This is a genomic window from Aureimonas sp. Leaf427 (assembly GCF_001425485.1).
Lineage (GTDB): Bacteria > Pseudomonadota > Alphaproteobacteria > Rhizobiales > Rhizobiaceae > Plantimonas.
In genome coordinates this window covers 1-55,775 of the sequence record NZ_LMQW01000011.1, presented here as the reverse complement: position 1 = coordinate 55,775, position 55,775 = coordinate 1, and the positions used below count along the sequence as shown (strand labels likewise).

At 68.4% G+C, this 55,775-nt stretch carries 54 protein-coding genes; 33 read left to right on the top strand and 21 right to left on the bottom strand.

What is annotated here, in order from left to right; genetic code table 11:
• Positions 1-837 precede the first annotated feature (837 nt).
• Positions 838-1,584 carry a GGDEF domain-containing protein gene (locus ASG62_RS08215; protein ID WP_244487574.1) on the top strand — a complete coding sequence of 249 codons (747 nt, stop codon included), beginning with the start codon at positions 838-840 and terminating at the stop codon, positions 1,582-1,584.
• Positions 1,585-1,929: 345 nt separating this feature from the next.
• On the opposite strand, the gene moaB is transcribed toward ASG62_RS08215, so the two are convergent.
• The 4 genes from moaB to ASG62_RS08195 all read right to left on the bottom strand — a co-directional run bounded on the left by moaB (position 1,930) and on the right by ASG62_RS08195 (position 6,563).
• Positions 1,930-2,475 carry a molybdenum cofactor biosynthesis protein B gene (gene moaB / locus ASG62_RS08210; protein WP_056694812.1) on the bottom strand — a complete coding sequence of 182 codons (546 nt, stop codon included), beginning with the start codon at positions 2,473-2,475 and terminating at the stop codon, positions 1,930-1,932.
• Positions 2,472-3,425, bottom strand: a complete 954-nt coding sequence (locus tag ASG62_RS08205; RefSeq protein WP_082537236.1) for a 4-(cytidine 5'-diphospho)-2-C-methyl-D-erythritol kinase — start codon at positions 3,423-3,425, stop codon at positions 2,472-2,474. Before ASG62_RS08205 ends, moaB begins: the two co-directional genes overlap by 4 nt.
• Positions 3,422-5,296, bottom strand: coding sequence for a tetratricopeptide repeat protein (locus tag ASG62_RS08200; RefSeq protein ID WP_056694814.1), 1,875 nt, complete (start codon positions 5,294-5,296; stop codon positions 3,422-3,424). The genes ASG62_RS08205 and ASG62_RS08200 overlap by 4 nt, the downstream gene beginning before the upstream one ends.
• A 250-nt stretch (positions 5,297-5,546) precedes the next feature.
• A complete protein-coding gene (locus ASG62_RS08195) occupies positions 5,547-6,563 on the bottom strand; it encodes a polyprenyl synthetase family protein (RefSeq protein ID WP_413814188.1) in 1,017 nt (338 codons plus the stop codon).
• A 350-nt stretch (positions 6,564-6,913) separates the two neighbouring features.
• On the opposite strand from ASG62_RS08195, the gene ASG62_RS08190 reads away from it, so the two are divergent.
• The 12 genes from ASG62_RS08190 to ASG62_RS08135 all read left to right on the top strand — a co-directional run bounded on the left by ASG62_RS08190 (position 6,914) and on the right by ASG62_RS08135 (position 20,156).
• A complete protein-coding gene (locus ASG62_RS08190) occupies positions 6,914-7,132 on the top strand; it encodes a DUF2007 domain-containing protein (protein ID WP_056694817.1) in 219 nt (72 codons plus the stop codon).
• A 71-nt stretch (positions 7,133-7,203) separates the two neighbouring features.
• Positions 7,204-7,944 carry a tRNA1(Val) (adenine(37)-N6)-methyltransferase gene (locus tag ASG62_RS08185; protein WP_056694819.1) on the top strand — a complete coding sequence of 247 codons (741 nt, stop codon included), beginning with the start codon at positions 7,204-7,206 and terminating at the stop codon, positions 7,942-7,944.
• A gap of 283 nt (positions 7,945-8,227) precedes the next feature.
• Positions 8,228-9,106 (top strand): S49 family peptidase, encoded by an 879-nt coding sequence (locus tag ASG62_RS08180; RefSeq protein ID WP_056695029.1) that lies wholly within the window; start codon positions 8,228-8,230, stop codon positions 9,104-9,106.
• Positions 9,107-9,207: 101 nt separating this feature from the next.
• Positions 9,208-9,390 (top strand): hypothetical protein, encoded by a 183-nt coding sequence (locus ASG62_RS08175; RefSeq protein ID WP_244488599.1) that lies wholly within the window; start codon positions 9,208-9,210, stop codon positions 9,388-9,390.
• A gap of 337 nt (positions 9,391-9,727) precedes the next feature.
• Positions 9,728-10,684 carry a glycine--tRNA ligase subunit alpha gene (locus ASG62_RS08170; RefSeq protein WP_156382028.1) on the top strand — a complete coding sequence of 319 codons (957 nt, stop codon included), beginning with the start codon at positions 9,728-9,730 and terminating at the stop codon, positions 10,682-10,684.
• Between the two features lie 91 nt (positions 10,685-10,775).
• Positions 10,776-11,681, top strand: coding sequence for a neutral zinc metallopeptidase (locus ASG62_RS08165; protein ID WP_056694823.1), 906 nt, complete (start codon positions 10,776-10,778; stop codon positions 11,679-11,681).
• Between the two features lie 34 nt (positions 11,682-11,715).
• Positions 11,716-12,150, top strand: a complete 435-nt coding sequence (locus ASG62_RS08160; protein ID WP_162246015.1) for an endonuclease domain-containing protein — start codon at positions 11,716-11,718, stop codon at positions 12,148-12,150.
• 76 nt (positions 12,151-12,226) lie between these two features.
• Complete coding sequence (glyS, locus tag ASG62_RS08155; RefSeq protein WP_056694829.1) at positions 12,227-14,341, top strand: glycine--tRNA ligase subunit beta; 2,115 nt, start codon at positions 12,227-12,229, stop codon at positions 14,339-14,341.
• 514 nt (positions 14,342-14,855) lie between these two features.
• The gene (locus tag ASG62_RS26330) at positions 14,856-16,406 is read left to right on the top strand and encodes a glycoside hydrolase family 25 protein (RefSeq protein ID WP_056694830.1); all 1,551 of its coding nucleotides are present in this window, start codon (positions 14,856-14,858) and stop codon (positions 16,404-16,406) included.
• Positions 16,407-16,899: 493 nt separating this feature from the next.
• Entirely contained in the window at positions 16,900-17,871 is a 972-nt protein-coding gene (locus ASG62_RS08145) for an L-threonylcarbamoyladenylate synthase (protein WP_056694832.1), read from the top strand.
• 103 nt (positions 17,872-17,974) lie between these two features.
• On the top strand, positions 17,975-19,399 hold the full coding sequence (locus ASG62_RS08140) for an FAD-binding oxidoreductase (protein WP_056694834.1): 1,425 nt from the start codon (positions 17,975-17,977) through the stop codon (positions 19,397-19,399).
• Between the two features lie 175 nt (positions 19,400-19,574).
• Positions 19,575-20,156: a DUF6101 family protein gene (locus ASG62_RS08135; protein WP_056694836.1), complete on the top strand. Its 582-nt coding sequence runs from the start codon at positions 19,575-19,577 to the stop codon at positions 20,154-20,156.
• A 25-nt stretch (positions 20,157-20,181) separates the two neighbouring features.
• Here the strand turns inward: ASG62_RS08135 and ubiA are convergent, their stop codons facing one another.
• Entirely contained in the window at positions 20,182-21,183 is a 1,002-nt protein-coding gene (gene ubiA / locus ASG62_RS08130) for a 4-hydroxybenzoate octaprenyltransferase (RefSeq protein ID WP_056694838.1), read from the bottom strand.
• 165 nt (positions 21,184-21,348) lie between these two features.
• Between ubiA and purD the strand changes: the two genes are divergently transcribed.
• The 4 genes from purD (at position 21,349) to ASG62_RS08110 (ending at position 25,926) form a co-directional block, all read left to right on the top strand.
• Positions 21,349-22,611: a phosphoribosylamine--glycine ligase gene (gene purD, locus ASG62_RS08125; RefSeq protein WP_056694840.1), complete on the top strand. Its 1,263-nt coding sequence runs from the start codon at positions 21,349-21,351 to the stop codon at positions 22,609-22,611.
• Positions 22,612-22,727: 116 nt separating this feature from the next.
• The gene (locus ASG62_RS08120; protein WP_056694842.1) at positions 22,728-24,995 is read left to right on the top strand and encodes an acyl-CoA dehydrogenase; all 2,268 of its coding nucleotides are present in this window, start codon (positions 22,728-22,730) and stop codon (positions 24,993-24,995) included.
• 89 nt (positions 24,996-25,084) lie between these two features.
• Entirely contained in the window at positions 25,085-25,414 is a 330-nt protein-coding gene (locus ASG62_RS08115) for a type II toxin-antitoxin system PrlF family antitoxin (protein ID WP_056694844.1), read from the top strand.
• Positions 25,411-25,926: a type II toxin-antitoxin system YhaV family toxin gene (locus ASG62_RS08110; protein ID WP_056694845.1), complete on the top strand. Its 516-nt coding sequence runs from the start codon at positions 25,411-25,413 to the stop codon at positions 25,924-25,926. The genes ASG62_RS08115 and ASG62_RS08110 overlap by 4 nt, the downstream gene beginning before the upstream one ends.
• Positions 25,927-25,933: 7 nt before the next feature.
• Here ASG62_RS08110 and ASG62_RS08105 read toward each other — a convergent pair whose 3' ends face one another.
• Positions 25,934-26,776, bottom strand: coding sequence for a fumarylacetoacetate hydrolase family protein (locus ASG62_RS08105; protein ID WP_056694848.1), 843 nt, complete (start codon positions 26,774-26,776; stop codon positions 25,934-25,936).
• A gap of 224 nt (positions 26,777-27,000) precedes the next feature.
• Between ASG62_RS08105 and ASG62_RS08100 the strand changes: the two genes are divergently transcribed.
• Both ASG62_RS08100 and ASG62_RS08095 read left to right on the top strand, forming a co-directional pair.
• The gene (locus ASG62_RS08100) at positions 27,001-28,800 is read left to right on the top strand and encodes an acyl-CoA dehydrogenase (RefSeq protein WP_056694850.1); all 1,800 of its coding nucleotides are present in this window, start codon (positions 27,001-27,003) and stop codon (positions 28,798-28,800) included.
• A complete protein-coding gene (locus tag ASG62_RS08095) occupies positions 28,797-29,549 on the top strand; it encodes a crotonase/enoyl-CoA hydratase family protein (protein ID WP_056694852.1) in 753 nt (250 codons plus the stop codon). Before ASG62_RS08100 ends, ASG62_RS08095 begins: the two co-directional genes overlap by 4 nt.
• A 60-nt stretch (positions 29,550-29,609) precedes the next feature.
• On the opposite strand, the gene ASG62_RS08090 is transcribed toward ASG62_RS08095, so the two are convergent.
• The 7 genes from ASG62_RS08090 to aroC form a co-directional block, all read right to left on the bottom strand.
• Positions 29,610-30,251 (bottom strand): DedA family protein, encoded by a 642-nt coding sequence (locus ASG62_RS08090; RefSeq protein ID WP_056694854.1) that lies wholly within the window; start codon positions 30,249-30,251, stop codon positions 29,610-29,612.
• 96 nt (positions 30,252-30,347) lie between these two features.
• Positions 30,348-31,574, bottom strand: coding sequence for a class I SAM-dependent RNA methyltransferase (locus tag ASG62_RS08085; protein WP_056694856.1), 1,227 nt, complete (start codon positions 31,572-31,574; stop codon positions 30,348-30,350).
• Positions 31,571-32,335, bottom strand: coding sequence for a TlyA family RNA methyltransferase (locus ASG62_RS08080; RefSeq protein ID WP_056694859.1), 765 nt, complete (start codon positions 32,333-32,335; stop codon positions 31,571-31,573). Before ASG62_RS08080 ends, ASG62_RS08085 begins: the two co-directional genes overlap by 4 nt.
• A gap of 80 nt (positions 32,336-32,415) precedes the next feature.
• Complete coding sequence (dxs, locus tag ASG62_RS08075; protein WP_244487581.1) at positions 32,416-34,323, bottom strand: 1-deoxy-D-xylulose-5-phosphate synthase; 1,908 nt, start codon at positions 34,321-34,323, stop codon at positions 32,416-32,418.
• Positions 34,324-34,541: 218 nt separating this feature from the next.
• On the bottom strand, positions 34,542-34,817 hold the full coding sequence (locus tag ASG62_RS08070; protein ID WP_056694863.1) for an exodeoxyribonuclease VII small subunit: 276 nt from the start codon (positions 34,815-34,817) through the stop codon (positions 34,542-34,544).
• 20 nt (positions 34,818-34,837) lie between these two features.
• Complete coding sequence (locus tag ASG62_RS08065) at positions 34,838-35,764, bottom strand: histone deacetylase family protein (protein WP_056694865.1); 927 nt, start codon at positions 35,762-35,764, stop codon at positions 34,838-34,840.
• Positions 35,761-36,858: a chorismate synthase gene (aroC, locus tag ASG62_RS08060; protein ID WP_056694867.1), complete on the bottom strand. Its 1,098-nt coding sequence runs from the start codon at positions 36,856-36,858 to the stop codon at positions 35,761-35,763. Before aroC ends, ASG62_RS08065 begins: the two co-directional genes overlap by 4 nt.
• A 268-nt stretch (positions 36,859-37,126) precedes the next feature.
• On the opposite strand from aroC, the gene ASG62_RS08055 reads away from it, so the two are divergent.
• Complete coding sequence (locus ASG62_RS08055; protein ID WP_056694870.1) at positions 37,127-37,363, top strand: DUF1344 domain-containing protein; 237 nt, start codon at positions 37,127-37,129, stop codon at positions 37,361-37,363.
• 25 nt (positions 37,364-37,388) lie between these two features.
• On the opposite strand, the gene ASG62_RS08050 is transcribed toward ASG62_RS08055, so the two are convergent.
• The 4 genes from ASG62_RS08050 to ASG62_RS08035 all read right to left on the bottom strand — a co-directional run bounded on the left by ASG62_RS08050 (position 37,389) and on the right by ASG62_RS08035 (position 40,607).
• On the bottom strand, positions 37,389-38,003 hold the full coding sequence (locus tag ASG62_RS08050; protein ID WP_056695031.1) for a histidine phosphatase family protein: 615 nt from the start codon (positions 38,001-38,003) through the stop codon (positions 37,389-37,391).
• A gap of 2 nt (positions 38,004-38,005) precedes the next feature.
• A complete protein-coding gene (fabI, locus tag ASG62_RS08045; RefSeq protein ID WP_056694872.1) occupies positions 38,006-38,824 on the bottom strand; it encodes an enoyl-ACP reductase FabI in 819 nt (272 codons plus the stop codon).
• Between the two features lie 275 nt (positions 38,825-39,099).
• Positions 39,100-40,044, bottom strand: coding sequence for a DnaJ C-terminal domain-containing protein (locus tag ASG62_RS08040; RefSeq protein WP_056694874.1), 945 nt, complete (start codon positions 40,042-40,044; stop codon positions 39,100-39,102).
• 152 nt (positions 40,045-40,196) lie between these two features.
• Complete coding sequence (locus tag ASG62_RS08035; RefSeq protein WP_162246016.1) at positions 40,197-40,607, bottom strand: RT0821/Lpp0805 family surface protein; 411 nt, start codon at positions 40,605-40,607, stop codon at positions 40,197-40,199.
• 87 nt (positions 40,608-40,694) lie between these two features.
• Here ASG62_RS08035 and pdxH point away from each other — a divergent pair, with 87 nt between their 5' ends.
• Positions 40,695-41,309 carry a pyridoxamine 5'-phosphate oxidase gene (gene pdxH, locus ASG62_RS08030; RefSeq protein ID WP_056695033.1) on the top strand — a complete coding sequence of 205 codons (615 nt, stop codon included), beginning with the start codon at positions 40,695-40,697 and terminating at the stop codon, positions 41,307-41,309.
• Between the two features lie 89 nt (positions 41,310-41,398).
• On the opposite strand, the gene tldD is transcribed toward pdxH, so the two are convergent.
• The gene (tldD, locus tag ASG62_RS08025) at positions 41,399-42,817 is read right to left on the bottom strand and encodes a metalloprotease TldD (RefSeq protein WP_056694876.1); all 1,419 of its coding nucleotides are present in this window, start codon (positions 42,815-42,817) and stop codon (positions 41,399-41,401) included.
• Between the two features lie 117 nt (positions 42,818-42,934).
• Positions 42,935-43,474, bottom strand: coding sequence for an invasion associated locus B family protein (locus ASG62_RS08020; RefSeq protein ID WP_056694878.1), 540 nt, complete (start codon positions 43,472-43,474; stop codon positions 42,935-42,937).
• Between the two features lie 370 nt (positions 43,475-43,844).
• Between ASG62_RS08020 and coxB the strand changes: the two genes are divergently transcribed.
• The 11 genes from coxB to rnhA all read left to right on the top strand — a co-directional run bounded on the left by coxB (position 43,845) and on the right by rnhA (position 53,279).
• Complete coding sequence (coxB, locus tag ASG62_RS08015; protein WP_056695034.1) at positions 43,845-44,816, top strand: cytochrome c oxidase subunit II; 972 nt, start codon at positions 43,845-43,847, stop codon at positions 44,814-44,816.
• A 23-nt stretch (positions 44,817-44,839) separates the two neighbouring features.
• Positions 44,840-46,447: a cytochrome c oxidase subunit I gene (gene ctaD, locus ASG62_RS08010; protein WP_056694880.1), complete on the top strand. Its 1,608-nt coding sequence runs from the start codon at positions 44,840-44,842 to the stop codon at positions 46,445-46,447.
• A 141-nt stretch (positions 46,448-46,588) separates the two neighbouring features.
• Positions 46,589-47,533: a heme o synthase gene (locus ASG62_RS08005; RefSeq protein WP_056694883.1), complete on the top strand. Its 945-nt coding sequence runs from the start codon at positions 46,589-46,591 to the stop codon at positions 47,531-47,533.
• A gap of 10 nt (positions 47,534-47,543) precedes the next feature.
• The gene (locus ASG62_RS08000; RefSeq protein WP_056694885.1) at positions 47,544-47,684 is read left to right on the top strand and encodes a hypothetical protein; all 141 of its coding nucleotides are present in this window, start codon (positions 47,544-47,546) and stop codon (positions 47,682-47,684) included.
• Positions 47,681-48,286, top strand: coding sequence for a cytochrome c oxidase assembly protein (locus tag ASG62_RS07995; RefSeq protein ID WP_056694887.1), 606 nt, complete (start codon positions 47,681-47,683; stop codon positions 48,284-48,286). Before ASG62_RS08000 ends, ASG62_RS07995 begins: the two co-directional genes overlap by 4 nt.
• A gap of 111 nt (positions 48,287-48,397) precedes the next feature.
• The gene (locus tag ASG62_RS07990; protein ID WP_056694889.1) at positions 48,398-49,276 is read left to right on the top strand and encodes a cytochrome c oxidase subunit 3; all 879 of its coding nucleotides are present in this window, start codon (positions 48,398-48,400) and stop codon (positions 49,274-49,276) included.
• Positions 49,277-49,452: 176 nt separating this feature from the next.
• Positions 49,453-49,851, top strand: coding sequence for a DUF983 domain-containing protein (locus tag ASG62_RS07985; RefSeq protein ID WP_056694891.1), 399 nt, complete (start codon positions 49,453-49,455; stop codon positions 49,849-49,851).
• Positions 49,838-50,626 (top strand): SURF1 family protein, encoded by a 789-nt coding sequence (locus ASG62_RS07980; RefSeq protein ID WP_156382026.1) that lies wholly within the window; start codon positions 49,838-49,840, stop codon positions 50,624-50,626. The genes ASG62_RS07985 and ASG62_RS07980 overlap by 14 nt, the downstream gene beginning before the upstream one ends.
• Positions 50,627-50,723: 97 nt before the next feature.
• Positions 50,724-51,752, top strand: coding sequence for a 4-hydroxy-3-methylbut-2-enyl diphosphate reductase (gene ispH, locus ASG62_RS07975; RefSeq protein ID WP_056694894.1), 1,029 nt, complete (start codon positions 50,724-50,726; stop codon positions 51,750-51,752).
• Position 51,753: 1 nt separating this feature from the next.
• Positions 51,754-52,728 carry a homoserine kinase gene (locus ASG62_RS07970; RefSeq protein ID WP_056694896.1) on the top strand — a complete coding sequence of 325 codons (975 nt, stop codon included), beginning with the start codon at positions 51,754-51,756 and terminating at the stop codon, positions 52,726-52,728.
• Positions 52,725-53,279 (top strand): ribonuclease HI, encoded by a 555-nt coding sequence (gene rnhA / locus ASG62_RS07965; RefSeq protein WP_244487576.1) that lies wholly within the window; start codon positions 52,725-52,727, stop codon positions 53,277-53,279. The genes ASG62_RS07970 and rnhA overlap by 4 nt, the downstream gene beginning before the upstream one ends.
• Before the next feature lie 181 nt (positions 53,280-53,460).
• On the opposite strand, the gene ASG62_RS07960 is transcribed toward rnhA, so the two are convergent.
• On the bottom strand, positions 53,461-53,946 hold the full coding sequence (locus tag ASG62_RS07960; RefSeq protein WP_056694899.1) for a peroxiredoxin: 486 nt from the start codon (positions 53,944-53,946) through the stop codon (positions 53,461-53,463).
• A 97-nt stretch (positions 53,947-54,043) separates the two neighbouring features.
• Positions 54,044-54,937: a protein-disulfide reductase DsbD domain-containing protein gene (locus ASG62_RS07955; RefSeq protein ID WP_056694900.1), complete on the bottom strand. Its 894-nt coding sequence runs from the start codon at positions 54,935-54,937 to the stop codon at positions 54,044-54,046.
• A gap of 102 nt (positions 54,938-55,039) precedes the next feature.
• Here ASG62_RS07955 and ASG62_RS07950 point away from each other — a divergent pair, with 102 nt between their 5' ends.
• Positions 55,040-55,648, top strand: coding sequence for a YqgE/AlgH family protein (locus ASG62_RS07950; RefSeq protein ID WP_082537214.1), 609 nt, complete (start codon positions 55,040-55,042; stop codon positions 55,646-55,648).
• Positions 55,649-55,775 lie beyond the last annotated feature (127 nt).

Below are 55,775 nucleotides of genomic sequence, written 5' to 3'. Positions count from 1 at the left end.
CGTGGACGGGATGGTTAATCCCGCTTCGTGCGGCGTCGCGAGGTCGGCATTGGGCCACGACTTCGCCCCAGGTCCCGCGCCTCATCTCTCCCGCAACCCCGCTTGTCGCAGGGCCGACGCGAACATCCTGACCGAGGGGCTCCGCCTTTCCGAAGAAGGCATCCTCCCAAGACCCGCCCCCCAGCCCCCGAACGATCCCGGTGATCATTCGCGCCCGTCTCGTGGGCTGGTGGTGAGAGGGAGGATAGGGGAGGCGGGGAGGGTGGGGATAAGTTTCAGGCGGGGGCGATGGGAAGGCTCAAGCTGAACCGGTCATTCGGCACGCGCAAAAATCAGTCGCAAAACTCCGACTTTTGCGGGTGAGCTCTGCGATGGAAATGCTCGTGTGCCATTCAGCGAAATTCGTGCGTCGCGAATGTCAGAAGCGATACTTCGGCTGCTTCGCGCCAAAAGCGACCACGCCTCACCGGAGTCGGCAATGGGCGACTCGATGACCTCATTCTGGCGGTCGAGCCGGCCTTACTGGTTTTTAGCCCCAAGATTTCGCATTTGGAAAGATGAAATTCCGTTGTGTTACCTCGGCGGTGATCGAAGTTTGGTCTTCAGGTGAAAGATGTACCATTTGTAAATGAAACTCTCGGTATATTCTCAGCAGTGCCGCTGCGTCACGCAACGTGGGGAAATGATGCCTTGTTTACGCAGCAGCAATTGATGTCCATCCTTTCCTCGTTTCCAGATCCCGCATTCATCCTGACGCGGAGTGGCAGATATGCAGCCATATTCGGGGGAAAGGATCTCAGGCATTATCATGACGGTAGCGCTCTTGTCGGACGCAGTATGTTTGACGTGCTGAAAGAGCAAAAGGCACAGTGGTTCGCCACCGAAATTGAGAAGGCGCTGAAAAGCGGCGTGCTCCATATCGTCGAATACGAGCTCAGCGGCAGCGACGTTCAGGGAGCCGGCGAAGGGCCGAGCCATTCCATCTGGTTTGAAGGCCGCGTTCAGGCGCTCAATTTTCCGGTGGAGGGCGAGGCTGCCGTCGTCTGGGTGGCGAGCAACATCACCGACAAGAACGAAGTTCAGCGAAAGCTGCGCCAACTGAGCGAAACGGACGCCCTGACGGGGCTCTACAACCGGCGCAAGCTGATCGAGACCCTGGACCGACAACTGGCGATCTTCCAACAGGAAGAATCACAGACGTCGGTCCTCGTTTTCGATCTCGACAATTTCAAACGGCTGAATGACGAAATGGGACATCAGGCAGGCGATGCCGCCCTGGTGGAGATCGCCCGCATATGCCGGCAGCATTTGCGTCAGAGCGATGTGATTGCCCGTTTCGGGGGCGACGAATTCGTGGTCGTGATGCCGGGAACCCATCGTCGCGATGCGCTGGACATTGCAGAGCGACTGCGCGGGCATGTTCCGGCCGCCCTTCGGGAAAGCCTGCGCTACGAAGGGACGATCAGCGGCGGAGTCAGCGAATTCAATCGGCCCGATCGCTTTTCCAGCGATGTTCTCAAGCGCGCCGACGAGGGGTTGTATCTCTCGAAGCGGGCCGGTCGCAACCGGGTCTCGGCATGTTAGAGTCCATCAGACTCAGCCTGAACCAGCCAGATTCTTGATCCTTCGTCTTCGTTTGTCTTTTCAGGATAACTTGTTTCCACTGATTTCCGACAACCTCTCGATGCCAGCCGGTGCAAGGGATCCGCTGCAGAGGGCGGTATAAGCCGGTGCCAATGCCCGCAATGAGCCGAATTCGGCTTTCCGCTCGTCGCAAACATCCCGAGTAAAGGGACGCTTGATGTCACGACCTTTGTGACGTCGCGAAATAGGCGATCTGGCAAAGCGACAGTGACGGCATTTTGCGCGGAGTCGTCGATGGCAGGTGCCCGGCCGGCACGACCACGTCCACCCTCTGCCTCCCGCTCCTCACGCCGACTTGCCGCCTCCGCGCCGCAGGTGTTCGTCCAGCCGCGGCATGATTTCCACGAAGTTGCAGGGCTTGTGGCGGTAGTCGAGCTGGGGCCTGAGGATGTGGTCCCAGGCGTCGCGGCAGGCGCCGGGGGAGCCGGGGAGGGCGAAGACGAAGGTGGCGTTGAGGACGCCGCCGGTCGCGCGGGACTGGATGGTGGAGACGCCGATCGTCTCGAAGGAGACGCGGTGGAAGATCGCGGAGAAGCCATCCATGTGCTTCTCGAAGATCGGCTCCAGGGCTTCCGGCGTTACGTCGCGGCCGGTGAAGCCGGTGCCGCCCGTCGTGATGACGACGTCGATGGCGGGGTCCTTCGACCATTCGACGACCGTGGCGCGGATGGATTCGATGTCGTCTGTCACGATGCGGCGGTCGGCGAGGCGGTGGCCGGCGGCGGCGAGGCGCTCGGCGAGGGTCGTGCCCGAGCGGTCCTCGGCGAGGCTCCGCGTGTCGGAGACGGTGAGGACGGCGATCGACAAAGGGATGAAGGCGCGTTCGCTCATGATGGTCCCATCCCTGTTGCATCCAGGCCGGCGGCCGGGCGAAGCGTCGAGGCTTCCACCCACCAGCCGGGCTCCTCGCCGAGGATGATCCGCGCGGCGCGCTCGGCATGGGCGGCGCTCGCGAAGAGGCCGAAGACCGTCGCGCCCGAGCCCGACATGCGCGAGAAGAGCGCGCCTTCCCGCTCCAGCGCCTGCCGCGCCGCGCCGATGGGGGGAGCGAGGGTGAGGGCTGGGGCTTCGAGATCGTTCCGCGACCCGCCGAGATAGGCGACGAGGGCCTCTGCCTCGCGGAACCCTTCCGGCGGAAGGGGGGGCAAGGGCGGGTTGTCGCGGCGGACGAGGGCGCGGAAGACGGCGGGCGTCGAGACGGGCAGGCCGGGATTGACGAGGACGAGGGCGATGGCCGGAAAGGCGGCGAGCGGCTCGATCGTCTCGCCGATGCCCCCGATCCGGCATGGCTGCTCCGTCAGGCACATGGGAACGTCGGCGCCGAGGGCGAGCGCGCTCTCGGTCAGCGCGGCGCGAAGCCCGGCATCGCCGGCGGCGAGGAAGCGCAGGAGCGCGGCGGCATCCGCCGAGCCGCCGCCGATGCCGGAGGCAACGGGCAGGCGCTTGTCGAGATGGAGCGCGAGGGGACCGAGCGCGATGCCCCGGTTCGCCAGAAGCGGCCGCGCCAGACGCAGCGCCTGGAGGAGGATGTTCTCCTCCCCCGCCGGGACGTCGCCCGCGAAACGGCCGGCGAGTGTCAGCCCGTCCGCCTCGCAGGGGCGAGCGGCGACCGTGTCGCCGATCTCGGCGAAGGCGACGAGACTGTCGAGCAGGTGATAGCCGTCCTCGCGCCGCCCGGTGACGTGCAGCGCGAGGTTGATCTTGGCGGAGGCGCGCTCCGTGCCCTCCGGCCGGAAGGCGGCGGTGGGGGCGGGGCCGAGGCGCGGGGCGACCGCGCTCAGTTCGGCACGCCTTCGGTTTTGGGCTGGACCGCCGGCGCGGCGCCCGGCGCCTTCGGCTGCGCCGCGTCCGCGGCGGTCGCGAGGGCCTCGGCGGCGCCCGCCTTCAGCGGCTTGCCGGAGCCGTCGATCTCGGCCTTGCGCGTCTCCGGCGGCAGGCCGTCCTTCAGCTTGGCCTCGATCTTCGTCACCTCGGCCGCTTCGGGCTTTGGCTCGCCGACGAGCGCGCGGCTCCACTGGAAGCGCGCCTCGCGGGTGCGCCCGACGCGCCAGTAGGCGTCGCCGAGATGGTCGTTGATCGTCGGGTCCACCGGCGTGATCAGAACGGCGCGCTCGAGCTGCTCGACGGCGTCGTCGTAGCGCGCGAGGCGGTAGTAGGCCCAGCCGAGCGAATCGATGATGTAGCCGTCGTTCGGGCGAAGCTCGACCGCGCGCTTGATCATGTCCAGGCCCTCGTCGAGGTTCCGGTCCATGTCCACCATGGAATAGCCGAGATAGTTCAGCACCTGCGGCTGGTCGGGCGAGAGGGTCAGCGCCTTGCGGAAGTCCGGCTCGGCCTTGTCCCACTGCTTCAGCCGCTCGTGGGCGATGCCGCGCTGGTAGTAGAGATTCCAGGTTTCCTTCTTGGCGGGCACGGCGATCTCGACCGCCTTGTCCAGCGCCTTGGCGGATTCGGCATAATCCTTGTCGGCCGAAAGCACGTCGGCGAGCGCCAGATAGGCTTGGAGATCGTGCGGATAGTCCGCGACGGCCTTGCGCAGATGGGCTTTGGCCTCGTCCTTGCGCTCGGCATACCAGAGGTCGAGGCCGGTCTGGAGGCGGGCGGCGCGATAGAGGGCGGAGTCCTTCGGAATCTGGCGATAGTAGGCGATCGCCTCGTCCACATGCTCGCCGCGCTCGGCGATGCCGGCCAGTGCCATGAGCAGGTTCGGGTCGGTCGGCGCGAGCGCGCGGGCGAGCTGAAAATAGAGGAGGGCGACCTGCTGGCCCTCGCCGCGGTTGATCGCCTGCCCGAGGATGTAGAGCGTCTCCGCCGCGCCTTCCTTGACGCTGGACAGGGCGGGCTCGATCGTCTCGCCCTTCTCGATGCGCGCCTTCAGGTGCAGCAGCGGATCGTAGGTGTCGGCGACGTCGAGGCCCTTGTCGAGCGCGGCGACGGCGGCGGTCTTCTTGCCGTCGCGGGCTTCCAGCCGGGCCAGCGCCTCGGCGGCGGCGAGGAACGCATCCGGCGAGACCTGGGCATTGGCGGAATCGTCGATCACGGCGGCGAAGGACTTGCGCGCGATGTCGGGCTTGCCGGCGAGCGAGGCGATGAGGCCGGCCTGATAGTCGTTGAAGATCGGATACCAGGTCGCGCCCTGAAGCTCCTTCAGGCGCGAGAGGGCGCCGTCGACATTGCCGGCGCCCGTGTCGGCCCAGGCGGAGAGATGGCCGATCAGGAGCGCGTCGAGGTCGCTCGGATCGACGATGTCGAACTCGGCGATGGCGGGCGTGTAGCTGCCGCGGCGCAGGAGATCGATGCCGAGCGCGAGGCGGGCGACCTTTCCGGCCTCCGGCGTGTCGCGAATCTTGGCGGCGAGCTCGGCGGCCTGCTCGAAATTGCCGGCGGCGAGGAAGGCGAACATCGCATCCTGCTGCAGCGGCTCGGAGGTCGGATCGAGCGTCAGCGCATCGGAATAGAAGGTGGTGGCCGCCGAGAGATCGCCGCCGGCCTGGGCCGACTTCGCCGCGAGATAGGCGCCCGACAGCGACTGCGCCGAGCCGATGCCCGCCTTGCTCGCCGCAAGGTCCGTGCCGGCGGCAAGGACCGATCCGGCCGACAGCGGCGAGAGCCCGATCAGGGCGGCGAGGGCGAGACGGGCTGGACGCTTCATGGGCAAGGGATGAGATCCTCTCTGGAGCCGACTCGTCGTTCCCGCGAGGTCGGAAGGGTTCGGCTGGCGTCTTCACGGTCGCGCCCGGCCTGCCCGTGGCCGTTTTGATTGCGGGCGAAGATGTTTACGGCAATTGCCTCTGCAACGCCACGATCCTCGTCGTACACGCGCCACCACGTCGTTGTGCCCGCAGGATGACCATTTTGGGGCCGCAAGGCGTGGTTGCGGTTCCTGCGACGTGGGATCGCGGCTAGTTGATGCGCTCGATGCTGAAGGCGACGACCTCGATCAGCGCCTCGCGGGCCTCCGAACGCGGCAGGGCGGCGGCGGATTCGAAGGCGATCTCGCCGAAGGCACGGGCGCGCGCGATCGTCTCCTCCAGCGCGCCGTGGCGCTCCAGAAGGCGCTGCGCCTCGAGAAGCGCCGCGTCGTCGTTGGCGCCCTTCTCCATCGCCTCGCGCCAGAAGGCGCGCTCGGCCTCCGTTCCGCGCTGGTGGGCGAGGATGACGGGAAGCGTGATCTTGCCCTCGCGGAAATCGTCGCCGACATTCTTGCCGAGCGCCTTGGCCGTGCCGCGATAGTCGAGCACGTCGTCGAGAAGCTGGAAGGCGAGGCCGAGATTGAGCCCGTAGGCGCGCATGCGCGCGCAAGCTTCCGGGCCGGAGCCGGCGACGACGGGGCCGACCTCGGTCGCGGCGGCGAAGAGCGCGGCGGTCTTGGCCTCGATCACCTGGAGATAGTCGGCCTCGGTCGTCGTCATGTGCTTGGCGGCGGAGAGCTGCCAGACCTCGCCCTCGGCGATGACGGCGGAGGCGCCCGACAGGATGCGCAGGGCTTCCAGCGAGCCGACCTCGACCATGGTCTTGAAGGCCTGTCCGAGCAGGAAGTCGCCGACGAGCACGCTCGCCTGGTTGCCCCAGATCATGCGCGCGGTCTCGCGCCCCCGGCGAAGATCGCTCTCGTCCACGACGTCGTCGTGCAGCAGCGTCGCGGTGTGCATGAACTCGACGCTGGCGGCGAGCTTCACATGGGCGGAGCCCTTGTAGCCATGGGCGATGGCGGAGGCGATCGTCAGCATGGGCCGCAGGCGCTTGCCGCCGGACGAGATCAGGTGCTCGGCGATCTCCGGGATCAGGGTGACGTTCGATCCGGCCATGGCGAGGATCATCGCGTTGACCTCGCCCATCGCGGCGGATGTCAGCCGGACGATCGGCTCGATCGAGGCCCGGGCGGGCGTCTCACGGGCGGGGTTGGCAACACTCACGATGGTCTCTCCGTTGTTCGCGCGAGGACTAATCACGGGAAGCCTAGGGCAGCAAGCCTTGAACATGGGGCGCGGCGGCGCGGCGTTAAGGCGGATGACGGACGCTCTGCCTCTTCGCCGCACGTTTGCGCCGCTCGCGCCGCGCCATCTTGCCCGCCGGGCCGCCCGGATGCCATGCTTCCCTCGGTCTTCGCGCCTGCAAGACACGGGGTGGACCGTAAAAACAAGAGGCGCACCCTCATCCATCGCCGGCGCATCCCGCAAACTTGCGTGTGCCGGCCGAAAAGAGCCGGCGCACCGGCAAAACGAAGAGAGGCCAAGGACATGAGCGAGCACGGGACGTTTCGGACGACATGATCGAACTCCTGCGATCCAACGACGTCGTGACGATCTCCTTCGTCGATTCGCTTCTGACCGATGCCGGAATCGGACATTTCGTCGCCGACAGCCATATGAGCATTCTCGACGGCTCGATCGGCGTATTGCCGCGCCGCATCCTGGTGGACGCCGACCGCATCGAGCAGGCGCGGCGCATCCTGCGCGATGCCGATCTCGGCAAGGAACTCTCCTGACCGGGGAAGGCCGCGATCCGAGGGGGCGCGACCCGGGGGGCGACGACCCGGAGACGAGCCGCGACGCCTTCTTGCGCGGCGCCTTCCATCTTCTCCAGCCGAGGACGGGCTTTCGCGCCGGGCTCGACGCCTTGCTTCTGGCCGCCTGCCCGCCGCCGGAGAGCGAAGGGCGGGCCGCCGATCTCGGCTCGGGTTCGGGCGTCGTCGGGCTCGCCGCCGCCGCGCGCTGCCCCGGCCTTGCCGTGACGCTCGTCGAGAAGGACCCGGCCATGGCGGACCTCTCGCGCCGCTCTCTGATGCTCGAGGAGAACGCCGCGCTGGCGCCGCGCCTGTCGGTGGCGGTCGCCGATCTCCTGGCGGGCCGCGCGGGGCGGGAGGCTGCGGGGCTTAAGGACGGCGCCTTCGGCCTGATCCTGACGAACCCGCCCTTTCATCCGGCGGGCGGGCGGGCCTCGCCCGATGCGCGGCGCGATGCGGCGCGGGCGATGCCCGAAGCGGGGTTCCTGCAGCGCTGGCTCGCCTCTGCCTCCGCGCTGCTCGCCCACGGCGGCACGCTCTTTCTCGTCGCGCGGCCGGACAATCTGCCGGCGATCCTGGAGGCGGGAGAGGGACGCTACGGCGACATCCGCATCCGGCCGGTGCAGCCAAGCGCCGGGCGACGAGCGAGCCGCATCCTCGTCTCCGCCCGGCGCGGCTCCAAGGCGCCGCTTTCCCTCCTGCCGCCGATCGTCCTGGCCGAGGAGGACGGACGGCCGAGCGATGTCGCGACGGCGATCGGGGAGGGGCGCGCGACGGTGGGCTTCGAGATCTGATACCGACGAGCCCTTGAATTGACCTGTTTCGTGGGCCAAGGCCCACCCGCAGGGCCGGGCCTCCTCCGTCGTGGACGTCGTCAGGCTCGGGTCACGGCCGACAGGCCGCTCCCATCGCCTTCCTCGTCCACGGCGAAGGCCGCTCCTGCGAAACAGGTTAATTCAAGGGCTCGTCGGTATGACAGGCCCGCACCGCGCGCTCCATCTTTGCGCGGCGGCACGGCGTGCCTACATCGGGATCGTCCGGCGCGGCCGGTTCTCATCGCAACAGGCGGACCGACCCTTGGCCTTTTCCCTCAAGACCCTTCTTCCCAAGCGCTTTCGCAAGACCACGGTCACCGTTCCGGTGGTGCGCCTGAGCGGCACGATCATGGCGGCGTCCGGCCCGCTGCGGCCGAGCCTGTCGCTGGCCGGAGTCGCGGGTCTTCTGGAGAAGGCCTTCGACATGAAGGACGCGCCGGCCGTGGCGATCTCGGTGAACTCGCCGGGCGGCTCGCCCGTGCAGTCGCGGCTGATCTTCAAGCGCATCCGCGATCTCTCCGAGGAGAAGAAGAAGCCCGTCCTCGTCTTCGTCGAGGATGTCGCGGCTTCCGGCGGCTACATGATCGCCTGCGCGGGCGACGAGATCATCGCGGACCCGTCCTCGATCGTCGGCTCGATCGGCGTCGTCTCCGGCGGCTTCGGCTTCGTGGAGGCGCTGCAGAAGCTCGGCATCGAGCGGCGCGTCCACACGTCCGGGCGCAACAAGGCCGTGCTCGACCCGTTCCGGCCGGAGCGCGAGGAGGACGTCGCCCATCTCCTGTCCTTGCAGCGCGAGATCCACGAGACCTTCATCGACCTCGTCAAGTCGCGGCGCGGGGGCAAGCTCGCCGAGAGCGAGGAACTCTTCACCGGGCAGTTCTGGTCGGGGCTCCGAGGTCTCGAACTCGGGCTCGTCGACCGGCTGGGCGATCTGCGCTCCGTGCTGCGGGAGCGCTTCGGCGACAAGGTGAAGCCCGTCGTCATCCAGCCGAGCCGCGGCTTTCTCGGCCGCCGGCTCGTCGGCCAGAGCGTGCTGGACGGGGCGGGAGGCTTTCGCGCGGATCTCGCGGGCGCCGGCGCGGCCGAGCGGCTGGCGGCGATCGCCGAGGAGCGCCTCGCCTGGAGCCGCTTCGGTCTTTGAACCGATCGTGAAGAGCCGGGCGCCTTCGCGAAGGCGCGGACGCCTTTACGCGGACCGGCGGGCGTATCATAGTCGCGGGACGGGATCTGATGGTCGACCTCATGCCACAACTCTTCCTCTTCGGCCTCGTCGGGGCCGCCGCCTATTACGGGTTCAACCGGCTGAAGGGCGAAGCCGTGCGGCTGGCCGACCGCAACCGCCGGTCCGAACAGGAACTGCGGACGGGCGCGCAGGGCACGCTGGTGCGCGGCGAGGACGGGGTCTATCGGCTGAAGCGGGATTGAACTCGGGCGCGGTTTCATCGGTTCGAGTGTGATGGGGTAGCGCGAAGCACCCCCCTCTGCCTGCCGGCATCTCCCCCGCAAGGGGAGAGATCAGGCTTGTCTCAAACGCTTCCAGTTTCGCTCGACCGCTGCAGCCGCCGATCTCCCCCTTGAGGGGGAGATGGCTGGCAAGCCAGAGGGGGGCGCCTCGCGCCAACGTAGACGTTCTCTTCGAAGCGACCTCATGGGCCCTGCGATCGGCTCCCGGCTTGACCGGCTCGCGGCGTGCGTGGCACAGCCGGGGAACCTTCTTGCCGCCCGATGCCGTGGTGCGTCGATGCCGGCCCCTGTCCGCTGGATGCCCGACATGACCGATGCCGCCCCGCACATGGCGCCCGAGCGCTCCTTCCAGGGGCTGATCCTGGCGCTGCACCGCTACTGGGCCGATTACGGCTGCGTCGTGCTGCAGCCCTACGACATGGAGGTCGGCGCGGGCACCTTCCATCCCGCGACGACGCTGCGCGCGCTGGGCCCGAAGCCCTGGAACGCGGCCTATGTCCAGCCCTCGCGCCGGCCGAAGGACGGGCGCTACGGCGAGAACCCGAACCGGCTCCAGCACTACTACCAGTATCAGGTCATCCTGAAGCCGAACCCGTCCAACCTGCAGGAGCTCTATCTCGGCTCGCTCGCCGCGATTGGCGTCGATCCCAAGCTCCACGACATCCGCTTCGTCGAGGACGACTGGGAAAGCCCGACGCTCGGCGCCTGGGGCCTCGGCTGGGAGTGCTGGTGCGACGGTATGGAGGTCTCGCAGTTCACCTATTTCCAGCAGGTCTGCGGCATCGAATGCGCGCCCGTGGCGGGCGAGCTGACCTACGGGCTCGAACGGCTCGCCATGTACGTTCAGAACGTCGACAACGTCTACGACCTCAACTTCAACGGCCGAGAGGGCGCCGAGAAGGTGACCTATGGCGACGTGTTCCTGCAGTCGGAGCGCGAGTTCTCGCGCTACAATTTCGAATATGCCGACACGGCCATCCTGCATCAGCACTTCATCGACGCGGAGACGGAATGCGGCCGGCTGCTCGCCGCCGGCGCCCCCGCCGCGCCCGGCGCCCTGCATCTCTGCGTCTTTCCCGCCTACGATCAGGCGATCAAGGCGAGCCACGCCTTCAACCTCCTCGACGCGCGCGGCGTGATTTCCGTGACGGAGCGGCAGAGCTACATCCTGCGCGTGCGCACGCTCGCCAAGGCCTGCGGCGAGGCGTTTCTTCTGACGGAAGCGGGCGGCCAGTCGCTGGTTCGGGCTGCCTGATCTCCTCATTCTATCATCGATGCGAGTTCCCACGGCACCGAACGCGATCTCGTGCGTTGGGGAGCGGGGACTTCTGACAAGGATGTGATCGATGCAGTGGAAGGGCCGGCGGCAATCCAGCCAGATCGAGGACCGCCGCGGCGGGGACGGGGGCGGAATGCCCGGGGGCGGCGGCTTCCGCATTCCCATGCGCCGGGGCGCCGGTGGCGGCGGCATCGGCATCGTCGGCATGATCATCATCGGCGCGGTGCTCTGGTTCGGCTTCGGCGTGAACCCGATCGACGTGTTCATGGGCGGCCAGCAGGGCGGCGGCACCGTCACGCAGACGGCGAACGGCCCGGGCGTGCAGGGCGCGGCGGACGAGACCGACGATTTCGTCGCGACGGTTCTGGCCGACACCGAGGATGTCTGGACGAAGCGCTTCCAGGCGGAGGGCCAGACCTATCAGCTGCCGACGCTCGTGCTCTTCAGCGGCGGCGTCGCCTCCGCCTGCGGGCAGGCGAGTTCGGCCTCGGGGCCGTTCTACTGTCCCGGCGACCAGAAGCTCTATATCGACACGACCTTCTTCCGGCAGCTTCGCGACCAGCTGAACTCGCCCGGCGACTTCGCGCAGGCCTATGTCGTGGCGCACGAGGTCGGCCATCACGTCCAGAACCTGCAGGGGATTCTGCCCGCCTTCGATCAGGCCCGCCGGCAGGCCTCCTCGGAGACCGAGGCGAACGCGCTGTCGGTGCGCGTCGAGCTTCAGGCCGACTGCTATGCCGGGATCTGGGCGCATGATAGCCAGGCCTCCGGCTATGTGGAGGAGGGCGACATCGACGAGGCGCTGAACGCCGCGCAGCAGATCGGCGACGACACGCTGCAGAAGGAGAGCCAGGGCTACGTCGTGCCCGACAGCTTCAACCACGGCACGTCCGCGCAGCGCCAGACCTGGTTCAAGCGCGGCTTCGAGACCGGCGACATGGCCCAGTGCGACACGACCAAGGGCGACATCTGAGGGCTCGTGCCCATCCCGGGTCTCGCCGATGGCGATGACCCGACTCGAGCGCCGGGCGGCCGCCGTCCGGCGCCGCATCCGCGCCGACGGCACGGCGCTGGAGGAGACGCTGTTCCAGGCGCTCCGCCGGAGGCAGCCCGACATGGCCGCCTTGTTCGAGCGGCAGATCCGCATCGGACCCTATCTCGCCGATTTCGTCGCCCCGGCGCTTCGTCTCATCATCGAGCTCGACGGCGAGCAGCATGCCCGGCCGGCGAACGCGGAGCGCGACGCGAGGCGGGATGCCGCGCTGGAGGCCGAGGGATACCGCGTCCTGCGCTTTGCGAACGCTCTCGTTCGCGCCGACATGGCCGCGGTTCTTGACACGATCGGTGCCGTGGTCGAAGAGCGGCGGACACTGCCGCCTGCCGATCGAAACCCTCCGGCGCCCCGCCCCGGCAAGCCGCGCCCGCGGCCCGCGCGGCGCTGAGGCGATCGGCTCCAACGACGCCTCCGGCCTCGCGCCGGCCTTCTCCCGAAACGGGAGGGGGGAGGGAGCCAGACCCATGCCCGATCTCCTTCTCGAACTTCGCTCGGAAGAGATTCCCGCGCGCATGCAGCGCAAGGCCGCGGGCGATCTGAAAAAGGCGCTGACGGACGCGCTGGTCGCGGCGGGCCTGACCTACGAGGGCGCGCGCGAATACTGGACGCCGCGCCGGCTGACGCTGGACATTCGCGGCGTCGACGCGCGCTCGAAGGACACGGTCGAGGAGCGCAAGGGCCCGCGCACGGACGCCCCCGCCAAGGCGATCGAAGGCTTCCTGCGCGGCGCCGGCATCGCCTCGATCGAGGAGGCGCATGTCCACAAGGACCCCAAGAAGGGCGACTTCTACGTCGCGCATCTGAAGAAGGCCGGCCGGCCGGCCGAGGAGATCGTCGCGGAGGCGATGCCCGCCATTCTCGAAGGCTTTCCCTGGCCGAAGTCGATGCGCTGGGGCAAGGCCTCGGCCGAGGCGGGCTCGTTCCGCTGGGTGCGTCCGCTCCAGTCGATCGTCTGCACCTTCGGCCCCGAGACCTCCGAGCCCGTCACCGTGGATTTCACGGTGGGCGGCATCACCTCGGGCAACACGACCTTCGGCCATCGCTTCCACGCGCCGGGCCCGATCAAGGTCCGCCGCTTCGACGACTATTCGGCGAGCCTGGAAAAGGCGTTCGTCGTGCTCGACGCCGAGCGCCGGAAGGACATCATCCGCACCGATGCCGAGAATCTGGCCTTCGCGAGCGGGCTCGAAGTCGTGCCGGACGAGGCGCTGCTCGAAGAGGTCTCGGGCCTCGTCGAATGGCCGGTCGTGCTGATGGGCTCCTTCGAGGAGGCCTTCCTCGCGATCCCGCCGGAGGTCATCCGCCTCACCATCAAGACCAACCAGAAGTGCTTCGTCACGCGCGTCGCGGGCGAGACCAAGCTGTCGACGAAGTTCCTGCTCGTCTCCAACATCGAGGCCTCCGACGGCGGCTCGGAGATCGCGCGGGGCAACGGCAAGGTCGTGCGCGCGCGCCTCTCGGACGCGCTCTACTTCTGGCAGACCGACCAGGACGACCTGCCGGGCTGGGCGGACTTGAAGCCGGCCGCGGAATCGCTCGGGCTCGACCTTACCAAGCCGCTCGACCAGCGCATGGCCAAGCTCGACGCGCTCGGCGTCACCTTCCATGCCAAGCTCGGCACGCAAGGCGAGCGCGTGCGCCGCATCGCGGCGCTGGCCGAGGAAATCGCGCCGCTGGTCGGCGCCGATCCGGCGCTCGCGCGGCGCGCGGCCTTGCTGGCGAAGGCCGACCTCACCTCCGAGGCGGTCGGCGAGTTTCCCGAACTGCAGGGCCTCATGGGCCGCTACTATGCCGGGCTCCAGGGCGAGCATCCGAGCGTCCAGGCCGCGGTCGAGGAGCACTACAAGCCGCAGGGCCCGGGCGACGCCGTGCCGAGCGATCCCGTGGCGATCGCGGTGGCGCTGGCGGACAAGCTGGACACGCTGGTCGGGTTCTGGGCGATCGACGAGAAGCCGACGGGGTCGAAGGACCCCTATGCGCTGCGACGGGCGGCGTTGGGGGTGATCCGGATCGTGCTGGACGCCAAGCTTCGTTTTCCGCTTCGCCTTCTCGTCCCTGCCGGGGACCTGCCCGCGTTCTTCCACGACCGCCTGAAGGTCCAGCTCCGCGAATCCGGCGCTCGTCACGATCTCGTCGATGCCGTGCTTTCACCCGAGAGCGACGATCTCCTCGACATCACCCGACGCGTCGAAGCCCTTGGCACATTCCTCGCGACGGAGGACGGCCGGAATCTCCTCGCCGGGACCAAGCGGGCGGCGAACATCCTTGCCGCCGAGGAGAAGAAGGGCACGCGCGTCGCGGAGGCCGTCGATCCCGCGCTGTTCGTGGATGCGGAGGAGGGGGCGCTTCAGGCGGCGATCGATGCGGCGGATGGGGCGGTCGAGCGGTCCGTGGCCGCGGAGGACTATGCGGGGGCGATGACGGCGCTGGCGGGTCTTCGCGCGCCGGTGGACGCCTTCTTCGACAAGGTTCTGGTCAATGCCGAGGACGAGGCGGTGCGGGCGAACCGTCTGGCGCTTCTCTCCCGCATCCGGGCGGCGACGCTGCGGGTGGCAGACGTGTCGAAGATCGCGGGCTGATCGGGGCTCGGGGCGAAGGCGCGACGTTTGACGCCTATCTTTCTTCGCCCCTGCGGGGAGAAGATGCCGGCAGGCAGATGAGGGGGGGCAGCCTCGACAGCAACGCCGCCCTCGCTGGATCGAAGGACGGCGGGCAAGCCCCTCATCCCCCTGCCGGGACCTTCTCCCCGGAGGGGCGAAGAACGCTGGATTTGACAGGTCGAGCCTGTTCAATTGCGGCGAAAGCTGGGCGGGTGTTTCGGGAGAGCTTCACTGAGCGGCTGTGTGGAGCACGGCATGTTACCGTCCTGAAATATTGGTTAGGTCCACGCAAGCTTTCCGGCATCAGCGATTTCAAGGCCTTGAGGCGGTTTCTCGCCGAATTATCACGTCATATTTCATCCATCAACGTGATGTGATCGCTCCGGCCCGGAACCGGACGGATTCGGCCGTCAAATAAGACGGGCCGAGGGGGCAGGGGAGCGTTGCGTCGTCTCCGCCGCGGCAGGGGATCGACCACGAAGGACCTGTCTGGATGCTGAACTTGCGCGCCGCTCTGTCGGCAGCCATGGCTCTCGCCTGCGCCGTGCTCGCCACGCCCGCCGCGGCCGACTGGAAGGAGCCCTGGAAGGCCACGGACCGCGCGATCGTCATCGACGCCTACGAGTTCAATCCGATCGACTGGAAGGAACTGACCTCCGACAAGCGGATCGCCGCCTTCATCAACAAGGCGTCCGACGGCCTGCCGCCGGAATGGAACTGCCGCGGCAAGAGCGGCAACGACGAGCTTCTGTGCAAGAACCGGTGGTGGAAATACTCCGTCACCAAAGAGCTCTACATGACCCGCCGCGAGATGGCGAAGACGCTCGGCCTCAAATGGGGCGCCTATCATCTCGGCCGCCCCGGCAATCCGCGCGAGCAGGCCGACCACTTCATCGACTTCGCCGAGCCCGCGCCGGACGAGCTGATCGCGCTCGACATCGAGGACAACACGCCCGAGTGGATGTCGCTCGCCGATGCCGAGATCTTCGCCGACCAGATCAAGATCCGCACCGGCCGCTATCCCGTCCTCTACACCAACGGCTCGACCGCCAAATGGGTCGCCGACTATCGCGACACCTACAAGCTCCTGTCGCGCCTGCCGCTCTGGTACGCGCGCTATCGCGGCGACATCACGGGCCTCTTTCCCGAGGACAACTGGCCGACCTATGCGCTCTGGCAGTTCTCCTCCATGCACAATTGCTCGGCCAAGGAGTGCTTCTACCGCGTGAAGGGCGCCAAGAGCGACATCGACGTCAATGTCGCGAGCCTCGACGTCGCCGGCCTTCGCGCCGCCTGGCCCTTCGCCGATCTCGTGCGCCCGCTGAACGAGCCGAACGCGGCGCCGACGCTGGTAGCGAGCCTCGAGACCAAGGCGACGAAAATGATCTCGGCGGTCGCCCGCAGCTTCGACCGGCTCGTCTCCGTCCACAAGCCGGCCGCCGCGGCTCTGGCGCTCGCAGCGCCCATGCCGCAGGCGGCGGCACCCGCGCTCGAAGCCGTCACGCTTCCGGTGTCGGACCCGGCCGGGACCGGGGCCGCCAAGCGCGAGCCCGTCGCGGAGGCGCCGACCGAAGTCGCCTCGCTGGTCGCGGCCTACGGCCCTGCCGAGAGCCATCGCCGCACGATCGATCCCTTGAAGCTCCTGACCGAAACGGCGCTTCAGGAGCGCCGCAAGCCGGCGGTTGCGAACACCGCCTCCGCGTCCGCCGCCGTCTCCAAGGCTCCTCCCGCGCAGGGCGGCGTGAAGGTTGCCGCGCTCGGCTCGCTCGACGGGCTGCAGGACGAGATGAAGGAGGTCGCGAGCATCGCCGGGACCGACGCCGTGCCGCTGCCGAAGCTCGCCAGCTTCGGTCCGGCCGAGCGCTCCAAGGTCCGGCGCTGGCTGGAGCTTTCTTCGGCTAAGGCGGAATCGGCCGCGCTCGCCATGCCGGCCTACGTGCTCTCGCAGGCGGCCGGCTCCGGCCGGGGCGCGCGCCTCGTCCAGGCCATCGCCTCGGCGACGCCCGAGGGCCGCGTCGACGGCGCCTTTCGCGCCACGCGCTGACGGCCGGCGGGAAAGCTTCGAGCCGCCCCTCATATTTTTCTTGATCTTTCGACGCGCTGCGGGGAACCAATTCCCCGATGAGCGATTTTGCAAGTGAACGTCACGTCATCGCAGATGCCGCACGCATAACCCCCTCGGCTCCCCCCGGCCGATTTGCGTCTAGGCTTGATGGCGCGGCGCGCAAGACCCGTTTTCCGGTTCCCCCCGGATGCGAGATCGGGCAGCGGCCACCCCCCTCGGGCCGCTGCCCTTTTTGCGTTTCGGGTTTGAGTCTTGGTGACGGGTTTTCAGCGGTCGAGCGAGGCGCGCCCCCCTCTGCCTGCCGGCATCTCCCCCTCAAGGGGGGAGATCAGGATAGTCTCTGCCGATCGAGCTGCCGATCTCCCCCCTTGAGGGGGAGATGTCCGGCAGGACAGAGGGGGGCGCGCAGCCGCGAGCCCGGCCAGTTGGCCTATCTTCATCGAAATCGTCGTCCCATCACGGACTTACACCCATGATCCCGGCCGACGATCCAAGGTCGATCGAGGCCGCCGTCGCTCGGCTTGCGGCGGGCGGGCTGGTCGCGATGCCGACGGAGACGGTCTACGGGCTCGGCGCGGACGCGACGAATGGCGAGGCGGTCGCGCGGATCTTCGAGGCCAAGGGGCGGCCGCGCTTCAATCCGCTGATCTCGCATGTCTGCGATCTCGACATGGCGCGGCGCCTCGCCGTTTTCGACGATCTCGCCTTGGCGCTCGCCGAGGCCTTCTGGCCGGGGCCGCTGACGCTCGTTCTGCCGGCCGCCCTGTCCTCGCCCGTCCATCCGCTGGCGAGCGCGGGGCTGCCGACGATCGCGGTGCGCATGCCGATCGGTGTCATGGCGGAGATCGCACGGCGCCTCGATGCGCCGATCGCGGCGCCGAGCGCCAACCGGTCCGGCCGTGTCAGCCCGACGACGGCGGCGCATGTGGAGGCGAGCCTCGGCGGCGCGGTCGATCTCGTGCTCGACGCGGGGCCGGCGGCGGTGGGGCTGGAATCGACCATCCTGAAGGTCGCGGACGGGCGGCTGCATCTCCTGCGGGCGGGCGGGCTCGATCCCGCCGAGATCGAGGCGGCGACGGGGCTTGCCGTTCTGCGCACGGCGCCGGGGCCGGCGATCGAGGCGCCGGGGCAGCTCGTGTCGCATTATGCGCCGGCCGGCGCCGTGCGGCTCGACGCCGCATGGGTGGAGCCGGGCGAGGCGCTCGTCACCTTCGGGGGCCTGGAGCTTCCGGGCATGGAGGCGGCTGCCGCTGTCTTCGATCTCAGCCCGTCCGGGAGCTTGCGCGAGGCGGCGTCGAAGCTTTTCGCCGTGCTCGCCGCGCTCGACCGGCCGGAGATCGAGCGGATCGCGGTCGTGCCCATCCCGCGCCACGGGCTCGGCGAGGCGCTCAACGACCGGCTGTCGCGCGCGGCCGCGCCCCGTAGCCTCGTGACGCCGGGCTGATACGGGCGGCCGCGATCCCGGCATGGTCGAAAGGCATGTCGAAGATCGCGGCTCCTCCGAGGGCCTCTCGACGCTTCGGTAAGGCGGCGTTAATCATGCCGCCATGGATTCCATCAGCCCGCTTTCCGACGATCTCCTCGCCCGCTTCGCCGCCATCACCGGCCCTGCCAACGCCCTGACCTCGCCCGATCTTCTCGCGCGCTATCTGGTCGAGCCGCGCGATCTCTATGCGGGGCGCACGCGCCTCGTGCTTCGGCCGGCTTCGGTGGAGGAGGTCTCGGCGATCCTGACGCTCGCGAACGAGACGCGCACGCCCGTCGTGCCGCAGGGCGGCAATACCGGGCTCGTCGGCGGGCAGTCGCCGCGCTCGGAGGGCGAGATCGTGCTCTCGCTGGAGCGGATGAACCGCATCCGCGAGATCGACCCGGTCGGGCGCGTTCTCGTGGTGGAGGCGGGCGTCGTGCTGGCGCAGGCGCAGAGCGCGGCGGAAGAGGCGGGCCTCCTCTTTCCTCTCTCGCTCGGCTCGCAAGGCTCCTGCCAGATCGGCGGCAATCTCTCCTCCAATGCGGGCGGCACGGGTGTCCTCGCCTATGGCAATGCGCGCGATCTGTGCCTCGGGCTCGAAGCCGTTCTGCCCTCCGGCGAGATCCTGAACGGCCTGCGCAAGCTGAAGAAGGACAATCGCGGCTACGACTGGAAGGATCTTCTGATCGGCGCGGAGGGAACGCTCGGCATCATCACGGCGGCGGTCCTGCGCCTCTTTCCCCGGCCGGCCGGGCGCGAGGTCGCCTATGTCGGCGTGAAGACCCCGCAGGACGCGCTGACGCTGCTCGGGATCGCCGAGCGGCGGGTGGGCGGGCAGCTCACCGGCTTCGAGCTGATCGGCCGGCAGGGCATGGCGTTCACGCTGGCCCATACGAAGGGCGCGCGCGATCCGCTGGAGGCCGCCCATCCGTGGTACGTGCTCGTCGAAATCTCCTCATCGCGCTCGGGCGAGGACGCGCGGCAGGCGATGGAGGAGGTGCTGGAGGCCGCCTTCGAGGCGAGCGCCGTCGAGGACGCCGCCATCGCGCCCTCGCTGGTCGAGGCCGAGCGCTTCTGGACCATGCGCGAGGAGCTGAGCTGGGCGCAGAAGCCGGAGGGCGGATCGATCAAGCACGACGTCTCCGTGCCCGTCGCGCGCGTGCCCGATTTCCTGGCGGAGGCGGACGCAGCGGTGCTGGCCGCCATGCCCGGCGCGCGCATCGTCGCCTTCGGCCATCTCGGCGACGGCAATATCCACTACAACATTTCCCAGCCGCTCGGCGCGGACAAGGCGGCCTTCCTCGCCCGCTGGCACGAGATCGCCGACATCGTCCACGGCATCGTCGCCGGCTACGACGGCAGCTTCTCGGCCGAGCACGGCATCGGGCAGCTGAAGCGCGACGACCTGGCCGGCGCGAAAGCTGGGCCGGAGATCGAGCTGATGCGCCGTTTGAAGGGGGTGTTCGATCCTTACCGAATCCTCAATCCCGGCAAAGTCGTTTAAAAGTCGATTCATATTCTAACATCAGTAACCGTGCCGTTGGTCATGGTCATTTAACCGCCTTTCTTAGGTCGCGAGCAAGACGATCGCTGTAGCTTCAAGTCACCAAAGGCCGGAACATATCGGCCGCTTCGGATGACGCGCGCAAGTGCTTCCCGGAACGACAAGAGGCGCAGAGATGACCAAGGCTACGCAAACCGTTTCGAACCGTCCCGAGTGGGCCGACATGCCGATCCGCGTCGACCCGGCCTTCGCGGATCGTCGCCAGACCTTCGAGATGATGCAGGACGGCGAGACCGTCGCCTACCGGATCGACCGTCGCGGCGTGGTCATCACCCGCGCGCTCGAGCGCTCGGGCATCCCCATGTCGATCGCGCTTCCGGCCCGCGCCTTCAAGGGCGTCGCGGCCCGCGCGATGGAGGACGACACCGGCGCCGTCACCGTGACGCTGGAGCTGCACCACGCGGACCCCAAGCTCTCCGTGCCGCTGCTCGTCGCGTCCGACCTCTACGACGTTGCCGCCGACTGGCGCTCCTGGTCGGACCTCTTCAACCTGCCCATGCTGATGGTCGAGGCCGGCGGCGCCGTCGTGCCGCTGGAGGAGACGCTCGGCCAGGTCCGCTCCACGGGCGCTGCCCCGCGCCGCCGCTCGTCGAGCGCCCATTCCATGCGCCGGCCGCGCTTCCTCGCCCGCCGCAAGCCGGGCGGCCTCGGCCTCGCCCTGCGCATTTCCGGGCAGGAGATCATCGCCCGCGACTGATCGGACTGCGCCGCTGCCCTTGCCCCTATTGCGGCAGGGGGAAGGAGAGCGACCACAGCGCCGACAGGACCAGTCCGAAGAAGACGATCGCGCCGAATCGGTTGTTCGAGCGGAACAGGCGGATGCACTGGTCGGGATCGTCGATGTCGAGACTGCGGATCTGCCAGAACATCTGAGCGGCGCCGACGGCAAGACCGGCATAGGCCGGCCAGCTCGGCCCCCACCAGAGGCCGGTGGACGCCGTGACGAAGGCGCCCGCGAAGAGGGCGAGCGCCGTGCCGTAGAGGATGGCGAGGGCGGGCTTGGTCTTCCGGCCGAAGAGCCGCGCCGTCGAGCGGACGCCGATCAGGGCGTCGTCCTCCTTGTCCTGATGGGCGTAGATCGTGTCGTAGCCGACCGTCCAGGCGATGGCGCCGAAATAGAGCAGCACGGGCGAGAGCGAGAGCGAGCCCCAAAGCGCCGCCCAGCCCATGAGCGCGCCCCAGGAAAAGGCGAGGCCGAGGCCAAGCTGGGGCCAGTCCGTCACGCGCTTCAGGAACGGATAGACCGCGACGAAGCCGAGCGAGGACAGGCCGAGCACGATCGCGAAGAGATTGAACTGCACCAGCACGAGAAAGCCGACCAGCGCCTGGAGCACCAGGAAGAGCTTGGCCTGGCGCTTGGTGACGCGGCCCGACGGCAGCGGGCGCGAGCGCGTGCGCGCGACCTTGGCGTCGATCCGGGCATCGACGAGGTCGTTATAGGTGCAGCCGGCCCCGCGCATGGCCACCGACCCGACGAAGAACAGGACGAGATGCCAGACGTTCGGCAGGCCCGTCGTCAGCGCCGTCGGGGCGATCAGTTGCGGCGCGAGAGCCGCCGACCACCAGCACGGCCACAGAAGCAGCTGCCAGCCGATCGGCCGGTCCCAGCGGGCGAGCTGGGCATAGGGCCAGAGCGCCCGGGGCAGGAAACGGTGGACCCAGTTGGCCGCCGCTGCATCCGCCACCGCGCCGCCGGTGACTGCTTCATGGGGACGATTCGACATGCGCCGGAGAGTGCTCCGAACGGCTGCCGCGTCAAGGCCGGCTTCCGCAGGGCCGTCGCCGTCGCGAGGAACGGCTCGCCCCGCTGCCGCCCGCGCCCTTGACGCCGCGGGAGGGGGTGCCTATCGCCGGACCTTCCGCGGCAGATTGCGAACGGCAGGGCAAGCATGGCGATCGATATCCTCCTCATCGGCTCGGGCGGACGCGAGCATGCGCTGGCCTACAAGCTGAAACAGTCGCCCGAGCTCGGCCGCCTCGTCGCCGCCCCCGGCAATCCCGGCATCGCCAAGCTCGCCGAGATCGCGCCGCTCGACGTCGCCGACTCCGCCGCCGTCCTCGCCTTCTGCCGGGCTGAGGCGATCGGCTTCGTGGTCGTCGGTCCCGAGGCGCCGCTCGTCGCCGGCCTTGCCGACGTGTTGCGCGGGGCCGGCATCGCGGTCTTCGGCCCCTCCGCCGCCGCGGCGGAGCTGGAGGGCTCCAAGGGGTTCACCAAGGATCTCTGCGCCCGGATGGACATTCCGACCGCCGCCTATCGCCGCTTCACCGACCGCGAGGCGGCCCTGGATTACGTGCGCGCGACCGGCGCGCCGATCGTCGTCAAGGCGGACGGTCTCGCGGCCGGCAAGGGCGTCACCGTCGCCATGGCGCTGGAGGAGGCGCTCGCGGCCGTGGAGGCCGCCCTCGACGGAACGCCGGGCGCGGCGATCGTGGTGGAGGAGTGCCTCTTCGGCGAGGAGGCCAGCCTCTTCTGCCTCTGCGACGGGAGCCGCGCGGTGCTCTTCGGCACGGCGCAGGACCACAAGCGCGCCTTCGACGGCGACGAGGGCCCGAACACCGGCGGCATGGGCGCCTATTCGCCCGCCCTCATCATGACGCCGGAGCTAATCGAGGAGGCCATGACCCGCATCGTCGAGCCGACGCTAAAGGGCATGCGCGAGGCGGGCACGCCGTTCTCGGGCGTTCTCTATGCCGGCCTCATCCTCACCGAGGCCGGGCCGAAGCTCATCGAATACAATGTCCGCTTCGGCGATCCGGAATGTCAGGTGCTGATGATGCGGCTGGAGAGCGATCTCCTGCCCCTGCTTCTCGCCTCCGCGAAGGGCGATCTCTCCCAAGCCGCGCCGGTCTGGCGCGAGGAAGCCGCCGTCTGCGTCGTCGCGGCGACGCGGGGCTATCCCGGCAGCTTCGCCAAGGGGAGCGTCATCGCCGCGCTGCCCGAGGACGACGATCGCGCGATCGTGTTCCATGCGGGCACGCGGCTGGAGGGCGAGACGCTTCTCGCCGAAGGCGGCCGCGTGCTCGGCGTCACGGCGGTCGGCGCGGACGTTGCGGAGGCGGCGGTCAAGGCCTATGCGGCGCTGGCCGAGGTCGAATGGCCCGAAGGGTTCTGGCGCAGCGACATCGGCCATCGCGCCATCGCGCGTCTCTGATCCGGCGAAGGGAACCAATGGTCGGGGATTGACGTAAACGTCAATCATGCGCAACGAATGCGCCGTTCGGCGGTTCAAGTCGCAGGACCGAGAAGCATCATCGGGAGGAAAGCGCCGTGTCGTTTCGCAAGGACCGTCTGACCAAGCCGATCTTCCGCTGGGCGAAGGGCGCCATGCCCGCGATCTCCGCCACGGAGCGCGAGGCGATCGAGGCCGGCACCGTCTGGTGGGACGGCGAGCTCTTCAGCGGCAGCCCCGACTGGGACAAGCTTCTGGCCATGCCGGCCGCGCGCCTCTCGCCGGACGAGCAGCGCTTTATGGACGGGCCGGTCGCCGAGCTCTGCTCGATGATCGACGAGTGGCAGATGGCCTGGAAGGACCACGATCTCCCGAAGCCCGTCTGGGACTTCATGCGGTCGAACAAGTTCTTCGGCATGGTCATCCCGAAGCGCTACGGGGGCCTGGGCTTCTCCAACCTCGCCCATTCGGAGGTCGTGCGCACGATCTCGTCGGCCAGCGTCACGGCGGGCGTCACGGTCATGGTGCCGAACTCGCTCGGACCCGGCGAGCTGCTGCTGCATTTCGGCACGGAGGAGCAGCGCCAGCACTGGCTGCCGCGCCTGGCCGACGGGCGCGAGATCCCCTGCTTCGGCCTGACCTCGGCCGACGCGGGCTCGGACGCTGCCGCCATGCAGGATCGCGGCGTGGTCGAGATGGGCGAGCACGAGGGACGGCAGGTTCTCGGCATCCGCCTGAACTTCTCCAAGCGCTACATCACGCTCGGGCCCGTCGCGACGGTCATGGGGCTCGCCTTCAAGCTCTTCGATCCCGAACAGCGCCTCGGACGCGGCACCGATCTCGGCATCACGGTCGCGCTGATCCCGACGACGGTGCCGGGCGTGAAGACCGGCGACCGGCACATTCCGCAGTTCACCTTCTTCCAGAACGGACCGCTGGAGGGGCGCGACGTCTTCATTCCCATGGACTGGGTGCTCGGCGGGGAGGCGCAGATCGGGCAGGGCTGGACCATGCTCATGCGCGCGCTGGCCGCCGGGCGCGGCATCTCGCTGCCCTCGCAGTCCGCCGCCGCCTGCGCCTACACGGCGCGCGTCTCGGGCGCCTATGCGCGCGTGCGCACGCAGTTCAACACGCCGATCGGCATGTTCGAGGGCATCCAGGAGAAGCTCGCGGACCTTGCCGCCAACGCCTATCTCGTCGATGCCGCGCGGCGGCTGACCTGCGCTGCGCTGGACGAGGGGCACCGCCCCTCCGTCGTCTCCGCCATCATGAAGTCGCAGGCGACCGAGCGGATGCGCCAGTCGACCGAGCGGGCGATGGATATCCACGGCGGCAAGGCGATCATCGACGGGCCGCGCAACTATCTCGGCGGCCAGTACCGCTCCGTGCCGATCGGCATCACGGTCGAGGGCGCGAACATCCTGACGCGCAGCCTGATGATCTTCGGCCAGGGCGCCATCCGCGCCCATCCCTTCATGCTGAAGGAGATGGAGGCGATCGCCGATCCCGACGAGACGCGGGGGCTCGAGGCCTTCGACAAGCACTTCTGGTCCCACGCGCTCCACGCCGCCAAGAACGCCGCAACGGCGACGATCCACGGCTGGACGGGCGGGCTCGCGGCGCATCATCCCAAGGGCGCGGCCTTCACCAGCCATTGGCGCCAGCTCTCGCGCTATGCCTCCGCCTTCTCCATGATCTCCGACCTCTCGCTCCTGACGCTCGGCGGCTCGCTGAAGCGGCGCGAGATGATATCGGCGCGGCTCGGCGACATCCTGTCGGAGCTCTATCTCCTCGGCGCGAGCCTGAAGCGCTTCGAGACGGAGGGCCGGCCGGAGGCGGACCGGCCGATCGTCGAATATGTCATGCAGAAGGGCTATAACCGTCTCGGCGTCGCCTTCGCTGGCGTGCTCGACAACCTGCCGGCGCGCTGGGCGGCCATGGCGACGCGGGTCGCGGCCTTTCCCTTTGGCATCCCCATGCCGCTGCCGGCGGACGAACTGACGACGGAGGTCGCCGAGATCCTGATGCGCCCCTCCTCGCAGCGCGACCGCCTGACGCCGGATCTCTATCTCGGGCAGGGCCGCGAGGGGCATCCGGTTCGCGATCTCGAAGGGGCCTTCGCCCTCGTCACCGAGGTCGCGCCGCTGGAGAAGCGCCTGCGCGAGGCGAAATCTGCCTCGCCGGAGGCCGCGCGCGACGCCGGGCTGATCGACGAGGCCGAGCTCGCCAAGCTCTCCGCCGCCCGCGAGGCCGTGCGCCGCGTCATCGAGGTCGACGCCTTTCCGATGGCCGACGTCTCCCCGATCGCCGGCCAGCATGACCGGGAGCCGGACCAGGGAGCGCGCCGGGCGGAGGCGGCGGAGTAGCACTGTCCGAAGGGTTCGAGGATCGGGTTGATGAGGCAATGCACTTGCATTACCTTGGCGGCATGTCATTCCTGCCGCCGGAGAGTGCCATGAGCGCGCCTGTCGAAGACGTCTCCAGGCTGACCGCCCGCTACCAGACGACGGTTCCGAGCGCCGTGCGCCGGCATCTGAAGCTGGGGAAGGGCGACCAGATCCGTTATCGCACCGAGCCGGGCGGGCGGGTCTATATCGAACTCGCGGTCGAGCCGACGCCGTCCGATCCCGCGCTCGGGGCCTTTCTCGACCTTCTAGAAGGCGATATGCGCAGCCATCCTGAACATCTCGCGGCCTTCGACGGAGCGCTGGCGGATCGCCTGGCGGAGCTGGTCGGCGACGTCGAATTCGATCTCGACCAGCCTCTTTGTCCCGATGACGAATGAGCGGGACACCGGAGCCGGCGAAGGCTCCTCTCGTCGTCAACGGTTGGTCGATCTACGCGCATCCGGTGTTTCTGGACCAGATCGAGGCCTTGGCCGAAGAGGTCGCGGCACACCGATCGCGTGATCCCTCGACCTACCGGACGAAGGCCAGCGCGAAGCGACTGGCGGCGATCCTCAAGCTCGTGACGCAGGATATCCCGGCGGACCCGGCCGCCCCGAAGTTTCGCCAGGGCGACACGCTCGGCAGCGGGCGTAAGCACTGGTTCCGGGCGAAGTCCTTCCAGCAATATCGGCTGTTCTTCCGGTTCGACAGCGCCAGCCGGATCATCGTCCTCGCCTGGGTCAACGACGACGCGACGCTGCGGGCCTATGGAAGCCGGGCGGATGCCTATGCGGTTTTCAAGGCCATGCTGGACGACGGCCATCCTCCCGAAGATTTCGACGCTCTTCTGAATGCGGCGCAATCTTCGAACGTGCGGCTCGCAACCGCCGTCGGGATCACGGATCGCTAGATACGTCTCAACTCGCCACGCAGACATAGTCCTGGACGCCGAGGCCTTCGCCGCCGAGCGTCATCCGGTCGCCGGGGGCGAGGAAGCGGGGTGGGTCGATGGAGAGGCCGACGCCGCCGGGCGTGCCGGTCAGGATCACGTCGCCTGGGTCGAGCCGCGTGAAGCGGGAGATGTAGGAGACGAGGTAGGGCACCTTGAAGATCATGCGGGAGGTCGAGATCTCCTGCATGCGCTCGCCGTTGACGTCAAGCCAAAGGGTGATGTCGTCGTAGCGCCGGAGTTCGTCGCGGGTGACGAGCCAGGGGCCGAGCGGGGCGAACGTGTCGTGCGACTTGCCCTTGAACCACTGGCCGCCGCGCTGGAGCTGGAAGGAACGCTCGGTGATGTCGTTGGCGAGGGTGAAGCCCGCCACATGGTCCATCGCCTGCTCGACATTCACGTATTTCGCCGTGCGACCGATGACGACCGCGAGTTCCACGCCCCAGTCCGTGCGGTTGGAGAGGCGGGGGATCTCGATCGGATCGTTCGGGCCGGATACCGCGCTCGGCGCCTTCATGAGGACGGTCGGCTCGGGGTGGATCTTGAAGCCGGCGAGCGCCGCGCTCTCGTGATAGTTGGGCCCGACGCCGATGATCTTGCCGATGTGCATCAGCGGCGCGCAGAGGCGCGGGCGGCTCTCGACCAGGGGCAGGTCTTCCGCGTCGAGCGCGGCGATCCTGGCGAGCGCTGCCGGATCGAGCGCCTCTCCGGCGAGCAGCGGGAGATGTCCGGAGAGATCGCGCAACCGATCCATCCCGTCGAGAAGCCCGCTCTTCTCCCGTCCGCGGTCGCCAAAGCGCACCAGCCGCATGTCGATCGTCCCCCTTCCGACCGCAGCTTCGCCACGTTCGGTCCTCCTGACTCGCCTTTTGTGTCTAGCCATCATTCTAGGACAGGATCACGGCTTGGCGAGTTGCTCGACGCGCCTTTCTCGGTCCGCCATCATAGCTCGACGATTGACGATTACGTCAATCGCGCATAGCGATCATGGCGGGGCTGCCGGCACTCGCGCGGGCGGCAAGGAGGACCCGAACCATGTACAAGGCGCCCGTGGCGGACATCGCGTTCGCACTCAAATCCATCTCCGGCCTCGGCGCCTCCATCGAGGACGGCCGAGCCGGCGGACTGTCGCTCGACCTGCTCGACGCGATTCTTGAGGAGGCCGGCCGTTTCGCGACCGAGGAGGTCGCGCCGCTCGCCGGCATCGGCGACACCGAGGGCGCGCGGGCCGAAAACGGCCGCGTGACGACGCCGAAGGGCTGGGCCGATCTCTACAGGCGATGGGCGGAGGGCGGCTGGAACGGGCTGACCGGGCCGGAGAGCCATGGCGGCCAGGGCCTGCCGGTGGCGCTGTCGGCGGCGGTCTTCGAGATGTGGAACAGCGCCTCCATGGCCTTCGCGCTCGGGCCGATGCTCACCGTCGGCGCCGTCGAGGCGATCGCGGCGCATGGCTCGGACGAGCTGAAGGCGATCTATCTGGAAAAGCTCGTCACCGGCGCTTGGATGGGCACGATGAACCTTACCGAGCCCGCCGCCGGCTCCGATCTGGCGGCCCTTCGCACGCGCGCCGAGCGGGCCGGCGACGGCTCCTACCGCATCTTCGGCCAGAAGATCTACATCACCTATGGCGAGCACGACTGGACCGACAACATCGTCCATCTCGTCCTCGCGCGCCTGCCGGACGCGCCGGCCGGGGTGAAGGGTATCTCGCTCTTCCTCGTGCCGAAGTTCCTCGTCGGCGCGGACGGCTCGCTCGGCGCCCGCAACGACGTGTTCTGCCATTCGATCGAGCACAAGCTCGGCATCCATGGCTCGCCGACCTGCACCATGATCTACGGCGACGGCACGGGCGAGACCGGGGAGGCCGGCGCCATCGGCTGGCTCGTCGGCGAGGAGAACAAGGGCCTCGCCTGCATGTTCACCATGATGAACAATGCGCGGCTGCACGTGGGCACGCAGGGCGTCGGCATCGCGGAGGCGGCGACGCAGCAGGCGATCGCCTTTGCCGGCGAGCGCCGCCAGGGCCGCTCCTCGGCGGGGACGGCGGGCGCGATGAGCCCGATCATCGAGCATCCCGACATCCAGCGCATGCTCCTCACCATGAAGGCGCTGACGGCGGCGGCGCGCGCCATCACCTTCGCCTGCGGCCATGCGATCGACCGCAGCCACGACGAGAGCGCCGGGGACGGCGAGCGAGCGGAATGGCGCGACCGGGCCCATCTCCTGACGCCGATCGCCAAGGCCTTCCCGACCGATGTCGGCGTCGAGGTCGCCTCGCTCGGCATCCAGGTCCATGGCGGCATGGGCTTCATCGAGGAGACGGGAGCCGCCCGCCACTATCGCGACGTGCGCATCGCGCCGATCTACGAGGGCACGAACGGCATCCAGGCGATCGACCTCGTCATGCGCAAGCTGCCGCTCTCCGGCGGCGGGGCGGTTGCGGCCTATCTCAGCGAACTCGAAGAGACGATCGAGGCCGTGCGCGGCGCCAACCGGCCGGATTTCGGGCGCACGGCCGAGGCGCTGTCCGAGGGCCTCGCCGATCTGCGCGCCGCCACCGCCTTCCTGGCGGAGCAGCTCGCCGCCAAGCAGACGGACCCGGCGCTGGCCGGCGCGACGCCGTATCTCAAGCTCTTCGGCCTCGTTGCCGGCGCCGTCTATCTGGCGCGCGGCGCGCTGGTGGAGGCGGGGGCGGACGAGCGCGTGGCGCTCGCGCGCTTCATGGCGGAAAATCTCCTCGCCGAGACGGCCGGCCTGAAGCGGCAGGTGACGGAGGGTGCGGCAAGCCTGAAGGCCGCGGCCAGCGCCGTTCTCGGCACGGGGATCGCGGCATGAGCGCCCATATCGAGATCACCGTCGAGGACCGCGTCCAGACGCTGCGGATGAACCGGCCGGACAAGAAGAACGCGATCGACCGGGCGATGTATGCCGCCATGGCCGAAGCGCTGCGCCGCGCCGACGCCGACCCGGAGATCCGCGCGACGCTGATCGCGGGCGTTCCCGGCGCCTTCTCGGCGGGCAACGACATCGCCGACTTCGTCGCGATCGCCACGGCCGGCCAGCCGACGAGCGAGGTGACGAGCTTCATCGAGGCGCTGGCGACCGGCACCAAGCCGATCGTCGCGGCGGTGGACGGGCTCGCGATCGGCATCGGCACCACCATGCTGATGCATTGCGACATCGTGCTGGCCTCGCCGCGCTCGGTCTTCCGCACGCCGTTCCTCGATCTCGGCCTCGTGCCCGAAGCCGGCTCCAGCCTTCTCGGGCCGCGCCTCATGGGCGTGCGCCGGGCCTATGCGCTGCTCGTGCTCGGCGAGGTCTTCGACGCCGATGCCGCGCTCGACGCCGACCTCGTGACCCGCCTCGTCGATGCCGACGCCGTGGAGGCCGAGGCTTTCGCCGCCGCCAAGGCGCTGGCGTCCAAGCCGCCGGAGGCGCTCGCGATCGGGCGCGATCTCCTGCGAGGGCCGCGCGAGGAGCTGCTGGAGCGGATCGCGGTGGAGCTCAAGCATTTCGGCGAGCGGCTGACCTCGGCGGAGGCGCGGGCCGCCTTCATGGCCTTCATGTCGAAGAGCAAGGGCTGAGAGCGGGGATAGCGGCGCGGGCGGCGATCTCGGGGTGATGCCAGGCGCATCCTTCGAAGATCAGGGCACGATCGGCGGAGGCGGGGGAAGGTCGTCCTCTTCCTTCGGCGCGCCGCGTGCCTCGCGCAGGAACTTCCAGATGGTCGTCGACAGGGCGACGACGAAGATCGCGGCGACGCCGGCGAAGACCCAGTGGCTGGCGGCGAGATAGCGCTCGACGGCGGCCCCCAGGAGATAGGCGCCGCCGGCATAGGCGCCGGACCAGAGCGCCGCGCCCAGCACGTTGTAGAACGAGAAGCGCCACCAGGGCATGTGCGCGGTGCCGGCGAGGAAGCCGCAGAGCTGGCGCAGGATGAAGATGAATCTCGCGAAGAGCACGATGGGCGGTCCGCGCTCCAGGAACCGCCGCTCCAGCTCGGCGATGCGCGCCTTCGGCAGGCCGGCCTTGATCCCGTATTTGTAGACGAAGCGGCGGCCGTATCGGCGGCCGAGCAGATAGCCGACATTGTCCCCGGCGATGCCGCCGAGCGTGGCGGCGAGGAAGACCTGCCAGAAATCCAGCCGGCCCTGGCTGGCCAGCACGCCCGCCGCGACGAGCATGCTCTCGCCGGGCACGGGCAGGCCCGAGGACTCGACGAGGATCGAGAGGCAGACCACGACGACGCCGTAGTCGGCGACGAAGCCCATGATCGCTTCGAGCATTCGGCCGGTCACTCCCTGCAAGATCGCCGGGTCCTGCCGGGAGACCGCGCTCCACGGATGACCGGCCCGTCATGTGCCTTGGGTCGAGGGTCTAGGCTAGCGCTCGAGGAGAGCGACCGCCTCGACATGGTGAGACCAGTGGAACTGGTCGATGGGCGTCACGCCGAGAAGGCGGAAGCCGCCGTCGACGAGGACGCGAAGGTCGCGGGCCAGCGTCGCGGGATTGCAGGAGACGGCGGCGACCGTCCGGACCTTCGAGAGCGCGAGTTCGTGGACCTGCGCCTCGGCGCCCGCGCGCGGCGGATCGAAGACGACGCCCTGAAAGCGCGACAGTTCCTTGGCGGTCATCGGCCGGCGATAGAGATCGCGGCGCTCGGTCGTCACGGGTTTCAGCCCTTGCGACTTGCGGCGCGCGGCGTCGAGCGAGGCGAGCGCCTTTTCCTCGCTTTCCACCGCATGCACGGCCGAGGTGCGCGCGAGCCGCAGGCCGAACGTGCCGATGCCGGCGAAGAGGTCGGCGACGGATTTCGAGCCGGCGAGATGGCGCGTGACGAGCGCCGACATGGCCTCCTCGGCCTCCGCCGTCGCCTGGAGGAAACCGCCGGGCGGCAGGGGCACGGTGGAGCGCGCGACGTCGATCGTCGGACGGCGCGTCTCGACGATCGTCTCGTCGCCCACCGTCACGCGCGCGAAATCCTGGCGCAGGGCGAAGGCGACGATCGACTGGCGCAGCGTGTCGGTGATCTTGGCGGTGTCGGAGAGGGAAATGTCGAAGCCGACGTCGCTCGCCGTCACCACCATGCGCATCGGCGTGGCCCGGCCGGCGACGAGGAGCGCGAGGGCGCGCAGATCGGACAGGCGGCGCGCGATCTCGGGCACCACGACGAGGCAGGTCTCGATCGGCACGATCGTGTTCGTCAGAGCGCCGAAAAAGCCGAAGTCGATGCGGTTGCCGTCCTTCATGCCGGAGAAGACGGCGCGGCGGCGCGTGCCGCGGCGGCCGGGAACGAGCGGCGCCACCTCGGTCTCGATGCCGCGGCTCGCCAGCGCGGAGACGACGAGATCGCGCTTGTAGGCGCGGTAGAGCGCGGCATCGGCATGCTGGAGATCGCAGCCGCCGCAGGTGCCGAAATGCGGGCAGGGCGGCTCGACGCGGCGGGGCGAGGGCGTCTCGACGAGGACGAGCCGGCCGCGCGCGCCGGACATTTCGGCCTCGACCCGCTCGCCCGGCAGGGTGAAGGGCACGTAGAGCGGCGCGCCGTCCTCCAGCGCGACGCCGTCGCCCTTGGCGCCGAGATGGTCGATGAGAAGCGTGCGGCTCATGCCTTGCGGCCGTGGAGGAGGAATTCCCGGTTGCCGTCCCCGCCCTCGATCGAGGAGGGGATGAGCGCGATGGCCGTCCAGCCCTCCTGCTCGCCCAGCCAGTCCTTGAGACTCTCGGCGACCGCCGTCGCGCTGTCGGGATCGCGCAGGAGGCCGTTCTTGGCGATGGCTTCGCGGCCGGCCTCGAACTGCGGCTTCACCAGGAGCACGGCATCGGCGCCGGGCTCGGCGAGATCGAGCGCGGGCGGCAGCGCGAGCCGGAGCGAGATGAAGCTGACATCGGCGACGACGAGGTCGATGGCGTGGCCGCCGAGATGATCCTCGTCGAGATCGCGGGCGTTCAGCCCCTCGATGGCGCTGACGCGCTCGTCGGCGGCGATGCGCGGGTGGAGCTGGCCGTGGCCGACATCGATCGCCACGACATGGGCGACGCCGCGCTTCAAGAGCGAATCGGTGAAGCCGCCGGTGGAGACGCCGACGTCGAGCGCCGAGCGGCCGGCGACGTCGATGCCGAAGGCGTCGAGGGCCGCGTCGAGCTTGAGCCCGCCGCGCGAGACGAAGTCGGCGGCGGGATCGTCGAGATCGAGCTGGGAGTCGGGCTCGACATTGAGGCTGGGCTTGGTCACGACCTGCCCGTTCACGCGCACATGACCGCGCAGGATCGCGTCGCGCGCCCGCGCACGGCTCGCGACGAGGCCCCGCTCGGCGACGAGCTGATCGAGCCGCACGCGGGAAAGATGCTGTTCTTCGGTGGCTGCCATGGCCGGGTCATGCGGCGTCGCGCTGCAAATGGCAAGGCCGGAGGGCGTTCCGACCCTCCTCCCGCCCGTTTAGAGCCGTTTTAAGCCTGCATCACCCGCCGGGCGCTGTCGCCCAGCGCCTTGAAGACGGTGTCGACGATGCCGGACTTGTCGAGGCCGGCCTGGCGGATCATCGCGTCGGGATTGGCATGGTCGACGAAGAGATCGGGCATCGTCATCGGGCGCACCTTGATACCCTGATCGAGAAGCCCGCGCGCCGCCATGAACTGGAGGACCTGCGCGGCGAAGCCGCCGCTCGCGCCCTCTTCCAGAAGAATCAGGACCTCGTGGTCCCGCGCCAGCCGTGTCACGAGATCGGCGTCGAGGGGCTTGGCGAAGCGCGCGTCGGCGACGGTCGTGGAGAGGCCGAAGGTCTCGAGCTCTTCGGCGGCGGCGACCGCGTCGGCGAGGCGCGAGCCGAAGGAGAGGATCGCGACCTTGGTGCCCTCGCGCACGATCCGGCCCCGGCCGATCTCCAGCACCTCGCCGCGCTCGGGCAGATCGACGCCCGTGCCGTTGCCCCGGGGATAGCGGAAGGAGATGGGGCCGTCGTCATAGGCGACCGCCGTGCGAACCATGTGCCGCAGCTCCGCCTCGTCGCTGGCGGCCATGACGACCATGCCGGGCAGGGGGCAGAGGAAGCCCGTGTCGAAGGAGCCGGCATGGGTCGGGCCGTCCGCGCCGACGAAGCCGGCCCGGTCGATCGCGAAGCGCACGGGCAGGCTCTGGATCGCGACGTCGTGGACGATCTGGTCGTAGGCACGCTGGAGGAAGGTCGAGTAGATCGCGGCGAAGGGCTTGTAGCCTTCGGAAGCAAGGCCGGCGCAGAAGGTCACGGCGTGCTGCTCGGCGATGCCGACGTCGAAGGTGCGGGTCGGGAAGGCCTCGCCGAAGAGGTCGAGGCCCGTGCCGCCCGGCATGGCGGCGTTCACGGCGACGATCTTCTCGTCGAGCCGCGCCTCCTGAACGAGGCTTTCGGCGAAGACGCTCGTGTAGCTCGGCGCATTGGCCTTGGCCTTGGCCTGCGCGCCCGTGACGACGTCGAACTTCGAGACGCCGTGATACTTGTCGGCGGAGGTCTCGGCGGGACCGTAGCCCTTGCCCTTCTGGGTCACGACATGGACGAGGATCGGCCCGTCCTTGGCGTCGCGCACGTTCTTGAGGACGGGCAGGAGATGGTCGAGATCGTGGCCGTCGATCGGGCCGACATAGTAGAAGCCGAGCTCCTCGAAGAGGGTGCCGCCGGTGAAGAAGCCGCGCGTGTATTCCTCGGTCTTGCGGGCGCTCTCGCGCATGAAGCCGGGCAGGATCTTGGAGGCCTTCTTGGCGCTCTCGCGAAGGCCGCGATAGGTCTTGCTGGAGACGAGGCGCGCCAGATAGGCGCTCATCGCGCCGGTCGGCGGGGCGATCGACATGTCGTTGTCGTTGAGGATGACGATCAGCCGGGCGTCGAGCGCGCCGGCATTGTTCATCGCCTCGTAGGCCATGCCCGCCGACATGGAGCCGTCGCCGATCACGGCGACGACGTTGCGCGCGCCGCCGTCGAGATCGCGGGCGACGGCCATGCCGAGCCCGGCCGAGATGGAGGTCGAGGAGTGGCCGGCGCCGAACGGGTCGTATTCGCTCTCGGTGCGCTTGGCGAAGCCGGACAGCCCGCCCTCCTGGCGCACGGTGCGCATGCCCTTGCGCCGGCCGGTCAGGATCTTGTGCGGATAGGCCTGATGGCCGACGTCCCAGATCAGCCGGTCGTCCGGCGTGTCGAAGACGTAGTGCAATGCCACGGTCAGCTCGACCACGCCGAGGCCGGCGCCCAGATGCCCGCCGGTGCGCGACACCGCGTCGATGAGATCGGTGCGCAGCTCGTCGGCGACCTGCCGGAGATCGCTCTCCTTCAGCCGGCGCAGGTCGGCGGGCGTGTCGATCGTGTCGAGCAGGGGCGTCTCAGAGATATCCGGCACGTGGATCATCCACCTTTCGTCGATGGCGGTCCCCCGGCTGAAGGCCGCTGGCCTCGCGCCTTGCCTTGCGCTTCGGGGAAACTCGGAGTGCTTAGATTATGCAAAACCCGGCGCGATCAAGTCCCGTCGTGTCGGACGCCTTACGAGACGGCGCGGGCCGCGCGTTGCGATCCCCGCAGCCTGGCGTCGCTTCGGACCCGCCGGACACGTCAGGCCGGATCGAGCGGCTCGGCGCCGGTCGGCTTGCCGGCCCGGGAGAGCTTGATCTTCTCCACCTTGTCCTCGGCGGCCGAGAGCAGGCGCTCGCAATGGTTCTTCAGCTTCTCGCCGCGCTCGTAGATGCGGATGGAGATGTCGAGCGGCACATCGCCGCGCTCGAGATCGGAGACGATGCTTTCCAGCCCCGAGAGCGCTTCCTCGAAGCTCATGCGCTTGATGTCCGAATCGTCGGCCGGCAGGGCGGCGAGCGTCGTGTCCGATGGCATGGGGAGTTCCTTCCTGGGGCTCAGCCGGCCATCAGCCGGCCGACATGGGCCGTCACCGAGCGGCCGAGGCCGACGAGGTCGTAGCCGCCTTCGAGAAGGCTGACGAGACGCCCGCCGCAATGGCGGTCGGCGACGTCCATCAGGCGGCCCGTCGCCCAGTCGAAGTCGCCCTCGACGAGATTGATGTTGGCGAGCGGGTCGCGATGATGGGCGTCGAATCCGGCCGATATGATGACGAGATCGGGCGAAAAGGCATGGAGCGCGGGCAGGATGCGCGTCTCGAAGGCCTCGCGGAAGGCGTCGCTCCCGTCGTTGGCCACCAGCGGCGCGTTGCAGATCGTGCCCGCGCCCGTCTCGTCCTTCGCGCCCGTGCCGGGAAAGAGCGGCATCTGGTGGGTAGAGGCGTAGAAGACGGTCGGGTCCTGCCAGAAGATGTCCTGCGTGCCGTTGCCGTGGTGGACGTCCCAATCGACGATCGCCACGCGCTCCAGCCCGTGCACGGCCTGCGCGTGGCGGGCGGCGATGGCGGCGCTGTTGAAGAGGCAGAAGCCCATGGCCGTGTCCACTTCGGCATGGTGGCCGGGCGGGCGGGCGGCGACGAAGACGTTGGAGACGGCGCCCGACACGACGTCGTCGACGCCCGCGCAGGCCGCGCCGACCGCGTGCACGGCGGCGGAGAAGCTCTTCGGGCTGAGCACTGTGTCGCCGTCGATCCGGACAAGGCCGCTCTCGGGAATGGCCTTGGCGATCCGCCGCGCATAGGCCTCGGGATGGCAGCGATAGATCGCCTCCAGCGAGCCCTCGGGCGCCTCCGCGCGCTCCAGATGCTGGAAGGCCTCCGCCTCCAGCGCGGCGGCGACGGCGCGCATGCGCTCGGGCCGCTCGGGATGGCCGGGACCGGTCAGGTGCTCGGCGAAGATCGAATGGTGGTAGAGCCGTGTCGTCACCGCATCCGCCCCGTCTGGCCGCGATCGCGAAGCACATGGTCCGCCAGCGCGCAGGCCAGCATCGCCTCGCCGATCGGCACCGCGCGGATGCCGACGCAAGGGTCGTGCCGGCCCTTGGTCATCACGTCCACCTCCTGGCCCGCCGCATCGATCGAGCGGCGCGGGGTGAGGATGGAGGAGGTGGGCTTGACCGCGAAGCGCGCGACGATCGGCTGTCCCGTCGAGATGCCGCCGAGAATGCCGCCGGCATTGTTGGAGAGAAACTCCGGCCGTCCGTCCGCGCCGATGCGGATCTCGTCGGCATTCGCCTCGCCGGAAAGCTCGGCCGCCTCGAAGCCGTTGCCGATCTCGACGCCCTTCACGGCGTTGATCGACATGAGGTTGGCCGCGATGTCGGTGTCGAGCTTGGCATAGAGGGGGGCGCCGAGCCCGCCCGGCACGCCCGTCGCCGTGACCTCGACCACCGCGCCGACCGAGGAGCCGGACTTGCGCACGGCGTCGAGATGGATCTCCCAGAGCGCGGCCGTCTCGGCATCGGGACAGAAGAACGGGTTGCGGTCGATCTCGGCATCGTCCCAGCGCGCGCGGTCGATGGCGATCGTGCCGATCTTCACGAGGGCTCCGCGGATCGCGACGTCCGGCAGGACGAGCCGGGCCAGCGCTCCTGCCGCGACCCGGCAGGCCGTCTCGCGCGCCGAGGACCGCCCGCCGCCGCGATAATCGCGCACGCCGTATTTCATGTCGTAGGCGATGTCGGCATGGCCCGGGCGGTAGCGCTGGGCAATGTCGGAATAGTCCTTGGAGCGCTGATCGACATTCTGGATTTCCAGCGCGATCGGCGTTCCCGTCGAGATCAGCTCGCCCTCGGTCTCGCCCGGCATCGTGCCGGAGAGAACGCGCACCTCGTCCGGCTCGCGCCGCTGCGTGGTGAATCGGGACTGACCGGGACGGCGCTTGTTAAGGAAGTCTTGAAGGTAGGTTTGCGAAAAGGAGAGGCCGGGTGGCAGGCCGTCGACGACGCAGCCGATCGCCGGTCCATGGCTCTCGCCCCAGGTCGTCACGCGGAAGAGATGGCCGAAGGTGTTGTGGGACATGGGGCGGGCGTTCGCTTCGTTGATCGGCGCTCTGCGGGTCGGCGCTCGGTGCGCCGGGTCGCTTCGGCCGGCAGGCTCGGGGTTTATGTCAGGGCGTCGTCGCGCGTCAAATTTTGTAACGGGATGCCACGAAGGCCGATCGGTGTCGCAAACCGCCACAATCGGCCCGGATGGTGCGTGGATGGCTACGGTCCGCAAGGGGTTTGCGGGCGCGGGTGGCAGGGTTCAACAGGTTTCGTGCCGCAGGGTCGGCCGAGGAGGACAGGTTATGACGAAGCAGATCGTCGCATTCTTCGCCAGCTCGTTTCTCTGCGTCGCCCTGACGATCCCGGCCTGCGCCGAGGAGAAGAGCGGCATCATCGCCGAGGTCGACCGCGATCGCGCGCTGCTCGTCTTCGCCGACGGCTCCACCTACAGCCTGCCCGGCAGCTTCGACTACGACGCCGTCGGTCCCGGCATGGAAGCCCATGTGATCGTCGGCCCCGTGGAAGCCGTTCGCGCCTGAACCCGTCGATCGCTCGAACCGGCTCTCAGAGCCAGGACAGCGTGCCGTCCACGACTTCGATGAACCGATCCTGCGGGATCGGACGATGCGCCGCTTCGCTCGGCGCAAGGCCCGTATAGAGCTTGAGGAAAGACCGGATCGTGCCGCCATGGGCGACGATCACGGTCGGGCCCTTCAACTCGGCGAAGACCGGCGCCACGCGCCCGGCCAGCATGTCGTAGCTCTCCGCCGTCTCGCCGGGCGGGCGAAAGACCCATTTGGCGGCCTCGCGCGCCGCGATCAGATCGGGCGCGAGCGTCTCGACCTCGCGCAGCGTCGAGCCCTGCCAATCGCCGAAGCTCAGCTCCAACAGCCGCTCGTCCGTCTCGTAGGCGGCGGGGTCGAGCCCCATCGCGGCCCTGACGATCTCCATCGTCTCGCGCGTGCGCCGCATGGGGCTCGCCAGGAAGCGGAACGTGGATGCGTCCGCGCCCAGGCGCTCGGCGAGCACGCGGCCGTTGCGGCGGGCCTGCGCGCGGCCGCGCTCGTTGATGTCGATCTCCTCCTGCCCCTGGAGCCGCCCTTCGGCGTTCCAGTCGGTCTGCCCGTGGCGGCAGAGATAGAAGCGGGGGAGATCGCTGAGGCTGGCGAGATCGGAGATCGTCAGTCCTTCACGACCGAGATGTCGGGAGCGTCCACGGCCTTCATGCCGACCGTGTGATAGCCGGAATCGACATGGTGGATTTCGCCGGTGACGGCGGTGGAAAGATCGGACAGGAGGTAGAGCGCGGAATTGCCGACCTCGTCGATCGTCACGGTGCGCTTCAGCGGCGAGTTGTACTCGTTCCACTTCAGAATGTAGCGGAAGTCGCCGATGCCGGAGGCGGCGAGCGTCTTGATCGGGCCGGCCGAGATCGCGTTGACGCGGATCGCCTTGCCGCCGAGATCGACCGCGAGATAGCGCACGGAGGCCTCCAGCGCAGCCTTCGCGACGCCCATCACATTATAGTGCGGCATGACCTTTTCGGCGCCGTAATAGGTCAGCGTGACCATCGAGCCGCCGTCGGTCATCAGCTTTTCCGCGCGCTGCGCAACGGCCGTGAACGAGTAGACCGAGATCAGCATCGTCTTGGAGAAGTTCGCCTCGCTCGTATCGACGTAGCGGCCGGTCAGCTCGTCCTTGTCGGAGAAGCCGATCGCGTGGACGAGGAAGTCGATCTTGCCCCAGCGCTCTGCGATCGTGTCGAAGCAGGCGTCGATCGTGGCGGCGTCGGAAACGTCGCAATGGCCGACGACGAAGGCGTTGAGCTCGGCCGCCAAGGGCTCGACGCGCTTCTTCAGGGCGTCACCCTGGTAGGTCAGCGCGATCTCCGCGCCGGCGTCCGTCAGGGCCTTGGCGATGCCGTAGGCGATCGAGCGGTTGTTGGCCACGCCCATCACGAGTCCGCGCTTGCCGGCCATCAGCCCGTTCGATGCTGCCATGGTGCTTACGCTTTCCCGCTCGATCCCGACGTCTTTCATGCGGCGGCGGTATGGCATAGGCCGGCCGGACCATCAAGCGATCAGGGGGTTGCGAAAACGCACGCAGGGCGCTTCGAGCTCGAACCGAAACTCGGACGGGCCGGTTCGGCGGCGCTTCTCGGGCCTCGCTTCGTCGAGGATCTCACCGATATCGAGGGATATCGGCTGCGATCGTCTCCTCGCCGGGCCCCAGGATCACGCGCCGATCCTCGGCCGCCGACTGTCGGTTCAGGCTCTCAACCCTCCGCCGGCTCCACCTTGGCGCGAAAGAACTCGACAAGGGACGGGTCGGGGTCCTTGGGCAGGACGATGCGGATATTGGCGAGGATGTCGCCGCGCCCGCCGCCGGTCCTCGTCAGGCCTTTGCCCTTCAGGCGCAGGGTGCGGCCCGAATTCGACCAGGGCGCCAGCGAGAGCGAGATGCGCCCGTCCAGCGTCTCGACGGGAACCTTGCCGCCGAGAACGGCGGTCTCCACCGGCACCGGCAGGTCGAGCGTCAGGTCGCGGCCGGCCACCTCGAAGCGGGGATGGGCGACGTAGTCGATCGTCACCAGCGCGTCGCCCGGCGTGCCGCCGGCGAAGGGGGCCGGCTGGCCCTGGCCGCGCAGGCGGATGACCTGACCGTTCTCGACGCCGTCGGGCAGGTTGATCGCCAGCCGCTTTCCGGTCGGAAAGATCGCCTCGACCTTGTCCTTGGAGACGATGTCCTCCAGGCGCACCTTCAGCGTGGCGCGAATGTCCTCGCCCTTCACTTGGCCGGTCCGGGCCTGGGAAAAGCCAGCTCGCCCGCCGCCCCGGCCGCCGAAGGCCTGCTCGAAGAAATCGGAGAACATGCCTTCGCCGCCGTCGTCCGCCGCGCCGCCACGCTGGGAGCGGAAGTCGAAGCCCGCAGGGCCCCTTCCGCCGCCGGCCCCGCCGCCGCCGAACGGGCCCTGGCCGGGAAAGCCTTGGTACTTCGGCTTGCCCTCGCCATCGATCTCGCCGCGGTCGAACTGGGCCCGCTTGTCCTTGTCGCCGAGGATCTCGTAGGCCTGATTGGCCTCGTTGAAGCGCGCGCTGGCCGACGCATCGTTGGCGTTCGCGTCGGGATGGTACTTCTTGGCAAGCTGGCGGAAGGCGGACTTGATGTCCTTCTCGCTCGCGCTCTTGGCAACGCCGAGAACGGCGTAGGGATCACGCATCAGTGCTCGGTCCTCAGGACAAAGGGGATTGGCCGGCGCTCGATACGCCGGACGACGTCTCTATATGGCGCAGCGCGAAAGAAATTTTAAGAGCGGCGACCCATCCGTCCGGGAATCGCGGACGAATCGCCGGCGGCGGGCCGGCGCCCGGCCTACTGCCCTTCGGCGAATCGCGTCAGCGTCCATTGGCCGCCGCCCTTCGTGCAGGCCTCGCCCTTGTAGAGCGCGATGCCGTCGAAGCGCTGGCGGGAGGTCTGGAAGGTGCGGCAGATCGTGTCGCCCGCGCGGCTCTCGGCGATGGCGGTGATGACGCCGGTCGCGCCCGTGTCGGCATTGGCCCAGGAGCGCGGCTCGCCGTCGGCCGCGGAAAGATCGGCGGCGGAGACGGCGTTGCGCACGGTCATCTGGTCGGAGGCCTGATCGGGCGGCGTCGTCGGCTCCTGCGGCGGGATGCCGGCCGTCACCGTCTCGTCGATCCCCGCATCCGCGCCGCCGCCCAGGACGACGCAGCCGCTGCAAAGCGTCGCAAGAAGGATCATCGCCAGTGGCCGAATCGGTTTCATCGCCATCTCATGCCATCTTGGATCTGGTGCATCGGTTCGGCGATCCACTATAGCCGTCGAACACTTGGCGTGGAGCTTGCGGTCATCATGACGAACGATGGATTAACTCTCGGTGAAACGCCGGCGGGAACGGACCCGTTTCCGCTCTTCGCCAGCTGGCTGGAGGAGGCGACCGCCGCCGAGATCAACGATCCGAACGCCATGGCGCTCGCGACCGTCGACGAGAGCGGCCTGCCCGATGTGCGGATGGTGCTCCTGAAGGGGCTCGACCATCGCGGGTTCGTTTTCTACACGAATTTCGGCAGTGCGAAAGGGCGCGAGATCCTCGCCAGCGGCAAGGCGGCGCTCAACTTCCACTGGAAGTCGCTGCGCCGGCAGGTCCGCGTGCGCGGCCGCTCGGAGGTCGTCTCGGACGCAGAGGCCGACGCCTATTACGCGACCCGCCCGCGCACCAGCCGCCTCGGCGCCTGGGCCTCGGAGCAGTCGCGCCCGCTGGACGGACGGCAGACCCTGCTCGACCGCGTCGCGGAGATCGACGCCCGCCACCCCGGCGAGACGATCCCGCGCCCTTCGCACTGGTCGGGGTTCCGAATCGTGCCGGACCAGATCGAGTTCTGGCAGGACGGCGAATTCCGGCTGCACGACCGGATTTTGTTCACCCGCGAGGGCGACGGTTGGGGGCGGGGGCGGTTGTATCCGTAAAGAAGACTCTCGTCTTCGATCGGTGCGACGATACAGGATACGAAAGTATCCATTGGTCCCGATTTAGGTACCTAGACCCCTTACAGGTATCAATTGGCCTCCGTGCCGCCCACCGTCACCTGATCCATGCGCAGGTGCGGCTGGCCGACGCCGACGGGGACGCCCTGGCCGGCCTTGCCGCACATGCCGATGCCGGTGTCGAGCGCGAGGTCGTTGCCGATCATGGAGACGCGGTGCATCGCCTCGGGGCCGTTGCCGATCAGCATGGCGCCCTTCAGGGGCTCGCCGACGACGCCGTTGCGGATGCGGTAGGCCTCGGTGCAGTTGAAGACGAATTTGCCGGAGGTGATGTCCACCTGCCCGCCGTTGAAGGACACGGCGTAGATGCCGTCCTTGACGGAGGCGAGGATCTCCTCGGGCGTCGAGGCGCCGCCGAGCATCATCGTGTTCGTCATGCGGGGCATCGGCGCGTAGGCATAGGACTGGCGGCGGCCGTTGCCGGTGGGCGCCATGCCCATCAGCCGGGCGTTCTGGCGATCCTGCATATAGGCGACGAGCTTGCCGTCCTCGATGAGGACGGTGCGATTCGTCGGCGTGCCCTCGTCGTCGATGGTGAGCGAGCCCCGCCGTTCGGCGATCGTGCCGTCGTCGACGACGGTGACGCCCCGCGCGGCGACCTGCTGACCCAGCAGGCCGGAAAAGGCGGACGTCTTCTTGCGGTTGAAGTCGCCCTCCAGCCCGTGACCGACCGCTTCGTGCAGCATGACGCCCGGCCAGCCCGCGCCGAGCACGATGTCGAACACGCCGGCCGGGGCGGGCACGGCGTTCAGATTGACCAGCGCCTGACGCAACGCCTCGTCGGCGATCGACTTCCAGGTCGCCTCCACGAAGAACTCGCCGAAGCCGGTCCGCCCGCCCGCGCCATGCGAGCCCGTTTCCTGCCGATCGCCGCGGCCTGCGACGACGGAGACGTTGATGCGCACGAGCGGCCGGATGTCGCGGGCGAGGCGCCCGTCCGCGCGCAGGATCTCGACCGTCTGCCATTGCGAGCCGAGCGTGACGGACACCTGGCGCACCGCCTCGTCCTTGGCCCTCAGATAGGCGTCGATCTCCTGGAGAAGCTTCACCTTGGTCTCGAAGCCGGGGGAGGGGATCGGGTTCTCCTCGCCGTAGAGCTTCTGATTCGTGCCGGCGGGGCCTTCGGCCGCCGTGCCGCTATGGCCGCTCTTGACGGCCTCGACGGCGGAGGCGGCGCGGCGCAGCGCGCCCTCCGACAGATCGCCGGCATGGGCGAAGCCGATCGCCTCGCCCGCCACGACCCGAAGGCCGAAGCCCTGGTCGGAGGAATAGGAGCCCGCCTTCAGGCGCCCGTTGTCGAAGGAGAGCGATTCCTGCTCGCGCACTTCGAGGAAGAGCTCGCCGTCGTCGGCGCCCGACAACGTCTCGCCGAGGATGCGGTCGATCTCGGCGCGCGAGATGTCGAAGCGCTCGATCAGCGAAGCGGCCATGGCGGAAATCCTTCGGGTTCTGCGGCAGGTTCGGCGGCGGGCTCGATGCCGCGCCGCCCGTCACATAAGCGCTGGGCGCCGGTCTACCAAGCTCCGACGCTCGGCAAAGTGCCGGGGTCAGGGCAGCGCGGCGAAGCCCTCGTTAAAGCCGGCCATGTCGATCTCGAAGCCGGTGCCCTCCTCGACGGTCGGGAATACGCTGAAGACCACCGTCTTGGCCTTGGCGAGCGCGGCCTGCAGCGTCGTCTGCTGGCCGTTGATCGTGTCGGGCTTGTCGAGAATCGCCTCCGCGTAGCAGCCGTCGGCGAAGCAGCGCATGAACTGGAGATTGCCGAAATAGCCCCCGTCGATCGCGACCTGGATGTGCATGGGGAGGAAGACGCCGAGCGGCGTCTGGACGCGCAGGATCGTCGCCTTCTTATCGGCCGTCTTCAGGACGATGACGACGAGCCCGATTTCCGGGCGCTGCTCGGAGACGACCGTCTGGACCAGCGCGCATTGCTCGCCGGGGGCGCCCGGCGGCGTCTCGCAGGCGATGGCCCAGGCCCCATGCTTGGACTTCACGGTGCCGCCCGCGCTCGACTGGGCGACGGCCGCCCCGGAAAGCGAGCCGGCCAGAATCGTCGCGGCGAGCGCCGTCTTCAAAAAACGTATCATCAATCCATCCGAACGGCGGCCGTCGCGGCGCCTGAAAGCTTCGTTTCGAGATCCATAGCACAGGCGGCCCCGCAGCCGCACGACCGACCGCGATCCCTGCCCGAAGGTCCCGAAGCGCGGCGATATGGCCGGTCGATCATGGCCGGGAAAAGGCTTAGCGTCCTCCCCGTCGCGAGCCGCCCGCCGGACGGGATTTCGCCGCGACGCGAAGCGCTTCGGCTCCTTGTTTGGAAATGTTGCAGATATCGGGCTTTCGTGGTTTTAAGCATCGCAGGCGCCGGATATCATGGGCGTCGCCCGTGTCGGGGTCGGCTGTCGCATCCAGCGTGGATCGAGCCGGCTTCAGGGGACGCGACGGGGAGAGCATTTGGTGAAGAGATCCATCATCGCAGCATCGGCTCTCGCCGCCGGTCTCGGCGTCGCGCGGGCCCAGGAGGAGCTGCATCCGGGGCAGCCGCATCCGTGGCAGATCAATCTGCAGGAGGCGCTGTCGCCGATCGAGGCGCAGATCCACTGGTTCTCGAACTACACGCTCGCCTTCATCATCCCGATCACGATCTTCGTGGCCGCGCTGCTCGCCTATTGCGCCTACCGCTTCAATGCGACGCGCAACCCGACGCCCTCGCGCACCAGCCACAACACGGCGATCGAAGTCGTCTGGACCGTGGCGCCGGTCGTGATTCTCCTCTTCCTCGCCATTCCGTCCTTCCAGCTTCTCACCGCCCAGTACAATCCGCCGACCCCGCCGGAGCTGACGATCAAGGCGACCGGCTACCAGTGGTACTGGGGCTACGAGTACCAGCCGGGCGCGACCGATCCCGCCGCCGCCGGTTCCGGCGTCGCGCCGGCCGTTTCGGCCGAGGCCTCGCAGTCGACCGAAGCCACGCCGGCCGCCGAGCCGGTCTCCTTCGAGTCCTACATGCTGCAGGAAGGCGATCGTCCGGGCTCCGGCAAGGAGGACATGGCGACCTATCCGCGGCTCCTGACCGTCGACAACGAGATGGTCGTTCCCGTGAACACCGTCATCCGCATCCTCGCGACCTCGGGCGACGTCATCCACTCCTTCGCCATTCCCTCGATGGGCGTGAAGGTCGATGCCGTGCCCGGCCGCAACAACGAATATTGGTTCGAGGCGACGCGCGAGGGCATGTTCTACGGCCAGTGCTCGGAGCTCTGCGGCCGCGACCACGCCTTCATGCCGATCGGCGTGCGCGTCGTGTCGAAGGAGCAGTTCGCGACGTGGCTGGCCGCCGCCGGTAGCGACGTCGGCACCGCCAACAAGGATCTGACCGCTTCGATCGACGCCGCCGCCGGGCGCGTCGCCGTGGCCGTCAGCCAGTAATCTCGGGTCCAGAGGAGCACGATATGGCCACCGGAGCCGTTCACGATACGCATGATGCGCACGACCACCGCCCCACGGGCTGGGCGCGCTGGGTCTATTCGACCAACCACAAGGACATCGGCACGCTCTACCTGATCTTCGCGATCATGGCGGGCGTGTTCGGCGGCGGCCTGTCGGTCGCCATCCGCATGGAGCTCCAGTCGCCGGGCCTCCAGATCTTCGGCGATCCCGCGATCTTCAACGTCTTCACGACCGGCCACGGCCTGATCATGATCTTCTTCATGGTCATGCCGGCGCTCATCGGCGGCTTCGCCAACTGGATGGTGCCGATCATGATCGGCGCGCCGGACATGGCCTTCCCGCGCCTGAACAACATCTCGTTCTGGCTGCTCGTCCCCGCCTTCCTCCTGCTCCTGCTCTCGATGTTCGTCGAAGGCGCGCCCGGCTCGAACGGCGCAGGCACCGGCTGGACCATGTATCCGCCGCTCTCGACCACGGGCCATCCCGGCCCCGCCGTCGATCTCGCGATCTTCGCGCTGCACATCGCCGGCGCTTCCTCGATCCTCGGCGCGATCAACTTCATCACGACGATCCTCAACATGCGCGCCCCCGGCATGACGCTGCACAAGATGCCGCTCTTCGCCTGGTCGGTGCTCGTGACCGCCTTCCTTCTCCTCCTCTCGCTGCCCGTGCTCGCCGGCGCCATCACCATGATGCTGACCGACCGCAACTTCGGCACGACCTTCTTCTCGCCTTCGGGCGGCGGCGATCCGATCCTCTACCAGCACCTCTTCTGGTTCTTCGGACACCCGGAGGTCTACATCCTGATCCTGCCGGCCTTCGGCATCGTCAGCCACGTGATCTCGACCTTCTCGCGCAAGCCCGTCTTCGGCTATCTCGGCATGGCCTATGCCATGGTCGCGATCGGCGTCGTCGGCTTCGTCGTGTGGGCCCACCACATGTACACGACGGGCATCTCGCTCAACACGCAGCGCTACTTCGTCTTCGCGACGATGGTCATCGCCATCCCGACCGGCATCAAGATCTTCTCGTGGATCGCGACGATGTGGGGCGGCTCGATCACCTTCAAGACGCCGATGTACTGGGCGATCGGCTTCATCTTCCTCTTCACGGTCGGCGGCGTCACGGGCGTCAAGCTCGCCAATGCCGGCATGGACCGCGTGCTGCACGACACCTACTACGTCGTCGCGCACTTCCACTACGTGCTCTCGCTCGGCGCGGTCTTCGCGATCTTCGCCGGCTGGTATTACTGGTTCCCGAAAATGTCGGGCTACATGTACAACGAGACGATCGGCAAGACGCATTTCTGGCTCACCTTCGTCGGCGTGAACCTCGTCTTCTTCCCGCAGCACTTCCTCGGCGCCGCCGGCATGCCCCGTCGCTATGCCGACTATCCCGACGCCTTCGCGGGCTGGAACTTCGTCTCCTCGATGGGCTCCTACATTTCGGGCTTCGCCGTTCTCGTCTTCCTCTTCGGCGTCTGGGAGGCCTTCGCCAAGAAGCGCCTGGCCGGCAACAACCCCTGGGGCGAGGGCGCGACGACGCTGGAGTGGCAGCTGTCCTCCCCGCCGCCGTTCCACCAGTGGGAACAGCTCCCCCGCGTTCGCTAAGGCGGATTCGAGACTTCGCTTCAGGCATGGCCCCGCTTCGACCGGGGCCATGCCATTCCGAACTGGACCGCCGGTCCCCGCTTCGATCCACGGCCTGCGGGCCCGATCGCCCGCGGGGGAGGCGATGCCCGAGGTGATGACGTGACGATCGCAATCGACCATCTCGACGGAGCCGAAGGCGTCGCGCGCAGCGGCATCAGCCTTGCGGAGCCGCGCGACTTCCTGGCGCTCCTGAAGCCCCGCGTCATGTCGCTGGTCGTCCTGACCGCCATCACCGGCCTGATGATGGCGCCGGGCCCGATCGACGTCTCGCTCGGCGTCGTCGCGATCCTCGCCATCGCGCTCGGCGCCGGCGCCTCCGGCGCGCTGAACATGTGGTGGGACGCCGACATCGACGCGATCATGACGCGCACGGCCCAGCGGCCGGTGCCCGCCGGCCGCATCGAGGCGCGCACGGCGCTGGCCTTCGGCCTCGCGCTCTCCGGCCTGTCCGTCATGGTGCTGGGGCTTGCCTCCAACTGGTTCGCGGCCGGGCTCCTCGCCTTCACGATCTTCTTTTATGCCGTCGTCTACACGATGGGCCTCAAGCGCTCGACGCCGCAGAACATCGTCATCGGCGGCGCTGCCGGTGCCTTTCCGCCGATGATCGGCTGGGCGGCCGTGACCGGCGGCGTGTCGGTCGAGAGCATCGTCCTCTTCCTCCTCATCTTCCTCTGGACGCCGCCGCATTTCTGGGCGCTCTCGCTGTTCAAGATGAAGGATTACGGCCGCGCCGGCATTCCGATGCTGCCGAACGTCGCGGGCGAGGCGGCGACGCGCTTCCAGATCCTGCTTTATTCGCTGATCCTCGTTCCCGTCGGCATCGCGCCCTTCGCGCTCGGCTTCGGCGGCCTCGTCTACGGCGTCGCGAGCGTCGGTCTCGGCGCCTGGTTCGTGTGGCTCGCCATCGGCGCCTACCGCATGGCCGATGCCGATCCGAAGATGCTGCCGGCCAAGCGGCTCTTCGCCTTCTCGATTGTCTATCTCTTCGCGCTCTTCGCGATTCTCCTCGGCGAGGCGATCGTCGCCCGTGCCGGGCTCGTCTGAGGTGGCTCCGATGAAGGACGATTTCGTCACCCTCACCAAGGCCGAAGAGAGCGCCCGGCGCCGGCGCTCCGTCGCCATCGGCGTCTTTCTGGTCGCGCTCGTCGTGCTCTTCTACGTCGTGACGATCGCCAAGATGGGCTCGCCGACGTGAGCGCCGCCGAACCTCGCAAGAGCCGCCAGGGCCTGACCATCGCGGTCGCCTGCGGCGCCTTCGCCTTCGGAATGCTCGGCGCCTCCTATGCCGCGGTGCCGCTCTACCAGATGTTCTGCCAGGCCACGGGCTATGGCGGCACGACGCAGCGCGCCGAGGCCGCGTCCGAGCATGTCGTGGACAGCGAAGTGCTCGTGCGCTTCGATGCCAATGCCTCGAAGAGCGTGCCCTGGGCGTTCCAGCCGGTGGAGCGCGAGATCAAGGTCAAGCTCGGCGAGACGCGCCAGACGAGCTACCGGGTCGTCAACCGCTCGGACAAGCCGGTGACGGCGCAGGCGACCTACAACGTCACGCCGGAGGCGGCGGGCGTCTTCTTCAACAAGATCGCCTGTTTCTGCTTCACCGAGCAGACGCTGCAGCCGGGCGAGTCGAAGGACATGCCGGTCATCTTCTACGTCGACCCGAAGATGCTGGATTCGGAGGACATGAAGGGATCGCCCGCGATCACCCTGTCCTACACGTTCTTCCCGGTCGAGGGAGCCGAACCCGTCGCGGCGGTGCCCGCGACACCGGCCGCCGGGCCGGCGACGAACAAACTCTAAGGGCGCCCGTCCGCCGTCTTTCGGGACGAGGCGGGATGGATGGGCTGGTAAAGCATGCTGCCGGCTTCGTATAAGACGATGACGGGCACGGAACGACCGGGGACTTCTGACATGGCCGACACGCACGGCAAGCAGCACGACTACCACATCATCGACCCGAGCCCGTGGCCGTTCCTCGCCTCGCTCGGCGCCTTCATCATGATGTTCGGCGCGGTGGCCTGGATGCGGCTCCATTCCGAGCAGCAGTTCCTGTTCGCGGGCGTCGATCTCGCCACGCCGTGGATCTTCTTCATCGGTCTGGCGCTGGTTCTCTACGTCATGTTCGCCTGGTGGTCGGACACGATCAAGGAAGGCCAGGAGGGCGCGCACACGCCGGTCGTGTCCATGCATCTGCGCTACGGCATGATCATGTTCATCGCCTCCGAGGTGATGTTCTTCGTGGCGTGGTTCTGGGCCTTCTTCGATGCGAGCCTCTTTCCGGGTGAAGCCATCCAGGCCGCGCGGACCCAGGTTCTCGGTGGCCAGTGGCCCCCGGTCGGCATCGAGGTTCTCGATCCGCTGCACCTGCCGCTCTTCAACACCGTGACGCTGCTCCTCTCCGGCACGACCGTCACCTGGGCGCACCACGCGCTTCTGCACGACGACCGCAAGGGGCTGATCACCGGTCTTGCGCTGACCTGCGTTCTCGGCGCGATCTTCTCCTACGTTCAGTACTACGAATACGCCCACGCGCCCTTCGCCTTCGCCGGCTCGATCTACGGCTCGACCTTCTTCATGGCGACGGGCTTCCACGGCTTCCACGTTCTGGTCGGCACGATCTTCCTGATCGTCTGCCTGATCCGCGCCGTGAAGGGCCAGTTCACCTCCAAGAAGCATTTCGGCTTCGAGGCGGCCGCGTGGTACTGGCACTTCGTCGACGTGGTCTGGCTCTTCCTCTTCTTCGCCATCTACATCTGGGGAAGCTGGGGCGGCACGATCCACGCGGAGTGATCCGTTCGGGGTGATCGCCCGGCGCGGGATCGCGCCGAGCCTCACCGGCGCAGCAAAGCCCGCGCATCGAGACGATCGGGGCTCCCGTCCCGCAGAGACCGGAGGCGGCGCGCAAGCGACCGCCTCTTCTCGTTTCCGCCATCCCGTCGTTCGAACTCCTGTTGAGGACAGCCGGCATGCACGATGACACCGCGTTCCACGCCCCGGTCGATGCCGGCCAGATGGCGATGCGCAACCGTTGTCCGCGCTGCGGCGAGGGGCGGCTCTTCAAGGGCTTCCTCTCGGTCCGGCCGGCCTGCACCAATTGCGGCCTCGACTACACGTTCATCGATTCCGGCGACGGTCCCGCCGTCTTCGTCATCCTGATCATCAGCTTCGTCGTGGTCGGGCTCGCGCTCTACACGGAGGTGACGTGGAACCCGCCGCTCTGGGTCCATTTCCTCCTCTGGATACCGCTTGCCCTCGTGCTTTGCCTGCCGCTTCTGCGCGTCCTGAAAGGGCTGATGATCGGGCTGCAATATCGCAATAGCGCGTCCCAGGGACGGCTTTCCACGGATGACGATGCCGAGCGCTGAGGCCCCCGGCGGGACCGTTCCTGCCGCCATCGGACGGCGCATCGGGCGCGGCGGGTTCATCGCGGCGGTCGTCCTCTGCCTCGCCGGCATCGCGATCCTGCTCGGTCTCGGCACATGGCAGGTCGAGCGGCTCGGCTGGAAGACCGCGCTGATCGCGACGATCGACGCGCGCGTCCATTCCGAGCCGCTGCCGCTGGCGGAGGTCGAGCGCGTCTTCGCCGAGACCGGCGACGTCGACTACATGCCGGTTCGCCTGACCGGGCGGTTCTTGCACACCGACGAGCGGCATTTCCTCTCGACCTTCGAGGGGCAGGCGGGCTGGAACGTCTACACGCCGCTGCGTCTGGCGGATGGGCGCACGGTCTTCGTCAATCGCGGCTTCGTGCCCTACGACCGCAAGGCGCCGGAGAGCCGCGCGGCCGGGCAGGCGCAGGGCGAGGTCGAGATTGCCGGCATCGCGCGCAACGGCGAGACGGCGCGGCCAAGTTCCTTCATTCCGGACAACGACCCGGTGAAGAACGTCTTCTTCTGGAAGAGCCTGCCGGATCTCGCGCGGGCACTGCCTTCCGCCGATGTCGCGGGCCTTCTGCCCTTTCTGGTCGATGCGGGGCCGGGCGCCTCGTCCAGCGACGGGCCGGTGGGCGGAACGACGGTGGTCGACATTCCGAACAGCCATCTCGAATATGCCATCACCTGGTACGGGCTGGCTCTGGTCCTCGCCGTCATGCTGGTGCTTCTGGTGGTCGGGCGGCTTCGCAAGGGCTCGGCGGCATGAGGCCGCTTCAGCCTTGACAGGGGGCGGTGCCATGCCTTCATTCGCGCCGATCCCCGGCCGCCCAGCGGCTCCGGTCTTTCAACGGGACAGCGCATCGATGCCGACCTCGCCAAAGCCCCGCCTGACCCTTCGGCTCTGCGAGCCGCGAGGCTTCTGCGCGGGCGTCGACCGCGCCATCCAGATCGTCGTGCTCGCGATCAAGAAATACGGCGCGCCGGTCTATGTGCGCCACGAGATCGTGCACAACCGCTATGTGGTGCAGGGCCTGGAGACGCTCGGCGCGGTCTTCGTGCGCGAGGTGTCAGACGTGCCGGCGGACGGCCAGCCGGTGGTCTTCTCCGCCCATGGCGTGCCGAAATCCGTTCCGGCGGAGGCCGCAGGGCGCGATCTTCTCTATCTCGACGCGACCTGTCCGCTCGTCTCCAAGGTGCACAAGCAGGCCATGCTGCACGTCAAGCGCGGCCGCCACGTTCTCCTTATCGGTCACAAGGGGCATCCCGAGGTCATCGGCACGATGGGCCAGCTGGAGCCGGGCACGGTCTCGCTGATCGAGAGCGAGGCGGACGTCGCCGCGTTCGAGCCGGCCGATCCGGCGGCGCTCGGCTATGTCACGCAGACGACCCTTTCGGTGGACGACACGGCGGGCGTGATCGCCGCGCTGGAAGCGAAGTTCCCGGAGCTCCAGGCGCCCTCGTCGGATTCCATCTGCTATGCGACGACCAACCGGCAGGATGCGGTGAAGGCGGCGGCGCCGGGGACGGACATGTTCCTGATCGTCGGCGCGCCGAACTCCTCCAACTCGATGCGCCTCGTCGAGGTCGCGACGCGGGCCGGCGCGCTCGCCTCCGCGCTCGTGCAGCGCGCGACGGATATTCCCTGGGGGCTCATCGGCGAGGGCGCGACGCTCTCCATGTCCGCCGGGGCCTCCGCGCCCGAGATCGTCATCGACGAGATCATCGACGCGCTGCGCGCCCGCTACGACGTTCGCATCGAGCTGGTGCGCACCGCGATCGAGACCGAGAACTTCCCCGTCATGCGCACGCTCCGCGACACGCCGCTGGAGGCCGCCGACATGGCCTTCGTTCATGGCGACCGCGCCGGCCCCGTCCTGTCCGGAGAGGCGTGAGATGGCCGTCTATACCGACGTCACGGAGCCGCAGCTGGCGGCGTTTCTCGGCGCCTACGATCTCGGCGCGCTGCTGAGCTACAAGGGCATCGCCGAAGGGGTGGAGAACTCCAACTTCCTACTGCGCACCGAGGCCGGCACCTTCATCCTGACGCTCTACGAGAAGCGGGTGAACCGGGACGATCTGCCCTTCTTCATCGGGCTGATGGAGCATCTGGCCGAGCGCGGCCTCTCCTGCCCGCTGCCCGTCAACGCGCGGAACGGCGAGCGGCTGGGCGAGCTGGCGGGACGTCCGGCGGCGATCTTCACCTTTCTCGAAGGCATGTGGACGCGCCGGCCGGGCGTTTCCGAGTGTCGGGCCGTCGGGGCCGAGATGGCGCGGATGCACGTCGCGGCCTCCGACTTTCCCCTCGTGCGGCCGAACGCCCTGACCGTCGACGCCTGGCGCCCGCTGGCCGAGGCCTGCGGCGAGGGCGCCGACCGGATCGAGCCGGGCCTTGCCGCGGAGATCGCCCGCGAGATCGACGTGCTCGAAGCGTCCTGGCCTTCGGGCCTGCCGACGGGCGTCATCCATGCCGATCTCTTCGCCGACAACGTGTTCTTCCTCGGCGGCAAGCTGTCCGGGCTCATCGACTTCTACTTCGCCTGCAACGACATTCTCGCCTACGACCTCGCCATCTGCCTCTGCGCCTGGTGCTTCGAGCAGGACGGCGCGTTCAACGTGACCAAGGGCCGGGCGATGATCGAGGGCTATCGCGAGATGCGCCCGCTCTCGGCGAAGGAGATCGCGGCGCTGCCCATGCTGGCGCGCGGCGCGGCGATGCGCTTCCTCCTGACGCGGCTCTACGACTGGCTGAACGTGCCGGACGACAGCTTCGTCACCAAGAAGGACCCGCGCGAATATCTGCGCAAGCTCCGCTTCCATCGCGGCGTTACGAGCGCCGCCGACTACGGCATCGAGAGAGCACCGGCATGAGCGACACCGAGATGGGCGACATCGACATCGGCGAGAGCGGTGGGAGCAAGCGCGTCGAGATCTATACCGACGGCGCCTGCTCGGGAAATCCCGGCCCGGGCGGCTGGGGCGCGATCCTCAACTATGCGGGCACGCGTAAGGAGCTGTCCGGCGGCGAGGCCATGACGACCAACAATCGCATGGAGCTTCTGGCCGCGATCGAGTCGCTCGGATCGCTGAAGCGCCCGATGCCGGTCGATCTGCACTCGGACTCGCAATATCTGCGCGACGGCATCACCAAGTGGATCCACGGCTGGAAGCGCAATGGCTGGCGCACCGCCGACAAGAAGCCGGTGAAGAATGCCGAGCTCTGGCAGGCGCTGGACGCGGCCCGCACGGTGCACGACGTGACGTTTCACTGGGTGAAGGGCCATGCGGGCCACGAGCTGAACGAGCGGGCGGACGAGCTCGCGCGAACGGGCATGGCGCCGTTCAAGGCCGGCGGGAAGGCGGGCGGCGCCAAACCTGCGGCGCCGAAGATGCTGCACGGGATCGTGCAGAAGGCGCGGTAGGACCGGGCGTCCTGAGTAGCGCAGGTTTCTGGTTCCGGGGCGCTTGTGGGCGGCTCGGAGTCACTTTCGGGGGGGTAGCGGGAGGCACCCCCCTCTGGCCTGCCGGCCATCTCCCCCGCAAGGAGGGAGATCGGCAGTTTCGGGGGCAGGGTGCCTCCTGCCGCTTGAGAGGCGCCGAGATCTACAGCTGTTCGAGAAGCGCGGTGGCCGAGGAGGTTTCGGCCTGACCGGGCGACTCCTCGATGTTTAGGGCCTTCACGACGCCGTCTTCCACGATCATCGAGTAGCGCTTGGAGCGCACGCCGAGGCCGGCGACGGAGAGATCGACGTCGAGGCCGATCGCCTTGGCGAAGTCCGCATTGCCGTCGGAGAGGAAGAGGATCTTGCCTTCCGCGCCCGTCGATTTCGCCCAGGCCGCCATGACGAAGATATCGTTCACCGCGACGACGGCGACCGTGTCGACGCCCTTGGCGAGGATCGCCTCGTAATTGTCGAGGAAGCCCGGCAGGTGGTTCATCGAGCAGGTGGGCGTGAAGGCGCCGGGCACGGCGAAGAGGACGACCTTCTTGCCGCCGAAGATCTCGGCCGTGGAGAGATCGCTCGGACCGTCGCTCGTCTTGGTCTTCAGCGTGGCGTTCGGAATGCTGTCGCCGATCTTGATGGTCATGTCCGTCGATCCCCTCGTGAAAGCTCCGGCGGCTCGTCGAGCCGGCGGCTGGTGAAAAGATAGATGGGACCGGATCGCTGTCGAGGTTGGCGGGTGCCTATCTCGGGGCCGAGACGGGAATATTCTCCGCCCGGAAGGCGTGGGCGCCGAGCGAGAGCACGGCATCGACCCCCGGCGGCGGCGCTTCTCCCGCCGCTTTCGGGCGGCCGAGAACCGGAACGGTGAAGGTGAGCCGCCGCCCGTCGCGCTTCGGTGCACCCGGCGCGCCGAAGAACCAGCCGGCGGGACCGGCGAGGAAGAGGTCGGTTTCCGACGACGGCCGATCGCTCGGTGCGGCCGCATCCACCTCGATGGCGCCGCCGCCCTCGCCGAGCCGGGCGGACTGGATGCCGACCTCGCCCGTGCTCGGCTCCGGCAGCGCCTCGAAGGCATAGGCGACGAGCCGCGCATCCGCCGGCCTGATCGCGGCGATGTCGAGCGTCAGGCGCGCGGACGCGGGAATGCAGATGTCGCGGCAGAGGCCGAGCGTCAGGGAAAGATCGATCGTCGCGGGCTTTCCTGCTTCGGGCGCGTCTGACCGGCGCAGCGTCAGGGCGACGGCGAAGGGCTGCGAATAGACGTTCGAGGCGCCGTAGGGCTCGCTCAGGCGATGCGGCAGGGGAAACTGCGCGTCGAGATGCTGGAGATCGGCGCCGGCGTAGAGATCGAGGCGCGGCGGAATGCCGGCGTCGCCGGGGTCGAGCCAATAGGTCTTCCAGCCGGGTTCGAGATCGACGAGCAGGGCGGCGCGGACGACGCCGTCCGCCGACGGGGGCTCGGCGACGAGCCGGAGGCCGGCGCCCTCCATCGACACCGCGGCGTCGGCGAGCGCCCCTTGGGCCTGTCCGAAAAGGGCGAGACAGGCGGCGAGGAGCGGGGCGGCGATCCGCCTGCCGAAGCCCGCGCCGCGTCCGGAATGACGCAGTCGGCCGAAAAGACGTGGTCCGGCCATGCAAGCGCTTGATCCCATGGCCGGGCTCGTGGCCCAATCGTCGCAGATACCGGGTGCGGAAAGGTGGGTGACCGTCTTGGGCATGCTTCCTATCTGATCGTCATGGATGACACGAAGGAAAGAGATATGCCGATGGAGCCGACCTCGCTCGAAGGCCATTTCCTCATCGCCATGCCGGGCATGGTGGACGAGCGCTTTCAGCGGAGCGTCGTCTATGTCTGCGCCCATTCGCCAAGCGGCGCGATGGGCTTCATCATCAACAAGAAGCAACCGATCTCCTTTCCCGCCCTTTTGACGCAGCTCGGCATCGTCGGCAACGAGGAGGAGATCCGCCTTCCGGACAAGGGCCGGGAGATCAAGGTCTGCATGGGCGGGCCGGTCGAGCGCGGGCGCGGCTTCGTGCTCCATTCCGACGACTACGATTCGGAATCGACCGTGTCCGTCGCCGACGAAGTGTCGCTGACGCCGACACTCGACATTTTGAAGGCCATCTCCGCCGGCATCGGCCCGAAGGCGGCCATGATGGCGCTCGGCTATGCCGGATGGAGCGCCGGGCAGCTCGAGGCCGAGATCGCCGCCAATGGCTGGCTGACCTGCCGGGCCGATGTCGGCATCATCTTCGATCCCGTGCTCGAGGAGGCCTATGGACGGGCGCTCGGCCTGCTCGGCGTCGATCCGATCTTCCTCAATGCCGAGGCCGGCCACGCCTGACATGGACATTCGGCGCCGCCGTCCGATGCTCTAGGCCGGATCGACATTCAGCCCAACCAGAGCATGGCGCCGGCCAAGTGGACGAAGCCTTTGAAGTGGATGGTGCGGCGGTCGTAACGAGTAGCGA

What these genes read in the sequence shown, in the direction of transcription:
- ASG62_RS08215 (WP_244487574.1), top strand. Translation starts at nt 838, where the DNA reads ATGTTTGACGTGCTGAAAGAGCAAAAGGCACAGTGGTTCGCCACCGAA.
- moaB (WP_056694812.1), bottom strand. Translation starts at nt 2,475, where the DNA reads ATGAGCGAACGCGCCTTCATCCCTTTGTCGATCGCCGTCCTCACCGTC.
- ASG62_RS08200 (WP_056694814.1), bottom strand. Translation starts at nt 5,296, where the DNA reads ATGAAGCGTCCAGCCCGTCTCGCCCTCGCCGCCCTGATCGGGCTCTCG.
- ASG62_RS08190 (WP_056694817.1), top strand. Translation starts at nt 6,914, where the DNA reads ATGATCGAACTCCTGCGATCCAACGACGTCGTGACGATCTCCTTCGTC.
- ASG62_RS08175 (WP_244488599.1), top strand. Translation starts at nt 9,208, where the DNA reads ATGCCACAACTCTTCCTCTTCGGCCTCGTCGGGGCCGCCGCCTATTAC.
- ASG62_RS08170 (WP_156382028.1), top strand. Translation starts at nt 9,728, where the DNA reads ATGCCCGACATGACCGATGCCGCCCCGCACATGGCGCCCGAGCGCTCC.
- ASG62_RS08165 (WP_056694823.1), top strand. Translation starts at nt 10,776, where the DNA reads ATGCAGTGGAAGGGCCGGCGGCAATCCAGCCAGATCGAGGACCGCCGC.
- ASG62_RS08160 (WP_162246015.1), top strand. Translation starts at nt 11,716, where the DNA reads ATGACCCGACTCGAGCGCCGGGCGGCCGCCGTCCGGCGCCGCATCCGC.
- glyS (WP_056694829.1), top strand. Translation starts at nt 12,227, where the DNA reads ATGCCCGATCTCCTTCTCGAACTTCGCTCGGAAGAGATTCCCGCGCGC.
- ASG62_RS26330 (WP_056694830.1), top strand. Translation starts at nt 14,856, where the DNA reads ATGCTGAACTTGCGCGCCGCTCTGTCGGCAGCCATGGCTCTCGCCTGC.
- ASG62_RS08145 (WP_056694832.1), top strand. Translation starts at nt 16,900, where the DNA reads ATGATCCCGGCCGACGATCCAAGGTCGATCGAGGCCGCCGTCGCTCGG.
- ASG62_RS08140 (WP_056694834.1), top strand. Translation starts at nt 17,975, where the DNA reads ATGGATTCCATCAGCCCGCTTTCCGACGATCTCCTCGCCCGCTTCGCC.
- ASG62_RS08135 (WP_056694836.1), top strand. Translation starts at nt 19,575, where the DNA reads ATGACCAAGGCTACGCAAACCGTTTCGAACCGTCCCGAGTGGGCCGAC.
- ubiA (WP_056694838.1), bottom strand. Translation starts at nt 21,183, where the DNA reads ATGTCGAATCGTCCCCATGAAGCAGTCACCGGCGGCGCGGTGGCGGAT.
- purD (WP_056694840.1), top strand. Translation starts at nt 21,349, where the DNA reads ATGGCGATCGATATCCTCCTCATCGGCTCGGGCGGACGCGAGCATGCG.
- ASG62_RS08115 (WP_056694844.1), top strand. Translation starts at nt 25,085, where the DNA reads ATGAGCGCGCCTGTCGAAGACGTCTCCAGGCTGACCGCCCGCTACCAG.
- ASG62_RS08110 (WP_056694845.1), top strand. Translation starts at nt 25,411, where the DNA reads ATGAGCGGGACACCGGAGCCGGCGAAGGCTCCTCTCGTCGTCAACGGT.
- ASG62_RS08105 (WP_056694848.1), bottom strand. Translation starts at nt 26,776, where the DNA reads ATGCGGCTGGTGCGCTTTGGCGACCGCGGACGGGAGAAGAGCGGGCTT.
- ASG62_RS08100 (WP_056694850.1), top strand. Translation starts at nt 27,001, where the DNA reads ATGTACAAGGCGCCCGTGGCGGACATCGCGTTCGCACTCAAATCCATC.
- ASG62_RS08095 (WP_056694852.1), top strand. Translation starts at nt 28,797, where the DNA reads ATGAGCGCCCATATCGAGATCACCGTCGAGGACCGCGTCCAGACGCTG.
- ASG62_RS08090 (WP_056694854.1), bottom strand. Translation starts at nt 30,251, where the DNA reads ATGCTCGAAGCGATCATGGGCTTCGTCGCCGACTACGGCGTCGTCGTG.
- ASG62_RS08085 (WP_056694856.1), bottom strand. Translation starts at nt 31,574, where the DNA reads ATGAGCCGCACGCTTCTCATCGACCATCTCGGCGCCAAGGGCGACGGC.
- ASG62_RS08080 (WP_056694859.1), bottom strand. Translation starts at nt 32,335, where the DNA reads ATGGCAGCCACCGAAGAACAGCATCTTTCCCGCGTGCGGCTCGATCAG.
- ASG62_RS08070 (WP_056694863.1), bottom strand. Translation starts at nt 34,817, where the DNA reads ATGCCATCGGACACGACGCTCGCCGCCCTGCCGGCCGACGATTCGGAC.
- aroC (WP_056694867.1), bottom strand. Translation starts at nt 36,858, where the DNA reads ATGTCCCACAACACCTTCGGCCATCTCTTCCGCGTGACGACCTGGGGC.
- ASG62_RS08055 (WP_056694870.1), top strand. Translation starts at nt 37,127, where the DNA reads ATGACGAAGCAGATCGTCGCATTCTTCGCCAGCTCGTTTCTCTGCGTC.
- fabI (WP_056694872.1), bottom strand. Translation starts at nt 38,824, where the DNA reads ATGGCAGCATCGAACGGGCTGATGGCCGGCAAGCGCGGACTCGTGATG.
- ASG62_RS08040 (WP_056694874.1), bottom strand. Translation starts at nt 40,044, where the DNA reads ATGCGTGATCCCTACGCCGTTCTCGGCGTTGCCAAGAGCGCGAGCGAG.
- ASG62_RS08035 (WP_162246016.1), bottom strand. Translation starts at nt 40,607, where the DNA reads ATGAAACCGATTCGGCCACTGGCGATGATCCTTCTTGCGACGCTTTGC.
- pdxH (WP_056695033.1), top strand. Translation starts at nt 40,695, where the DNA reads ATGACGAACGATGGATTAACTCTCGGTGAAACGCCGGCGGGAACGGAC.
- tldD (WP_056694876.1), bottom strand. Translation starts at nt 42,817, where the DNA reads ATGGCCGCTTCGCTGATCGAGCGCTTCGACATCTCGCGCGCCGAGATC.
- ASG62_RS08020 (WP_056694878.1), bottom strand. Translation starts at nt 43,474, where the DNA reads ATGATACGTTTTTTGAAGACGGCGCTCGCCGCGACGATTCTGGCCGGC.
- ctaD (WP_056694880.1), top strand. Translation starts at nt 44,840, where the DNA reads ATGGCCACCGGAGCCGTTCACGATACGCATGATGCGCACGACCACCGC.
- ASG62_RS08000 (WP_056694885.1), top strand. Translation starts at nt 47,544, where the DNA reads ATGAAGGACGATTTCGTCACCCTCACCAAGGCCGAAGAGAGCGCCCGG.
- ASG62_RS07990 (WP_056694889.1), top strand. Translation starts at nt 48,398, where the DNA reads ATGGCCGACACGCACGGCAAGCAGCACGACTACCACATCATCGACCCG.
- ASG62_RS07985 (WP_056694891.1), top strand. Translation starts at nt 49,453, where the DNA reads ATGCACGATGACACCGCGTTCCACGCCCCGGTCGATGCCGGCCAGATG.
- ASG62_RS07980 (WP_156382026.1), top strand. Translation starts at nt 49,838, where the DNA reads ATGCCGAGCGCTGAGGCCCCCGGCGGGACCGTTCCTGCCGCCATCGGA.
- ispH (WP_056694894.1), top strand. Translation starts at nt 50,724, where the DNA reads ATGCCGACCTCGCCAAAGCCCCGCCTGACCCTTCGGCTCTGCGAGCCG.
- ASG62_RS07970 (WP_056694896.1), top strand. Translation starts at nt 51,754, where the DNA reads ATGGCCGTCTATACCGACGTCACGGAGCCGCAGCTGGCGGCGTTTCTC.
- rnhA (WP_244487576.1), top strand. Translation starts at nt 52,725, where the DNA reads ATGAGCGACACCGAGATGGGCGACATCGACATCGGCGAGAGCGGTGGG.
- ASG62_RS07960 (WP_056694899.1), bottom strand. Translation starts at nt 53,946, where the DNA reads ATGACCATCAAGATCGGCGACAGCATTCCGAACGCCACGCTGAAGACC.
- ASG62_RS07955 (WP_056694900.1), bottom strand. Translation starts at nt 54,937, where the DNA reads ATGGCCGGACCACGTCTTTTCGGCCGACTGCGTCATTCCGGACGCGGC.
- ASG62_RS07950 (WP_082537214.1), top strand. Translation starts at nt 55,040, where the DNA reads ATGGATGACACGAAGGAAAGAGATATGCCGATGGAGCCGACCTCGCTC.